General features: G+C 70.1%; 46 protein-coding genes and 1 tRNA gene (2 of these 47 cut by a window edge). 19 read left to right on the top strand and 28 right to left on the bottom strand.

Annotated features, from left to right (window positions below):
• Positions 1-18,068, top strand: the 3' portion of a protein-coding gene (locus EAT49_RS21725) for a tandem-95 repeat protein (RefSeq protein ID WP_281274732.1). The gene continues 12,796 nt to the left of window position 1, outside the view; the window shows 18,068 of its 30,864 coding nt (coding positions 12,797-30,864); the start codon falls outside the window, past its left edge; it ends in the stop codon at positions 18,066-18,068.
• 195 nt (positions 18,069-18,263) lie between these two features.
• Complete coding sequence (locus EAT49_RS13040) at positions 18,264-18,500, top strand: hypothetical protein (RefSeq protein WP_123642770.1); 237 nt, start codon at positions 18,264-18,266, stop codon at positions 18,498-18,500.
• A 119-nt stretch (positions 18,501-18,619) separates the two neighbouring features.
• On the opposite strand, the gene EAT49_RS13035 is transcribed toward EAT49_RS13040, so the two are convergent.
• From EAT49_RS13035 to hisF, 3 genes are all read right to left on the bottom strand, one after another.
• Positions 18,620-19,210 carry a toxin-activating lysine-acyltransferase gene (locus EAT49_RS13035; protein ID WP_123642769.1) on the bottom strand — a complete coding sequence of 197 codons (591 nt, stop codon included), beginning with the start codon at positions 19,208-19,210 and terminating at the stop codon, positions 18,620-18,622.
• 87 nt (positions 19,211-19,297) lie between these two features.
• Positions 19,298-19,606, bottom strand: a complete 309-nt coding sequence (locus EAT49_RS13030) for a phosphoribosyl-ATP diphosphatase (RefSeq protein WP_123642768.1) — start codon at positions 19,604-19,606, stop codon at positions 19,298-19,300.
• A complete protein-coding gene (gene hisF / locus EAT49_RS13025) occupies positions 19,603-20,364 on the bottom strand; it encodes an imidazole glycerol phosphate synthase subunit HisF (RefSeq protein ID WP_123642767.1) in 762 nt (253 codons plus the stop codon). Before hisF ends, EAT49_RS13030 begins: the two co-directional genes overlap by 4 nt.
• Positions 20,365-20,460: 96 nt before the next feature.
• Between hisF and EAT49_RS13020 the strand changes: the two genes are divergently transcribed.
• Positions 20,461-20,898: a DUF302 domain-containing protein gene (locus EAT49_RS13020; RefSeq protein ID WP_123642766.1), complete on the top strand. Its 438-nt coding sequence runs from the start codon at positions 20,461-20,463 to the stop codon at positions 20,896-20,898.
• Here the strand turns inward: EAT49_RS13020 and hisA are convergent.
• Positions 20,895-21,614, bottom strand: coding sequence for a 1-(5-phosphoribosyl)-5-[(5-phosphoribosylamino)methylideneamino]imidazole-4-carboxamide isomerase (hisA, locus tag EAT49_RS13015; RefSeq protein WP_123642765.1), 720 nt, complete (start codon positions 21,612-21,614; stop codon positions 20,895-20,897). The two genes, EAT49_RS13020 and hisA, sit on opposite strands and share 4 nt — an antisense overlap.
• 123 nt (positions 21,615-21,737) lie before the next feature.
• Here hisA and EAT49_RS13010 point away from each other — a divergent pair, with 123 nt between their 5' ends.
• From EAT49_RS13010 to EAT49_RS12990, 5 genes are all read left to right on the top strand, one after another.
• Positions 21,738-22,130, top strand: a complete 393-nt coding sequence (locus EAT49_RS13010) for a DUF2147 domain-containing protein (RefSeq protein ID WP_123642764.1) — start codon at positions 21,738-21,740, stop codon at positions 22,128-22,130.
• Between the two features lie 177 nt (positions 22,131-22,307).
• Positions 22,308-23,309 carry an ABC transporter substrate-binding protein gene (locus EAT49_RS13005; RefSeq protein WP_246003846.1) on the top strand — a complete coding sequence of 334 codons (1,002 nt, stop codon included), beginning with the start codon at positions 22,308-22,310 and terminating at the stop codon, positions 23,307-23,309.
• 53 nt (positions 23,310-23,362) lie between these two features.
• Positions 23,363-24,172, top strand: a complete 810-nt coding sequence (locus EAT49_RS13000) for an ABC transporter ATP-binding protein (RefSeq protein WP_123642763.1) — start codon at positions 23,363-23,365, stop codon at positions 24,170-24,172.
• 73 nt (positions 24,173-24,245) lie between these two features.
• A complete protein-coding gene (locus EAT49_RS12995) occupies positions 24,246-25,031 on the top strand; it encodes an ABC transporter permease (RefSeq protein ID WP_123642907.1) in 786 nt (261 codons plus the stop codon).
• 85 nt (positions 25,032-25,116) lie between these two features.
• Entirely contained in the window at positions 25,117-25,677 is a 561-nt protein-coding gene (locus EAT49_RS12990; RefSeq protein WP_123642762.1) for a TetR/AcrR family transcriptional regulator, read from the top strand.
• 277 nt (positions 25,678-25,954) lie between these two features.
• On the opposite strand, the gene hisH is transcribed toward EAT49_RS12990, so the two are convergent.
• From hisH to EAT49_RS12970, 4 genes are all read right to left on the bottom strand, one after another.
• Positions 25,955-26,593, bottom strand: a complete 639-nt coding sequence (gene hisH / locus EAT49_RS12985; protein WP_123642761.1) for an imidazole glycerol phosphate synthase subunit HisH — start codon at positions 26,591-26,593, stop codon at positions 25,955-25,957.
• The gene (gene hisB / locus EAT49_RS12980) at positions 26,590-27,177 is read right to left on the bottom strand and encodes an imidazoleglycerol-phosphate dehydratase HisB (protein WP_123642760.1); all 588 of its coding nucleotides are present in this window, start codon (positions 27,175-27,177) and stop codon (positions 26,590-26,592) included. Before hisB ends, hisH begins: the two co-directional genes overlap by 4 nt.
• Positions 27,178-27,260: 83 nt before the next feature.
• On the bottom strand, positions 27,261-28,250 hold the full coding sequence (locus tag EAT49_RS12975; RefSeq protein WP_221181461.1) for a hypothetical protein: 990 nt from the start codon (positions 28,248-28,250) through the stop codon (positions 27,261-27,263).
• A 77-nt stretch (positions 28,251-28,327) separates the two neighbouring features.
• Positions 28,328-29,575, bottom strand: coding sequence for a urate hydroxylase PuuD (locus EAT49_RS12970; protein WP_123642758.1), 1,248 nt, complete (start codon positions 29,573-29,575; stop codon positions 28,328-28,330).
• Positions 29,576-29,702: 127 nt separating this feature from the next.
• Here EAT49_RS12970 and EAT49_RS12965 point away from each other — a divergent pair, with 127 nt between their 5' ends.
• The 4 genes from EAT49_RS12965 (at position 29,703) to EAT49_RS12950 (ending at position 33,899) form a co-directional block, all read left to right on the top strand.
• Positions 29,703-30,185 (top strand): ureidoglycolate lyase, encoded by a 483-nt coding sequence (locus tag EAT49_RS12965; RefSeq protein ID WP_123642757.1) that lies wholly within the window; start codon positions 29,703-29,705, stop codon positions 30,183-30,185.
• A 327-nt stretch (positions 30,186-30,512) separates the two neighbouring features.
• The gene (locus EAT49_RS12960) at positions 30,513-30,881 is read left to right on the top strand and encodes a nuclear transport factor 2 family protein (RefSeq protein WP_123642756.1); all 369 of its coding nucleotides are present in this window, start codon (positions 30,513-30,515) and stop codon (positions 30,879-30,881) included.
• Positions 30,878-33,652 (top strand): [protein-PII] uridylyltransferase family protein, encoded by a 2,775-nt coding sequence (locus EAT49_RS12955; RefSeq protein WP_123642755.1) that lies wholly within the window; start codon positions 30,878-30,880, stop codon positions 33,650-33,652. Before EAT49_RS12960 ends, EAT49_RS12955 begins: the two co-directional genes overlap by 4 nt.
• The gene (locus EAT49_RS12950; RefSeq protein WP_123642754.1) at positions 33,642-33,899 is read left to right on the top strand and encodes a hypothetical protein; all 258 of its coding nucleotides are present in this window, start codon (positions 33,642-33,644) and stop codon (positions 33,897-33,899) included. The genes EAT49_RS12955 and EAT49_RS12950 overlap by 11 nt, the downstream gene beginning before the upstream one ends.
• A 33-nt stretch (positions 33,900-33,932) precedes the next feature.
• On the opposite strand, the gene eda is transcribed toward EAT49_RS12950, so the two are convergent.
• Both eda and edd read right to left on the bottom strand, forming a co-directional pair.
• Positions 33,933-34,574, bottom strand: coding sequence for a bifunctional 4-hydroxy-2-oxoglutarate aldolase/2-dehydro-3-deoxy-phosphogluconate aldolase (gene eda, locus EAT49_RS12945; protein ID WP_123642753.1), 642 nt, complete (start codon positions 34,572-34,574; stop codon positions 33,933-33,935).
• A gap of 81 nt (positions 34,575-34,655) precedes the next feature.
• Complete coding sequence (gene edd / locus EAT49_RS12940) at positions 34,656-36,458, bottom strand: phosphogluconate dehydratase (RefSeq protein WP_123642752.1); 1,803 nt, start codon at positions 36,456-36,458, stop codon at positions 34,656-34,658.
• A gap of 226 nt (positions 36,459-36,684) precedes the next feature.
• Here edd and EAT49_RS12935 point away from each other — a divergent pair, with 226 nt between their 5' ends.
• Genes EAT49_RS12935 through EAT49_RS12925 form a run of 3 tightly spaced genes read left to right on the top strand, consistent with a single transcriptional unit; the run spans position 36,685 to position 39,161 of the window.
• Positions 36,685-37,323 (top strand): DUF6778 family protein, encoded by a 639-nt coding sequence (locus EAT49_RS12935; protein ID WP_123642751.1) that lies wholly within the window; start codon positions 36,685-36,687, stop codon positions 37,321-37,323.
• 39 nt (positions 37,324-37,362) lie between these two features.
• Positions 37,363-38,586 carry an RSP_2647 family RNA methyltransferase gene (locus EAT49_RS12930; protein ID WP_246003845.1) on the top strand — a complete coding sequence of 408 codons (1,224 nt, stop codon included), beginning with the start codon at positions 37,363-37,365 and terminating at the stop codon, positions 38,584-38,586.
• Entirely contained in the window at positions 38,583-39,161 is a 579-nt protein-coding gene (locus tag EAT49_RS12925) for an RSP_2648 family PIN domain-containing protein (protein ID WP_281274731.1), read from the top strand. The genes EAT49_RS12930 and EAT49_RS12925 overlap by 4 nt, the downstream gene beginning before the upstream one ends.
• Positions 39,162-39,494: 333 nt before the next feature.
• Here EAT49_RS12925 and EAT49_RS12920 read toward each other — a convergent pair whose 3' ends face one another.
• The 9 genes from EAT49_RS12920 to EAT49_RS12880 all read right to left on the bottom strand — a co-directional run bounded on the left by EAT49_RS12920 (position 39,495) and on the right by EAT49_RS12880 (position 45,932).
• A complete protein-coding gene (locus tag EAT49_RS12920) occupies positions 39,495-39,896 on the bottom strand; it encodes a ketosteroid isomerase-related protein (protein ID WP_123642749.1) in 402 nt (133 codons plus the stop codon).
• Between the two features lie 79 nt (positions 39,897-39,975).
• Positions 39,976-41,052 (bottom strand): 2'-deoxycytidine 5'-triphosphate deaminase, encoded by a 1,077-nt coding sequence (locus EAT49_RS12915; protein ID WP_123642748.1) that lies wholly within the window; start codon positions 41,050-41,052, stop codon positions 39,976-39,978.
• A gap of 80 nt (positions 41,053-41,132) precedes the next feature.
• Positions 41,133-41,209: transfer RNA gene (locus EAT49_RS12910), tRNA-Pro, on the bottom strand.
• A 62-nt stretch (positions 41,210-41,271) separates the two neighbouring features.
• Positions 41,272-42,444 carry a MerR family transcriptional regulator gene (locus EAT49_RS21550; RefSeq protein ID WP_246003844.1) on the bottom strand — a complete coding sequence of 391 codons (1,173 nt, stop codon included), beginning with the start codon at positions 42,442-42,444 and terminating at the stop codon, positions 41,272-41,274.
• A 4-nt stretch (positions 42,445-42,448) separates the two neighbouring features.
• A complete protein-coding gene (gene ihfA, locus EAT49_RS12900; RefSeq protein ID WP_123642747.1) occupies positions 42,449-42,754 on the bottom strand; it encodes an integration host factor subunit alpha in 306 nt (101 codons plus the stop codon).
• Positions 42,755-42,822: 68 nt separating this feature from the next.
• Positions 42,823-43,791 (bottom strand): beta-ketoacyl-ACP synthase III, encoded by a 969-nt coding sequence (locus EAT49_RS12895; RefSeq protein ID WP_123642746.1) that lies wholly within the window; start codon positions 43,789-43,791, stop codon positions 42,823-42,825.
• Positions 43,788-44,924 (bottom strand): phosphate acyltransferase PlsX, encoded by a 1,137-nt coding sequence (plsX, locus tag EAT49_RS12890; protein ID WP_123642745.1) that lies wholly within the window; start codon positions 44,922-44,924, stop codon positions 43,788-43,790. Before plsX ends, EAT49_RS12895 begins: the two co-directional genes overlap by 4 nt.
• A gap of 16 nt (positions 44,925-44,940) precedes the next feature.
• On the bottom strand, positions 44,941-45,147 hold the full coding sequence (gene rpmF, locus EAT49_RS12885; protein ID WP_123642744.1) for a 50S ribosomal protein L32: 207 nt from the start codon (positions 45,145-45,147) through the stop codon (positions 44,941-44,943).
• Positions 45,148-45,317: 170 nt separating this feature from the next.
• On the bottom strand, positions 45,318-45,932 hold the full coding sequence (locus EAT49_RS12880; protein WP_123642743.1) for a YceD family protein: 615 nt from the start codon (positions 45,930-45,932) through the stop codon (positions 45,318-45,320).
• A 209-nt stretch (positions 45,933-46,141) separates the two neighbouring features.
• Here EAT49_RS12880 and EAT49_RS12875 point away from each other — a divergent pair, with 209 nt between their 5' ends.
• Positions 46,142-46,624, top strand: a complete 483-nt coding sequence (locus EAT49_RS12875) for an outer membrane protein assembly factor BamE (protein ID WP_123642742.1) — start codon at positions 46,142-46,144, stop codon at positions 46,622-46,624.
• 100 nt (positions 46,625-46,724) lie between these two features.
• Here EAT49_RS12875 and msrB read toward each other — a convergent pair whose 3' ends face one another.
• The gene (gene msrB / locus EAT49_RS12870) at positions 46,725-47,141 is read right to left on the bottom strand and encodes a peptide-methionine (R)-S-oxide reductase MsrB (protein ID WP_123642741.1); all 417 of its coding nucleotides are present in this window, start codon (positions 47,139-47,141) and stop codon (positions 46,725-46,727) included.
• A gap of 76 nt (positions 47,142-47,217) precedes the next feature.
• On the opposite strand from msrB, the gene EAT49_RS12865 reads away from it, so the two are divergent.
• A complete protein-coding gene (locus EAT49_RS12865; protein ID WP_123642740.1) occupies positions 47,218-47,964 on the top strand; it encodes a GNAT family N-acetyltransferase in 747 nt (248 codons plus the stop codon).
• A 119-nt stretch (positions 47,965-48,083) separates the two neighbouring features.
• On the opposite strand, the gene EAT49_RS12860 is transcribed toward EAT49_RS12865, so the two are convergent.
• Together EAT49_RS12860 and mgtE are read right to left on the bottom strand one after the other, a co-directional pair.
• On the bottom strand, positions 48,084-48,695 hold the full coding sequence (locus tag EAT49_RS12860; protein ID WP_123642739.1) for a 5-formyltetrahydrofolate cyclo-ligase: 612 nt from the start codon (positions 48,693-48,695) through the stop codon (positions 48,084-48,086).
• Complete coding sequence (gene mgtE, locus EAT49_RS12855) at positions 48,692-50,074, bottom strand: magnesium transporter (RefSeq protein ID WP_123642738.1); 1,383 nt, start codon at positions 50,072-50,074, stop codon at positions 48,692-48,694. Before mgtE ends, EAT49_RS12860 begins: the two co-directional genes overlap by 4 nt.
• An 83-nt stretch (positions 50,075-50,157) precedes the next feature.
• Here mgtE and guaD point away from each other — a divergent pair, with 83 nt between their 5' ends.
• Together guaD and EAT49_RS12845 are read left to right on the top strand one after the other, a co-directional pair.
• Positions 50,158-51,453 (top strand): guanine deaminase, encoded by a 1,296-nt coding sequence (gene guaD, locus EAT49_RS12850; protein WP_123642737.1) that lies wholly within the window; start codon positions 50,158-50,160, stop codon positions 51,451-51,453.
• Positions 51,450-51,899, top strand: coding sequence for a hypothetical protein (locus EAT49_RS12845; protein ID WP_123642736.1), 450 nt, complete (start codon positions 51,450-51,452; stop codon positions 51,897-51,899). Before guaD ends, EAT49_RS12845 begins: the two co-directional genes overlap by 4 nt.
• A 6-nt stretch (positions 51,900-51,905) precedes the next feature.
• Here EAT49_RS12845 and EAT49_RS12840 read toward each other — a convergent pair whose 3' ends face one another.
• The 6 genes from EAT49_RS12840 to EAT49_RS12815 all read right to left on the bottom strand — a co-directional run.
• On the bottom strand, positions 51,906-52,382 hold the full coding sequence (locus tag EAT49_RS12840; protein WP_123642735.1) for a CAP domain-containing protein: 477 nt from the start codon (positions 52,380-52,382) through the stop codon (positions 51,906-51,908).
• A gap of 109 nt (positions 52,383-52,491) precedes the next feature.
• The gene (locus tag EAT49_RS12835; RefSeq protein ID WP_185020748.1) at positions 52,492-53,031 is read right to left on the bottom strand and encodes a CAP domain-containing protein; all 540 of its coding nucleotides are present in this window, start codon (positions 53,029-53,031) and stop codon (positions 52,492-52,494) included.
• 74 nt (positions 53,032-53,105) lie between these two features.
• Positions 53,106-54,455: an 8-oxoguanine deaminase gene (locus EAT49_RS12830; RefSeq protein ID WP_123642733.1), complete on the bottom strand. Its 1,350-nt coding sequence runs from the start codon at positions 54,453-54,455 to the stop codon at positions 53,106-53,108.
• The gene (locus tag EAT49_RS12825) at positions 54,448-55,260 is read right to left on the bottom strand and encodes an inositol monophosphatase family protein (protein WP_123642732.1); all 813 of its coding nucleotides are present in this window, start codon (positions 55,258-55,260) and stop codon (positions 54,448-54,450) included. Before EAT49_RS12825 ends, EAT49_RS12830 begins: the two co-directional genes overlap by 8 nt.
• A gap of 89 nt (positions 55,261-55,349) precedes the next feature.
• Positions 55,350-55,712 (bottom strand): helix-turn-helix domain-containing protein, encoded by a 363-nt coding sequence (locus EAT49_RS12820; RefSeq protein ID WP_123642731.1) that lies wholly within the window; start codon positions 55,710-55,712, stop codon positions 55,350-55,352.
• Positions 55,713-55,916: 204 nt separating this feature from the next.
• Positions 55,917-57,671: the 3' portion of an error-prone DNA polymerase gene (locus tag EAT49_RS12815; protein WP_123642730.1), read on the bottom strand. The gene runs 1,665 nt beyond the window's last position; only the last 1,755 of its 3,420 coding nucleotides appear in the window; its start codon lies off the right edge, out of view — the gene reads right to left on this strand; its stop codon occupies positions 55,917-55,919.

Here is a 57,671-nt window from a genome sequence, read left to right as displayed (position 1 = left end):
TGATCCTGAGCTTCGCCGGGCGCGACGAGCGGCTGGTGCTGCAGGGCACGGTGACCATTGCCGGGAACCGGATCGAGACGGTCAGCTTCGCGGACGGCGGCAGCCTGAGCCATGCCGAGCTCTTCGCCATCGCCACCGCGCCGACCGATGCCGACCAGGTCATCATCGGCGGATTCGACGCCACGCTGCTCGAGGGCGGCGGCGGCAACGACAGCCTGTTCGGCGGCGCCTCCGAAGACACGCTGATCGGCGGGACGGGCAATGATTTCCTGAGCGGCGGGCAGAGCAGCGACACCTACCTCTTCGAGGCGGGCTTCGGGCAGGATGTCATCAGCGACAACGGGATCAACTCCGCCTTTTCGCCGAATGACGAGGTCATCTTCGGCGCGGGCTTCGACATCGCGAGCCTGCGGGTCGAGGCCGATGGCGCTGACCTGATCCTGAGCTTCGCCGGGCGCGACGAGCGGCTGGTGCTGCAGGGCACGGTCACCATTGCCGGGAACCGGATCGAGACGGTCAGTTTCGTCGATGGCGGCAGCCTGAGCCATGCCGAGCTCTTTGCCATCGCCACCGCGCCCACCGATGCCGATCAGGTCATCACCGGCGGGTTCGACGCCACGCTGCTCCAGGGCGGCGGCGGCAACGACAGCCTGTTCGGGGGCAATGCCGCCGACACGCTGATCGGCGGGACGGGCAACAACTACCTGCGCGGCGGGGTCGGCAGCGATACCTATGTCTTCGAGGCGGGCTTCGGTCAGGACACGGTCCATGACCAGGGCCTCAACTCCGGTCTCTCGCCCGAGGACGTGGTGGTCTTCGGCCCCGGCCTGTTGCTGGAGGACCTGCAGGTCCGCGCCGAGGGCGGCGACCTGATCCTGACCTTCGTCGGCCGGGATGACCGGCTGGTGCTCAGGGGAACCATCGCCAGCAGCTCGGACCGGATCGAGACCGTGCGCTTCGACGACGGCACGGAGTTGTCCCATGCCGACCTGATAGTGCGCGCCCTCGTGCCGACCGATGCCGACCAGGTGATCGAGGGCGGTTTCGACGCGGACCTGCTGGAGGGCGGCGGCGGGGCCGACAGCCTGTTCGGCGGCGACGGCGCGGACACGCTGATCGGGGGACCCGGCAACGATTACCTGCAGGGCGGTCTGGGCAGCGACACTTACATCTTCGCGTCCGGCTTCGGGCAGGACATCGTCCACGACCGCGGTCTGTCCAGCAACTTTTCGCCGGATGACCGGATCGTCTTCGGTGCAGGCTTCGACCCCGCCACGCTCCGGGTCCGGGCGGACGGGGGCGACCTGATCCTGACCTTCGCCGGCCGGGACGAACGGCTGGTGCTGAAGGATACCCTCGTCGGAACCGCCGACCGGATCGAGACGGTCGTCTTCGCCGATGGCACGATCCTGAGCCACGAGGACCTTCTGGCGCGGCTCATCGAGGGGCGCGGCGGCGACGACGAGCTGATCGGGACCAACGGCACCGACCTGATCGACGGAGGCGCCGGGGACGACAGCATCTCGGGGCAGAGCGGCAACGACACCCTGCGCGGCGGGGAGGGCTTCGACCGGCTTTACGGCGGCAGCGGCAACGATGTCCTCGAAGGCGGCGCGGGGAACGACAGCCTATACGGCGGCAGCGGCAACGATGTCCTCGAAGGCGGCGCGGGGGACGACCTCCTGTCGGGCGGGTTCGGAAACGACACCTATGTCTTCGCGCCAGGTTTCGGTCACGACAGGATCGAGGACGGCGGCTCCTTCTCGGATGCGGATCTCGTGCTGTTCGAAGGTGGGATTCTGCCCGGCGATGTCGAGGTCTTCGTCGATGGTGACGACCTTGTGCTGGTCCTGTCCTCGACCGGCGACACGCTGCGCCTCGTCGGCACGGTGGCCGGCGGTGGAAACCGGATCGAGACGGTCCGTTTTGCCGAGAACGAGACCGACTGGAGCCATGCCGATCTGATTGCAGCCGCGCTGCCCTGGCCCGGCCCATCGGGTGTGGTGCTGATCGGCGATGGAGGTGATGCCGGGTCCGATGAAGGCTCTGGCGAGTTCGACGAGGGCGGTGAGTTCGACGAAGGTGGCGAGTTCGGCGAGGGTGGACCCCTCGACGGCGACGACGGCGGTCCGTCCGGGGAAGGCGGCGGCAGCGAAGGAACGGTCACGGACGACGAGCTGATCGGCACGGCGTTCGATGACGTGCTCGAGGGGCGCGGCGGCAATGACACGCTGTTCGGCGGCGCGGGGCGCGACCTTCTCGTGGGCGGGCCGGGCGACGACACGCTGTCGGGCGGGGCGGGCAGCGACACGCTGATCGGCGGCGACGGGAACGATCTCTACCTCGTGAGCCCCGGCGACGGGCTGACGCGGATCGACGACGCGGGCGGGATCGACCGGCTCGAATTCGCGGCAGGCATCGCGCCCGGCGACGTGATCGTGACCCAGCGCGACGGTACCGACCTGATCCTGCAGATCCGCGGCACCGGGGACCGGGTCGAGATCCTCGGCGCCCATGGCGACCCGGCGCGGGTGATCGAGGAGATCGCCTTTGCCGACGGCACGGTCTGGACTGCGGAGGGGACCTCGGCGCTGGCCACCTTCGGCACGGAGCTGGCGCAGCGTCTCGTCGGCACGCTGGGGCCGGACACGATCGACGGCGCCGGCGGAGACGACACGATCGAGGGCCGCGACGGCGACGACAGCCTGATCGGAGGCGCGGGGTCCGACACGCTCTTCGGCGGCGCGGGCAACGACACGCTGTCCGGCGGGGCGGGCGACGACCTCCTCGACGGCGGCCTCGGGGACGACCTCTACCGCTTCGGCCGGGGAGATGGCACGGCGCGGATCACCGACAGCGGCGGGACCGATGCGATCTCCTTCGCCCCGGGCATCGCGCCGGAGGACCTGACGGTCACGACGTCCGGCAGCGACCTGATCCTGCGGATTGCCGGAGGCGAGGACCGGCTGATCCTGACCGGTGTCCTGTCCGGCACATCGCGCCGGATCGAGGAGCTGCGCTTCGCCGACGGCATAACCTGGGATCACGACCAGCTTGTCGCGCGCGCGGCCACGCCGGCCGCGGGGGGAGGGCTCGCCCTGTCCGGCACCGCAGGCGACGACACCCTGACCGGGACCGCCGGCGACGACAGCCTCGGCGGTGGCGACGGCGACGATCTGCTGCAGGGCGGACGCGGCAACGACACGCTGTCGGGCGGAGACGGGGCCGACACGCTGGAGGGCGGCCGTGGCGACGACCGGCTCGAGGGCGGGGCGGGCGACGACGTCTACCGGTTCTTCCGGGGCGACGGGCAGGACACCATCCTCGACACCGGCGGCTTTGACGTGCTCGAACTGGGCCCCGGAATCGTGCCGGACGACCTGCGGGTGCAGCAGGGTGGCGGCGGTGCCGACCTCGTGCTCCGGCTGCGCGACAGCGAGGACCGGATCACGCTCTCGGGGGCGCTCAACACCCCCTTGCGTGCTATCGAGGAGGTGCGCTTCGACGGCGGCGAGGTTCTCACCCATGCCGAGCTCGTGGCCCTGTCGCAGGTCCCGACCGACGGCGCGGACCTGATCCACGGCGACTCCGGGGACGACAGCCTTCAGGGCGGAAGCGGCGACGACACGCTTTTCGGCGGCGACGGCGACGACGTGCTGGAGGGAGGTCCGGGGTCCGACAGCCTTTATGGCGGGGCGGGCAACGACACTCTGTCGGGCGGCGGCGGCGGTGATCTGCTCGCGGGCGGGGCGGGGGACGACACCTACCTCTTCGACCTCGGCGACGGGCAGGTCCGGATCGAGGACCCGAGCGGGCTTGACGAGATCGTCTTCGGGACGGGCATCGACCCCGCCGCGATCACGGTCAGCCAGACCTCGGCGGGGCTGCTGCTGCGCGTGGCCGGCACCGAGGACAGGGTGCTGATCGCGGGCACCACGGTCATCGAGGCGCTTACCTTCGCCGACGGGACCCAGTGGGATACGGCCGAATTGCAGCGCCGCGCCACGCTGGGCACCGACGGCGACGACAGCTTCACCGGGACCGCCGGGGCGGACACGCTGGAGGGCGGCGCGGGCGACGACAGCCTCGCGGGCGCCGGCGGAGACGACCTTCTGCTGGGCGGAGAGGGGAACGACATCCTCGAGGGCGGCCCGGGCGACGACACGCTCGCGGGCGGGCCCGGCGACGACATCGCCCGCGGCGGCGCGGGCAGCGACCTCTATCTCTTCACCGCCGGCGACGGGGTGCTGACGATCGAGGACGGCGACGCGGGCGCCCCGGATACGCTGCGGATCTCGGGCGTCGACCAGGCCGACCTGAGGTTCTCGCGCACCGGGCCGGACGGTCTCGACCTGACGATCCGCTTCACCGGCAGCAGCGACCGCATCGTGCTGCGCGACGCCTTCGCCTCCGCCGGGACAGGCCGCATCGAGACACTGGAGATCGCCGACTCGCTCGTGGTGCTGAGCTTCGACGAGGTGGCGGCGCTGGTGCAGCCGGATCTCGGCATCGCCGGCGTGGCGCTCTACGGGACGGATGGCGACGACACGCTGACCGGCGGCGCTCTCGGCGACTATCTCGAGGGCGGCGACGGGGCCGACACGCTCTTCGGCGGAGACGGCGACGACATCCTGGGCGGCCTTGCGAGCGATGCCCATGTGGATGTCTTCACGGGCGGCGCCGGGCGCGACATCTTCCGTTATCTGCCGGTTTTCGACGTGCCCGCCGATACCGCGGAGGATGTCATCACCGACTTCACCCCCGGCGACGGGGGCGACATCCTGCGGCTGGCGGCGAGCACGCCGGATCCCTTTGCCTCGGGACGGCTGCAGCTGGTTCAGGACGGCGCCGACACCACGATCCGGCTGACACAGAACGACGGCAGCACTCTCTCGGTGCTACGCCTTCTGGGGGTGGATGCGGGCGATCTCACGGCGGCCAATTTCGGCGGCGTCGATCCGGTGCGCGACACGTCCGCGATCCGAGGGGACGAGACCGCCGAACAGCTGGGCGGCGGGCCACTGGGCGACACGATCTTCGGCAATGGCGGCGCGGATACGCTCCTCGGCTTCGGCGGCGACGACGCGCTCGCCGGCGGGGCGGACGGGGACAGCCTCTATGGCGGGTTCGGCGACGACCGGCTGGCGGGAGAGGCGGGGCACGACCTGCTCGTGGGCGGCGCGGGGAACGACATCCTTGACGGCGGCAGCGGCAACGACACGCTGATCGGCGGCGGCCCAGACGCCGAGTTCCCGGGCAACGACATCTTCCGGGGCGGCAAGGGCGACGACCTCCTGTTCGGCGGGACGCAGAACGACATCTACCTCTTCGGCGCCCATGACGGGCGCGACCGGCTGACCGACGCGGGCGGCGACGACCGCATCGAGTTCGACGCCACGGTGACGCCGGGCGCCGTCTCTGTACGGATCTCGGGCGACGATCTGGAGCTGCGGGTGATCGGCGGGACCACGCGGATCCTGCTCGTGGGGGCGGCGGCGGTGCCGCCGCTGACGCGGATCGAGACCGTGGCCTTCTCCGATGGCAGCACCTGGGACTGGGCGGGTCTGCTGGACCGGGCGATGACGGGCACGCCGGGCGACGACGACCTGCGCATCCTCGACGGCAGCACGCTGGAGGGGCAGGGCGGCAACGACACGCTCACGGGCAGCGACGGCGACGACACGCTGACGGGCGGTCCGGGCGACGACCTGCTGCGCGGCGGCCCGGGCGACGACAGCTATGTCTTCGCCCCCGGTCACGGGCAGGACCGGATCGAAGATGCCGAGGGCGCCATCGCCGTGCTCTTCACCGCGGGCGTCGACCCAGCCGACATCCGCGTGGTGACGGGCGGGCCCACGGTGGTGCTGGAGAACACCGCCACGGGCGACCGCATCGACACCGGCCGCGCGCCGGAGCCGGCGCTCGGGGTTACGGTGACCTTCGACGACGGGACGGTCTGGACCGGGCCGATGCTGGTCGCCATGGCGCTCCAGGAGACGGCGGGCGACGACGTGATCCACGGCTCGGAGGCGGGCGAGACCCTCCTTGGCGGCGCCGGCGACGACCGCCTGATCGGCAAGGGCGGCGACGACGTGCTGGAAGGCGGCCCCGGCGTGGACCTGCTCGAGGGCGGCGCGGGCGACGACACCTATGTCTTCGGCCTCGGCGACGGGCAGGACCGGATCATCGACACGGGCGGCGACGATGTGCTGCTGTTCGGGCCGGGGATCGCCCCCGGGGACGTGCGCGTGGCGCAGACCAGCGACGGTAGCGCGATGATCCTGTCCGTGGGCACGGACGGCGACCGCGTGCGGATCGAGAACGCGCTGGGTTCGGGCAAGATCGAGACCATTCGCTTCGACGATGGCACCGAGTGGGGGATGGCGGATCTCCTGGCGCGGGTGCCGACGCCCTTCGACGATTTTGTCTTCGGCGACGATGGCGACAACACGCTGTCCGGCGGGCTGGGCAAGGACCGCATTTCGGGCGGTCCCGGCAACGACACCTATCTCTTCGCAGCGGGCGACGGGCAGGACATCCTGCGCGACGGATCGAACTCGCCGGACGACCGGCTGCTGATCTCGGGCTACGACCCGGCCGATCTGCGGCTGAGCCGTCTCGGCACCGGCAGCCCCGACCTGCGGATCCGCTTCGAGGGCAGCGACGACGAGATCCTGATCGTCGACGGGCTCACTCCCGGCCGCGGGATCGAAACCATCGTCCTCACCGACAGCGGCACCGAACTGACGATCCCCGACCTCGTGGCGCGGCTGGTGGAGGTGCAGGCCAGCGACGGCGACGACGTGATCTTCGGCAGTTCCGAGGCGGATACATTCGTGGGCGGACGTGGCGACGACCTGATCGTCGGCGGCGGAGGGGACGACACCTACCTCTATGCCGCGGGCGACGGGCGCGACCGCTACGACGCGCTGGGCGGCGGGCATTCCGTCGTGATCCTGTCGGACCTCGATGTGGACGACGTGGTGTCCGCGGTGCGGGCGGGGCCGACGAGCCTCGATCTCGTGATCGACTTCGAGACCCCCGGGGACCAGCTGACCCTGGTGGGCGCGCTGGGCCCGGCCAACGGTGCGCCGGGGAGCCTGACGCTGCGCTTCGCCGACGGGACCGAGTGGGGCCGCGCCGAGATGCGCGCCCGGGCTCTCGAGGACGTGCAGTCGGACGGGCCGGACAACATCCACGGCTTCGACGGCGACGACGTCATCGACCTGACCCCTGGCAACGACGTGGCGTTCGGCGGCGCGGGCTCGGATCGCTACGTCTTTGCGCCCGGCGACGGCCATGACCGGATCGAGGACACGGGCACGGCGCCCGGCGACATCGATGTGCTGGACCTGACCGGGTTCGACGCGGCCACCGTGTCGGTCGAGCGGCTCTTCAACGGCAGCACGACCGTCCTGCTGAATTTCGCGGGCCGTCCCGGCGACAGCGTCATGGTGCTCCACGCGCTCGCCACGGACGGGCGCGGCATCGAGCGCTACGAGTTCGCGGACGGCGTGGAATGGACCCGTACCACCCTGCTCGACCTGCTGGAGAACCGCGCGCCCGAGGCCAATGACGACGGCTTCTTCGCCGTGACCACCGGCGAAATCCTGTCGATCCCGCTGTCGGATCTTCTGCTGAACGATTTCGACGGCGACGGCGACCCGCTGCGCGTGGTCTCGGTGGATGCCAGTCCGCAAGGCACGGCGGTGATCGACGGCGACAGCCTGATCTTCGAGGCGGTGGACGGCTTCACCGGGGCCACCGAGATCCGCTACCGGATCACGGACGACCGCAACGGCTTTGCCGAGGCGGTGGTGCGCGTGACCGTGCGACCCGTGGCCGAGGCGCGTGACGACACCGGTTTCGTGGTGGCCGAGGACGGGCTCCTGACCATCCGCGCGTCGCGGCTGCTGGCCAACGACGTGGACGGCGACCGGATGATCGTCGGACAGGTCTTCGACGCGGTGAACGGCAGCGTCACCCTGTCGAGCGACGGCAACATCTTCTTCACGCCGGACGCCGATTATTTCGGCCCCGCCTCCTTTGTCTATGCCGCCAACACGCCCGAGGGCGGCCGCGCGGAGGCGACGGTCTTCATCGAGGTCACGCCGGTCAACGACGCGCCCGTGGCGCGCAACGACAGCGGCTTCGCCGTGCTCGAAAACGGCTCCGCCGTGATCTCCGCCGCGGCGCTTCTGGCCAACGACACGGATGTCGACGGCGACGTGCTGACCCTGCTTTCGGTCACCTCCTCGGCCGATCTCTTTGCCGCGCTCGATGCAGACGGCAACGTGGTGATCACGCCGCGGGCGGATTTCTTCGGGACCGCCACCTTTGACTACACGATCCGGGATCCCGGCGGGCTGACCGGCACGGCCAGCGTCAGCGTTACCGTGACCCCGGTGAACCGCCCGCCGGAACCGGTGGACGACCGGTTCGAGCTGACCGAGGCCGGGGAGCCGATCCGCGAAGACAATCCGATCATCCTGAGCCGCGCGCGTCTTCTGGCCAACGACACCGACCCGAACGGCGATCCGCTCGTGCTGGTGTCGGTGAGCAATGCATTCGGCGGCCGCGCGACGCTGCTCGAGAACCAGACCGTCCTCTTCGAGCCGACCCAGGATTTCTTCGGCGAGGCGCGCTTCGACTACACGGTGAGCGACGGGCAGGGCGGGCAGGCCATGGCGACGGCGACGATCGTCTACCAGCCGGTCAACGATGCGCCGGTCGCGGGCAACGACAGCTACACCTCGCCCGATCTGGAAGTCATCCTGCGCGGTACCGAGGACGTGCCGCTGTCCATCCCGATCATCGAGCTTCTGAAGAACGACTTCGACCCCGAAGGTTTCTCCGTCACGTTCGAGAACGCGACGGACCCGGTGAACGGGACGCTCGAGGTGGATGGCGGGGTGATCATCTTCACGCCTGACCAGGACTACTGGGGCGAGGCCAGCTTCAGTTATTCGATCACCGATCCCGAAGGCGCCGTGGGCGGCGCGCAGGTCACGATGTATTTCGAGCCGGTGGGCGACGCGCCGCCGGTGGCCAACCCGGACCAGATCTTCGTCTTCGAGGACATTCCGACGGTCATCCGGATCGAGACGCTGCTGGCCAACGACACCGACATCGACGGGGACCCGCTGGAATTCCTGGGCTGGCGGCTGCCTGAATTGCTCGACGTCTTCCGCTTCGGACCCGCGGCGGGGGGGCCGATCAACGGCACGCTGGAATACAACGAGGACGGCGACCTGCTGTTCACGCCGTTCATCGACGCCACATTCTCCTCGGGCTTCATCTACACGATCACCGACAATGCCGAGGGCACGGCCGAGGGCTTCGTCGACATCGTCATCATCCCGTCGAACGACGACCCGACAGTGGTCGACGATTTCGGCTTCGTCACGCCGCTCGACATCCCGCTGGTGATCCGCGCCTCCGACCTCCTGTTCAACGATTTCGACATCGAGCAGGCGGATACGACCGGCGACGGGCAGGTGGATGTGGACCTCGACGATCCGGACCGGCCGCGGCCGACCTTCGTGGGCGTCGATGCCGTGCTCGACCCGGTGGCGCTGGCGCAGGGCAACCGCGTGGCGCTCGGCAGTTTCGAGGTGATCGAGTTCCGCGGCGAGAGCTTCGTCGTGGCCCGGTTCGATCCGGGCTACACGGGGCCGGTCGTCATCGAATACCGGATCGCGGACGAGGAGGGGCTGGAGGACACCGGCTTCGCCTTCGCCCATGTGGCGGATTTCTACGGTCTCGAGCTGACCGGAACGCCGGAAGTCGACTATCTCGAGGGCAATGCCCTGTCGGAGACGATCTACGGCTACAACGGCGACGACTGGGTCGTGGCGGGGGCGGGCGACGACCTGATCCTGACCGGCGCCGGCAATGACGTGATCTATGCTGGCGACGGCGACGACACGATCGACGCGGGCGACGGGGCCGACACCATCTTCGGCGGTGACGGTTTCGATCTGGTGCGCTTCGGCGCCTCGAACACCGGAGTGCGCGCCGATCTGTCCACGCAGCTCGGGCAGGGCGGTTTCGCCCAGGGCGATTTCTACGTCGGCATCGAGGCCCTCGAAGGTTCGGCCTTCGGCGACACGCTGGGCGGCGGAACGGGCGACGACCTGCTGTCCGGGCTTGACGGCAACGACCGGCTGGAAGGCCGGGAGGGCGACGATACGCTCTACGGCGGGGCGGGAGACGACAGCCTCGACGGCGGACCGGGCGCGGATCGGCTCTATGGCGGCGCCGGGCGCGACCGGGTCAGCTATGCCTTTTCGGACGCGGGCGTCCAGGTTTCCTTCGCCGCGTCCACTGCCTCGGGCGGCTGGGCGGAGGGCGATGTCCTTGAGGGGATCGAGGATATCGAGGGCAGCGACTTCGACGACACGCTCGAGGGCGACGACGGCGGGAACCTGATCATCGGCGGCCGCGGGGACGACACGCTCTACGGTCTCGGCGGCGACGACACGCTGGTCGGCGGGCGCGGGGCGGATGTGCTCGTCGGCGGGGACGGGACGGATACGGCGGACTACACCTTCTCGCTCGAGGCGATCCAGATTGACCTCGCGGCCGGCATCGCGACCGGCGGCGACGCCGAGGGCGACACGCTCGTGTCCATCGAGATCATCAGGGGCAGCCTCTTCGACGACACGCTGCTCGGCGACGACACCGACAACACCTTCCGTGGCGGCCGGGGCGCCGACCTGATGGACGGGCGCGGGGGGTTGAACACCGCAGACTATGCGGAGGCCGACGAGGGCGTGACCGTGGACCTCACCCTGGGCCAGGGCACGGCGGGAGAGGCGGCGGGCGACACGCTGATCTCGATCCAGCGCGTGATCGGCTCTGTCCACGACGACACGCTGATCGGCAGCGCGGGCGACGATACGCTCGACGGCGGGCGCGGCGACGACCTGCTTGAGGGGCGGGCCGGGTCCGACAGCTATGTCTTCGGCTTCGACCGGGGGGCCGACACCATCGTCGAGCAGGGCAGCGCCGCCGACACCGACCGGCTGGTCCTCGGACCCGAGATCGCGCCCAAGGACGTGTCGCTGCTGCGGGTGGGCGACGATCTCTTCGTCGAACTGGAGCGGCAGGACGGCTTCCTGATCGACACGGTGACGGTCATCGACCATTTCCTCGGCCGGGAGACGGGGATCGAGGAAATCGTCTTCGCCGACGGCACCGTGCTCGACAGGGCCGCCATCGAGGCGGGGCTGCGCGACGGACGGTTCAATGCCCAGGACGACGTCGTGCTGCTCGGGGTCGAGGACGAGGTGGTCCTGATCGACCCCGCCTTCCTGATGCAGAACGACGCGGAGGAAGGCGTCGGCGATCTCGAGCTGGTCTCGGTTCAGGCCGCGCGCTTCGGCACGGTGTCGATCAACGGCGACGGGATGATCGAGTTCCTGGGCGACCAGGACCACTTCGGCGACGCCTTCTTCGCCTATACCGTGCGCGATCCCCTGGGCCGCGAATCCACCGCGCGGGTGGAGGTCAACCTCGCACCCGTCAACGATCCGCCCGTGGGCGTGGACGACCCGCTGGTCTACGGCCTCGAGGACGTGCCGCTGCGCATCCGGCTGGCCAACCTGCTGGCCAACGACTTCGACGTCGATGGCGACAACGAATCCGAGGGGCTGCGCATCGTCGATGCCTTCCCGCTGACGGGGGTCAACGGAGAGCCGCTGCGGCCCTATTCCAACACTGATTACCGCGGCGAGGGCACCGACGCGGGCTGGCGTCTCGACGGGCAGTACATCGAGTTCATCTCGCGGCCCGACTATTTCGGCTTTGCCGGGTTCACCTATGTCCTGGAGGACAACGACGGCGCCCAGGGCACTGCCAACGTGGAGATCTACTTCGCGCCCGTGAACGACGCGCCGCGGATCCGTGAACGCGCGGTCTCCGCCAAGCTCGAAGAGACCACGATCTTCACCGTCGCGGACCTGATGGCGAAGGTCTACGACATCGAGGGCGACGGCTTCTCCTTCGTCGGTCTCGCGCCGAAGGCGAACGGGTTCGCCTCCACCAACGGAACGGAGGTCTTCGACCCCGATACCGGCGTGATCGAGTTCACTCCCGACGCGCTGGGAGAGGCGAGCATCGCGTTCGACGTGATCGACGACCGGGGCGCCGAGGCGACGCTGGAATTCCTGATCAACGTGCGGCCCCAGAACCTGCCGCCGCGGGCCAATGACGACTACGGCATCCGCGCGGTACAGGGCGAGACGATCCTGATCGACCCCGCCGTGCTGCTGGCCAACGACGCGGACCCGGACGACGACACGCTGGTCTTCGTCGAGGTCCACCGCTTCGCCGAGAACGGCAAGGTGCGGGTCACCGACGAGGGGATGATCGAGTTCGCCCTGCGCGCCGATTTCAACGGCACCGCGCGGTTCGAATACACGATCACCGACGGACGCGGCGGATTCGACGATGCCACGGTCCACGTCACCGTCTCGCCGCTCAATTCCGCCCCGATCCTGCGCGGCGACGTGGTGGGCGGACGCGAGGACATGCCCCAGTTCGTGATCCCGGGCGAGGCCTTCGGCAACGACATCGACCTCGAGGGCGACGTGATCTTCTTCGACGGGGTGACGCTGCTCGGCGACATGGCCTTCCGCTGGCTGTCCCCGGATTTCGAGTTGCGCGCGCTGTCGGCCAACAACACGGCGCTGCCCGACTGGCTGTCCTTCGACGCCGAGACGGTGACCTTCTCGGGAACGGTTCCCGACGGCGCGACCGGCACGCTCGAGGTGGCGGTCTTCGTGGACGATCCGTCGAGCGGCGCGGTGCATCCGTTCCGCTTCACGCTGGACCTCGAGGATCCGGGTGCGCTCGCGGCCGGGGTCCGTTTCGAGGACACCGTTCTGGGCGGCTTCCGGCTGCGCGAAGCCTTCGACTGGCGGCTCGACGACGACGGCGACGGAGTGGCGAGTTTCGACATCTCGGCCGGCAGCTTCAGCGCCACGACGCTGGGTGGGCGGCCGCTGCCGGCCTGGCTCGCCTTCGATCCAGACACCCGCAGCCTTGTCGCCACCGAGTTCGAGACCGACGAGACCGACACGCCGACGCGGGTGCGCATCGTCTTCACCCCCGACCCTGGGGCGGAACTGCCGGAGAATGTCTACCGCGTCACGGATCGCGGCTTCACCATCGAGATGGTGATCGACCCGGCGGACCTGACTGCCGGGCTGGCCGCCGCGAACGCCATCCTCGCGGGCGATCCCGTGGCGGAGGCGGCGGGCCTCTTCGCGCTCGATCTCGCGGGCAGGACCCTGTCCGCCACGCGCGAGAGCGGCGCGCCGCTCGACAGCTGGCTGACCTTCGATCCGGTGACCGGCGGCTTCTCCGGGATGCCGCCCTCACAGCATGTGGGCGCGGTGCCCGTGCGGGTGGAGGTTGCGGGCGCAGCGCTGCCGCTCGCGATCATCACCGAGGCGGTAGTGGACGAGGTCTTCGAGGTGTCGGAGTCCCGGACCGCCGGGATTTCGGTCCGCGACCTGCCCGAACGCATCGACCTGACGACGCCCGAGGATTTCAACGGCTCGGTCGCCTTCACCTATTTCGCCGAGGACGAGAAGGGCGCCCGCTCCGACACGCCCGCAATGATCGTTTTCAATGTCCGTCCCGAGCGCGAGCTTCCCGAGGCGGGCGAGGATGTCCTCGATCTCTTCCAGGGCTTCTCCGGGAGCATCTCGATCACGGCCCTTCTCGAGAACGACCGCGACGACGACGGCGACATGCTGCGCATCACGGGTTTCGGCGATCCTGCGAACGGGACGCTCGACCTCGTGCCCGGCGTGGTGACCTTGACCCCGCCCGAGGATCTGACCCCCATTCCCGGCGGCAGCTGGACGGTCACGCTGGCGGAGGGCGGCCCACTCCCCGACTGGATGAGCGTCGATGCCGCCACGGGCGTCGTGACGGCCACCGTGCCGCTGGACGTCGCACAGGAGTTCGCCCTGCGCTTCGTCAGCAGCGACGGCACCGACAGCATTGAGGCGGAGCGTGCCTTTACCCTCGACGGCAACGCCGGGGCGGGGCTGATCTACACGCCGAACGCGGGTTTCTCCGGGCTCGATCTCGTGACGTACACCCTGACCGACGACCGCGAGGGCAGCGTCGAGGGGCGGCTCGTGCTCGACGTCGCCTCGCTCCTCGATCCGCCCGTCGCGGTCACCGACAGCTTCGACGTCGATGAGGACGGAAGCATCACGCTGACCCCCGCCGATCTCCTGGCGAACGACTTCGACGTCGACGGCGACCCGATCCGCTTCCTCGACGTGCTGGAGCCGGTCAACGGCGCCGTGACCTTCGACGGCACAGATATCGTCTTCACGCCAAACCCGGATTTCGAGGGCGAGGCCAGTTTCCGATACCGCGTCACGGATGACCGCCATGGCGAGAGCCTCGGCCTCGTCGAACTGCGCGTGATCAGCACGAACCGGGCGCCGGAGGCCGGCGACGACGTCTTCGCGACGGTCGAGGACGTGCCCTTCGAGTTCACCATCGCGGATCTGCTGGCCAATGACGGCGATCCGGACGGCGATGCGGTCAGCTTCGTCTCGATCCAGTCCTCCACGCCCGGCGCCCGGATCATCGAGCTGCCGGACGGCCGCTACCAGTTCGTCCCCGACGAGAACGTGAATGGCCCGATCCTGATGAACTACGTCATCACGGACGGGCGGCTGACCGATACCGGCACGATCACCTTCGACATCGAAGCGGTGAACGACGCGCCCATCGCCAACCCGGACGGCATCTTCTTCGGGACGCAGGACGCACCGCTGGTGGTGGATTTCGCCGACCTGCTGTTCAACGACCGGGACGTGGAAGGCGACGCCTTCTCCATCGTGGAGATCTTCGACGCCGACAACGGCACGGTGTTCCAGGACGGAGAGACCGCGGTCTTCCAGGGCCGGCAGGGGTATTTCGGCGACGGCGGGTTCAAGTATCGCGTCACCGACGAGTTCGGCGCGACCGCCGTGGGGCAGGTGACTGTCATCGTCATGCCCCTCTTCGACGTGCCTGTTGCGGTGTCCGACTCTGGCTTCGAGATGCTCGAGGACACGTTCATCGACCTCGATCCCGCCTTCCTGATGGCGAACGACGACATTCCGCTGGGCACGGAGGCGATCTTCCTCGGCCTGACCGCCGCGACACCGGGCGTGACCATCGGGATCGAGGAACTGGAGAGCGGACTCTGGCGCATCACGCCGGAGGAGAACTTCTTCGGCGAGCTCACGCTGCGCTACGCGATCACGAACGAGTCGGGCTTTGCGGTGCCGACGACCGTGACCATCGACGTTCTGCCCGTCGCCGACGCACCGGAGGCGGTGGACGACACGCTGGACATGGTCGAGGACACGCCCCTGACAATCTTCGTCACGGCGCTCACCGACAACGATTTCGACCCGGACCGCGAGGCGTTCGAGCTGACCCGCATCCTCGATAGCGAGGGTGTCACGGCGACGCTGCTGGGCAACGGCCAGCTACTGGTGACGCCGGATGAGAACCGGAACAGCGCGGCCTGGTTCGACTACGAGATCCGCGACAGTTCCGGCGCCACGGCGTCGGCGCGGGTGAACATCACCATCGCACCGGTAAACGACGCGCCGGTGATCGGCGAGATCCCGGCCCTCGGCGGCATCGCGGCGACGCCTTTTGCGATCACCCTGCCGGCAGGTCTCGTGACCGACCCGGACGGCGACGCGCTGGTGATCGAGCTGCGCGGCCCCGGCGCCGCGCCCCTGCCTGACTGGCTAAGCTTCGAGGCCGGGACCCGCACGCTCACCGGCACGGCACCCTTGGATTTCGCCGGGACCGTGTCGCTGGAGCTCATGGCCTCGGACGGCCAGGCCGAGACGGTGCGCGCCGCGACCCTGACGATCTCCGCGGCGGAGGCGCTGACGGCCAGCATCACGGGCACCGAAAGCGACGACGTGATCGGGCCCGACAGCTCCTCCGGGGGGCTGCCGCTGACCACGCCCGGCGCGGACCTCGTGCTCGGCCTCGGCGGCAACGACACGCTCGACGGCGGTGCGGGCGACGACGACCTGCGCGGCGGCATGGGCGACGACGTGCTTCGCGGCGGCGAGGGCGACGACAGGCTCGACGGCGGCGAGGGCCGCGACACCGCGGTCTGGGACGGCCCCGTCCGCGACTACGGGATCGTGGAGGGCCCGGATGGCGTGGTGTTCGTCATCGCCTCCGGGAGCGGACCTGAGGGAACGGACACGCTGCGCGACATCGAGCTTCTGCGCTTCGACGGCGGCGCCCAGCCGCTGGTTCTGGACCTTGCGTTGACACGGCTCGATCCCGACGACCTGCGCAGCTGGCGCCTCCAGTCCGACCGCCGCGACGAGGACGGCGCGCTCGTCTGGCAGTTCACCCTCTACGACAACGGTATCGAGCAGGTGACCGAATACGATGCCGGCATCCGGTCGACCTCGACGCAGCTTGACGTCGCCGATACCTTCATCTGGACGACGCGATCCTCCACCTACGACGACGAGGGCCGGCCTGCGACCGACATCCTAGTCTACGACGACGGTCGGATCACCACGACGACCTACGCCGAGGGCGTAAGGTCGAGCGCGGTGGAGGAGGACCCCGAGGACGTCATGTCGTGGGAACGGCGCGAGACGACCTACGACAGCGAGGGCCGCCTGCTGCAATCGATCGTCACCTATGACGACGGGCGCGTGACGACGACCAGCTTCCTCGATGGGGTGCGGTTCCTCGTTGTGCAGGAGGACCCGGAAGACGTGGTCAATTGGACGACGCGGAAGACGACTTTCGACAGCGAGGGCCGTCTGGTGGAGTCGGTGGTCACCTTCGACGACGGACGCGTCAGCACCACGAGCTTCACCGGTGGCATCCGGTCGAGCGTGGTCGAGACGGACCCGGAGAACGCGGTCAACTGGACGACGCGGGAGACGACTTTCGACAGCGAGGGCCGTCCGGAGGAGTCGGTGGTCACCTTCGACGACGGACGCGTCAGCACCACGAGCTTCACCGGTGGTATCCGGTCGAGCGTGGTCGAGACGGATCCGGAGAACGCGGTTAACTGGACGACGAAGGAGACGACTTTCGACAGCGAGGGCCGTCCGGAGGAGTCGGTGGTCACCTTCGACGACGGTCGCGTCAGCACCACGAGCTTCACCGGTGGTATCCGGTCGAGCGTGGTCGAGACGGACCCGGAGAACGCGGTGAACTGGACGACGCGGGAGACGACTTTCGACAGCGAGGGCCGTCTGGAGGAGTCGGTGGTCACCTTCGACGACGGTCGCGTCAGCACGACGACGTTCTCCCAGGGCGTCCGGTCGAGCGTGGTCGAGACGGATCCGGAGAACGCGGTCAACTGGACGACGCGAGAGACCAGCTTCGACAGCGAGGGCCGTCCGGAGGAGTCGGTGGTCACCTTCGACGACGGACGCGTCAGCACCACGACGTTCTTCGAGGGTATCCGGTCGAGCGTGGTCGAGACCGATCCGGAGAACGCGGTCAACTGGACGACGAAGGAGACGACTTTCGACAGCGAGGGCCGTCCAGTGGAGTCGGTGGTCACCTTCGACGACGGACGCGTCAGCACGATGACGTTCTCCGATGGCATCCGGTCGAGCGTGGTGCAGGAGGACCTGCTGAACGCGGTGAACTGGACGTCCCAGGAGACCAGCTTCGACAGCGAGGGCCGTCCACTCGAGTCCGTCGTCCTCTTCGACGATGGCCGCCTGAGCACAACGACCTTCAGCGAGGGCATCCGGACGCTGGTCCTGCAGGAGGACCCGGAGGACGCCTGGAACTGGACGACACGGGAGACGCGGTTCGACGCGGCGGGGGTGCGGGAGAGGACGCTGGACGTCTTCGACATCGGCACCGAGATCGAGGTGGCGTTCGTCGCTGGGGTCCGCTCCCTGCGCACCGAGCGCGATCTCGGCGAGAACTTCTCCTGGGCGACGCGGGAGACGACCTATGACGAGGATGGCAACCCCGTCTCCCGCCTGACGGTGTTCGACGACGGCAGTTCGGATACCTTCCTGTTCTGACGGAGCGCCCTCCCGAGAGACGCCAGGGCTGCGTCGCCCGGATATCGGGCACCTCGACGCCGTGGCCTGGGTCCGAGGGCAGCCCGCGCCGATAGTTCGTGCAGATCGGACAGGATCCCTGGACCTCGCATCGCGAATCGCGTCAGGTTTACGCTAGGTCGAATTCCCGGCCGATCACGCTGCTGGAGACCGAACATGCGCCTGACCCCTGTCTTTGCCGCCGCGCTCGTCGCGCTGTCCGGCCCGGCCCTCGCGGGCGGGTTCGACGATGCCATCACCATTCCGGTTCCGCTTCCGCCCGAACCCGAGACGGGCTCTCTCGGCTCGCTCGGGGGACTTGGCGGGACCGCGGCAATCCTGGGACCTGTGGCCCTTCTGGCCATCCTCGCCGCATCGCAGGATGACGACGAGGAAGTGGAGGAATCCACCTGACCCGACTTCCTGCCGGGTCTGGGTGACGGGGCCACGGTGTCTGAACCGCAAAGGGCCCGGATGTCCGGGCCCTTCGTCCGGTCGTGGTGCAGGGGTCCGGGCGCGAACCGGCTCCTGTCTCAGGAGGCGGGCTCGGGCGTGTCCTCTGTCTCGGCATCGGCCTCCGAGGTGCGGCGGGCGCCCATCTTCTCCAGCGTCTCGCGATCGACGAGGCGCGCGATGAGCGGGTGCAGGTGCAGTTGCCGTCCCTCGACGAGTTTCCGGAAGCCCGCGATCACCGACGCCGCCCGGTCCTTGCCCGGCGCCACCACGTCGAAGAGCCAGGCGATTTCGCCGCTGGTCCAGTCCTCGGCCTTCAGCCGGATCGGCCAGGTGCCCTGGGCGATCTGTTCGCGGATGCGGCCGTCCACCTCTGGGGAGACGCTGGCCCAGATGGCAAAGCCGGCGATCTCCTGATCCGCAAGTCCTCCCGCCTCCGTCACGTCCTTGGGATAGGCGAAGGCGACGCGGTCGCGCAGCAGGGGCTCCAGCAGGAGATGTTCAAGGTCGCTCAGATGCTGCGACCGGTAGCGGGGAAGCTGGATCATGGCGAGCGCCGCCGCGGCGAAGCTGTGGCGGAGACCGACCCGTATCCTCGCAAGACGCTCCGAGGCCTCTGCTTCCGTCAGGGCGGGCGCCTCGGCGACAGGTTTCTCTTTCTTTCCAGCCATGGCACACCTCATGTTCCGAATGTGCCCTTAGGTTAGCCGAAGGCTGGAAGAGGTTCCAGCGCCGCGGTGCATCCGCGTCGTTGCGGCTCAGCCGCGCGCGGCTTTCTCGTCGAGACCGCTCCGGCCCTCGCGGCGGGCGAGTTCGGCCTCGATGTCCCCGAGGCTGACATCGCGGGCGGCGCACATGACGAGCAGGTGGTAGATCACGTCCGCCGCTTCGGCGGTGAGGCGCGCGCGGTCGCCGCGCACGGCCTCGATGATCGCCTCCACCGCCTCCTCGCCGAATTTCTCCGCCGCCTTCTCGGGGCCTTGCGCCAGCAGCTTTGCCGTCCAGCTGGACGAGGGATCGGCGCCTCGGCGGGCGGCGATGGTGGTGGCGAGACGGGCGATGCTCATGTCAGCCTCACGGGGATGCCGGCGGCGGCCATGTGTGCCTTGGCCTCGGCGATGGAGAAGGTGCCGAAATGGAAGATCGAGGCCGCGAGCACGGCGCTCGCGCCGCCTTCGGTCACGCCCTCGACGAGGTGGTCGAGCGTGCCCACGCCTCCGCTCGCGATCACGGGGATGTCGACGGCCTCGGTGATCGCCCGGGTCAGGGGGATGTTGAACCCGGCTTTCGTGCCGTCCCGGTCCATCGAGGTCAGCAGGATCTCTCCCGCGCCCTTCTCCGCCGCGCGCCGGGCGAACTCGACCGCGTCGATGCCCGTGGGGCGGCGACCGCCGTGGGTGAAGATCTCCCACCGGCCCGGCGCGACCGTTTTCGCGTCGATGGCGCAGACGATGCACTGACTGCCGAAGCGCAGGGCGGCCTCCGTCAGCACGTCGGGGTTGGCCACGGCCGCGGAATTGAAACTGACCTTGTCGGCGCCCGCGAGCAGCAGGTTGCGCACGTCCTCCACGGTCCTGACGCCGCCGCCGATGGTGAGCGGCATGAAGCACTGCTCCGCCGTGCGGGTGGCGAGGTCATACATCGTGCCGCGGTTCTCGTGCGTGGCGTGGATGTCGAGAAAGCAGAGCTCGTCCGCGCCCGCCGCATCATAGGCGCGGGCCTGTTCCACCGGGTCGCCCGCGTCGCGCAGATCGAGAAAGTTCACGCCCTTGACCACGCGGCCGTCGGCGACGTCGAGACAGGGGATGATCCGGGTCTTCAGCATGCCGCCGCTCTAGCGGGGATCGGGCCAAAGCGGAAGGGGAACCGCCGCCCGGCGCTGACGTTGGCAAGCGGTATCGTAGTGCCAGAGGACCATCCGATGAAACTTCCCGCCGCGCTGACCCTTGCCCTTGCCGCCACGCCCGCCCTTGCCGACTGGGAACGGGTCGAGGCCGAGGGCTCCGTCTCGGAGGTGACCGACCGTCTCGAGGCGGCCGTTGTCGAGGCGGGGGCCACCGTCTTTGCCCGGGTCAATCACGCCGAGGGCGCGGTTTCGGTGGAGATGGATCTGCCAGACGCAGAGCTTCTGATCTTCGGCAATCCGCGGCTCGGCACGTCCGCCATGCAGCAGGACATCCGCGCGGGCGTGGTGTTGCCGCTGCGGGTTCTGGTGGCCGATGTGGAGGGGCAGACCGTGCTCATCTACGAGGAGGTCGAGGAAATGTTCGACGACACGGATGTCGACGATGACGCCGAGTTCGTCGAGGCGATGGAGGATGCGCTGGAGACCCTGACCGAGAGAGCCGCGCGGGACTAACCCGCCAGAAGCGCCAGCGCCTCGGAAAGATCGAGCGCGCCATCGTAGAGCGCCCGGCCCGAGATCGCGCCCGCGATCACGCCGGTCTCCTTGAGCCTTGCGAGATCCCCGAGCGAGGACACGCCGCCCGAGGCGATGACCGGCACCGAAACCGACCGAGCCAGCGCCTCGGTCGCGGCGACGTTGGGCCCGCCCATGGCGCCGTCGCGGTCGATGTCGGTGTAGACGATGGCGGCGATCCCTGCGTCCTCGAAGCGGCGGGCGAGGTCGGTGACCTCTTCCTCGGTCTCCTCGGCCCAGCCCTTGGTGGCCACCTTGCCGCCCCGCGCGTCGAGCCCCACGGCGACTTGGCCGGGAAAGGCGCGCGCTGCCTCGCGCACGAGGGCGGGGTTTTCCACCGCCACGGTCCCGAGGATTACCCGCGTGAGGCCTTTTGCAAGCCAGCTCTCGATGGTGGCCATGTCGCGTATGCCGCCGCCCAGTTGCGCGGGCAGGTCCGTTGCGGCGAGGATCGCCTCGACCGCCGCCCCGTTCACCGGGCGGCCAGCGAAGGCGCCATTCAGATCGACAAGATGCAGCCACTCTGCGCCGGCATCGGCGAAAACGCGGGCCTGGGCAGCGGGATCGTCGTTGAAGACCGTGGCCGCGGACATCTCGCCGCGCAGAAGGCGGACGGCCTGGCCGTCCTTCAGGTCGATGGCGGGATAAAGGATCATGACGGGCCCCTCTCTTGACGCGCCTAACACCACGGGTCGCGGCGGGGCGCAACCTCGGATGATCCGGCTTGCGCGACTCGCGGGCGAGGCGCCAGATGCAGGGGCAACCCTCAGGAGTTACCGATGCGCCCCCTCTCTTTTGCGGCCGCCCTCGCGGTTGCGGCAACCAGCCTTGCGGCCGATCCCCTCGAGGGACGCTGGGCCACAATCCCCGATGATTTCGGCAATCGCGGCGTCATCGAGATCGCGCCGTGCGGCGACATGCTCTGCGGCACGCTGGTGGCAGCGGTGGATGCCGCGGGCCAGCCCACGGGGGGCGAGTATATCGGTCGCAACATCATCTTCGACACCGTGCCCGAGGGCGGGGGGCGCTACCGCGGCAGGCTCTGGTCGCCGGACCGGGACGAGACCTACCACGGCCGGCTCGTGCTGGCGGGCGACAGCATCACGCTGAAGGGTTGCGTCCTCTTCGTGTGCCGCGACGGGGGCACCTGGACCCGCGTGACCGGGAATTGATGACAACGCCCAAATGATGGGCTTTACTGACGGGACTGCCTTGCTTTCGGGCGCTTTCAGCAGGCCGGCAAGTGATGCACGGGCGAAACCGTGCATCATGGGAAACCTGCCGCTAGCACCGTTGCGACGGCAGCGTCATCTCGGCGTGAGCCATTCACAACCGAAGGGGTCAATATCGTGTACGCAAAGCATTTCCTCGGCCTCGGCCTCGCTCTGGCCGCCGGCACGGCCTCGGCGCAGACCGAGCTGTCCTTCGCCCTAGACTGGCGGTTCGAAGGCCCCTCGGCGCCCTATTTCGTCGCCATCGACAGCGGCCATTTCGCCGCCGAGGGACTGGAGGTGGAGATCGCCGCCGGCGACGGATCGCTCGACGCGATCCCGAAGGTGGCGACCGGCGCCTTCCCGGTGGGTTTCGCCGACATCAACTCGCTGATCAAGTTCCTCGACCAGAACCCCGGCGCGCCGGTGATCGCGGTGATGATGGTCTACGACAAGCCGCCGTTCGCGGTGATCGGCCGGATCAGCCAGGGCGTCGAGAGCCCCGCCGATCTCGAGGGCAAGATCCTCGGCGCGCCGCCGCCCGATGGCGCCTGGGCGCAGTTCCCGATCTTCGCCGCCGAGAACGATCTCGACATGTCGGCCATCACGGTCGAGCCCGTGGGCTTCCCGACCCGCGAGCCGATGCTGGCCGAGGGCGCGGTGGACGCGGTGACGGGCTTCTCCTTCACCTCCTACCTAAACGTCGCGCGACTGGGCGTGCCCGAGGACGACATCACCACGATCCTGATGGCCGATCATGGCGTGCAGCTCTACGGCAACGCAATCATCGCCAATACGGAGTTCGCCGCCGAGAATCCCGAGGTGATCGAGGCCTTCCTGCGCGCCGTTGCCGCGGGCTGGGTCGAAACCATCGCCGATCCCGCGGCCTCCATCCCGAGTCTTATCGAGCGCAACCCCGCCGCCGATGCGGAGCTGGAACAGCGCCGGCTGGAGCTGGCCATCGGCGCCAACGTGGTGACCGATTTCACCACGACCGAGGGCTTCGGCATCATCGACGACGAGCGCATGGCGACCGCGCTCGAACAGATCGCGCTGACCTACGAGTTCCAGACCGAGCCCGACGCGAGCCTCTATTTCACCGACGCCTACCTGCCCGAAGGCGGGTTCTCGCTCGAGTGACGCAACCCCGGCGCCGGGCCGATGGTCCGGCGCCGCACGCCCCGGAGGCGCCCTTGGACAAGCTCATCCACATCTCGGGCGTGCGCCACGCCTATCAGACCGCCGCGGGGCCTCTGCCGGTTCTGGATGGGCTCGAGATTTCCGTTCCCGAAGGCGGATTCGTCGCGGTGGTCGGACCCTCGGGCTGCGGCAAGTCCACGCTGACGAAGCTGATTGCCGGGCTGATGAAGCCCGACGAGGGCGAGGTCTGGCTCCATGGCGAGCGGGTGAAATCGCCCCGCTCCACCGTGGGCATGGCGTTCCAGAACCCGGTCCTGCTGGAATGGCGCACGATCCTGAAGAACGTGATGCTGCCGCTCGAGATCGTGCCGACGAAGCTGACGAAGAAGGAGCAGGAGGACCGCGCGCGCTATCTTCTGTCGCTGGTCGGGCTCTCGGGGTTCGAGGACAAACGTCCGTCGGAGCTGTCGGGCGGCATGCGCCAGCGCGCCTCGCTCTGCCGGTCGCTCGTCCATCAGCCCGAGGTGCTCATTCTCGACGAGCCCTTCGGCGCGCTCGACGCCTTCACGCGCGAGGACCTCTGGCAGACGATGCACCAGGTGAAGGAGAAAGAGCCCTTCACCGGCGTCCTGATCACCCACGACCTGCGTGAATCGATCTTCCTTGCCGATCAGGTGGTGGTGCTGTCCCAGCGGCCTGCGCGGACGCAATACGTGCTCGACGTGCCCCAGACCGGACCGCGGGACCTCGATCATCTTTACACGCCCGAGGCCGCAGAGATGCTGGCCATCCTGCGCCACCAGATCGAGGTCGCGCAGGGCAGGGCGCCCGCCGGAGACACGACCCCTGCGGCCGCCGAATAGCCGGAAAGGATCCGTCATGGCCTATGTGCCCGCCCCCTTGCCCGACACGACCCGCGACAGCGCCGCCGGGGCGATGAAGGGCGGTCTTGCCCGCGCCCTCACCAGCCGCGCGCTGCTGGCGCCGCTGGCGGCGGTGGTGGTCTTCCTCCTGGTCTGGGAGGCGCTGGTGTGGGTCAACAACTGGCCCGACTATGTCATGGCCTCGCCATCCGACCTGCCGCCCGCCTATGCGAAATACTGGGAGCTGTTCCTCGTCATGGGCTGGCAAACGCTGTGGCGCACGGTGGTGGGGCTGATCCTTGCCGTGGTCGTCGGCGTGGGCATCGGGATGCTCATGGGGTTTTCGCGCACAATGCGCGATGCGCTCTACCCGCTGCTGGTGGGGTTCAACGCGATCCCCAAGGCCACGGTGGTGCCCATCGTGGCGCTTCTGTTCGTGGGTCAGCACGACTTCAACACGGTGCTGATCGCCTTCATGATCTCCTTCTTTCCCATCGCCGTGTCGGTCTCCATCGGGCTGTCGACGCTGGAGCCCGAATACCGGGATATCCTGCGCTCGCTGGGCGCCAGCCAGACGACGATCTTCTGGAAGATCGCCCTGCCGAAGACGCTGCCGGAATTCTTCGGCGCGCTGAAGGTGGCGGTCACGCTGGCCTTCATCGGCACCAACCTGATGGAGATCGTGTCGCCCCACGGGCGCGGCCTCGGCGCGCTCTTCGATTCGGGCAAGACGAACTCGGATTACCCGCTGATGTTCGCGGTCCTGATCGCACTCGCCTTCCTCGGGATCGTTCTCTACTACGTCGTCGTCTGGCTGGAGAAAACCTTCGCCGGCTGGGCCGAACGTCCGTCAGGTTGACACCCCGGTGTCAACTCTCGCGTTAACCGTCTGGAAACCTTCGCTGCCCTAATGTCGTGACGACGCAGATGGAGCGGAGGGCAGAATGCCACGGGACACGATCGACCGCCGGGTGCGGCGCACAAGGGCGCGGCTGCTGCTCGCCGCGCAAGCCGTACTGAACGAGGGAAGCTGGGCGGACCTGTCCGTGCAGGACATCGCCGACCGCGCCGATATCGCGCGCTCCTCCTTTTACGCGCATTTCACCGGCAAGGGGGCGCTTCTGGGGCTCGTCCTGTCGGAGGCTCTGGCCGATGCCGAGGCGGAAATCGCCTCCTTCCCCGTCCGCACCGGTCGCCTGCGAACCGTGGGCTGGCTCGCTGCGCATCTCGGCTCGCACCGCGCGCTCTACGGCGTGATCCTGGGCGAGCCGGGGGAGGCCGACCTGCGCCGCACCTTCGTCGCCCGGATCGAGGCGGCGCTCAGCACAGATCTCGGACGGACCGTCGGCGTCCCCGATGCTTCGGTCTCGCGCTTCGTGGCCGCCGGGCTCGTCGCCGTCTCCGCGGACTGGCTCTCCCGTCCGAGGCGCGACCGGGTCTCGCTCGATGACCGCCTCTCCGCGCTCGTGCAGCCGCTGCTGGCGCAGGCGCGCGTCCCCGCGTGAGGCATCGGGGCCAGGATTCCGGTCGTTCGGGACGGCGCACCCCGGCTTCAGGGGGGGCAGGGCAAGGACGGATATCTTCGTCGCAGGGTCACCGATGCCTTCATGTCCCCGCCGATGGGTCGCCCCGGACCCGGGGATCTGCAAACACCGCCCGGCAGCGCGCCCGGGTCCTGAGCATACCCGCCGCCGGCAACCCGCGGGTCGAGGCGGAGCCTGTCTCGACCGGACGCCGGGCGAGACTTCGACGGGCGCCTCCGGCGCAGGCGTCTTGCCGCCCTCAGGGCCGCCAGCCGAGGAAGTTCGCGATCAGCCGGAGCCCCGCGGACTGGCTTTTCTCGGGATGGAACTGCGTGCCCAGCACGGTGCCGCGCCCGACGATGGCCGTCACCCGCCCGCCATAGTCCACATGGGCCACGAGGTCGGCAGGGTCCGCCACCTCCATCTGCCAGGAATGGACGAAGTAGGCGTGATCGCCCGCGGTGATCCCCTTGGTCACCGGATGCGCGCGGTCGATGACCAGATCGTTCCAGCCCATGTGCGGCACCTTCAACGCAGGATCGCCGGGGGCGATCCGTCGGATCTCTCCGGGCACCCAGCCGAAACCGGGCGTCTCCTCGTATTCATGGCCGACGGTGGCCAGAAGCTGCATCCCCACGCAGATACCCAGAAACGGGCGACCCCGCTCCTCCACCGCCTCGCGCAGCGCCTCGGCCAGACCCGGGATCGCGTGGAGCGCCCGGCGGCAGGCCGGAAAGGCGCCGTCGCCCGGCAGCACGATCCGGTCGGCCCCCGCCACAACCTCGGGATCGGCACTCACGACAATCTTGCCCGCGCCCGTCTCCGCAGCCATCCGCTCGAAGGCCTTCTGCGCCGAATGGAGATTGCCCGCGTCGTAATCGACCAGAACCGTGGTCACAGCGCCCCCTTGGTCGAGGGGATCGCGTCGGCCTTGCGCGGGTCGCTCTCCACCGCCACCCGCAGCGCCCGCGCCACCGCCTTGAACGCGGCCTCGGCGATGTGATGCCCGTTCACCCCGTGCACCTGGTCGATATGTAGCGTGATCCCGCCATGGGTCGACAGCGCCTGAAAGAACTCGCGCACCAGCTCGGTGTCGAATGTGCCGATCCTCGACGAGGGAAAGCTCAGGTTGCAGATCAGGTAGGGCCGCGCGGACAGGTCAAGCGCGCAGCGCACCTGCGCGTCGTCCATGACCAGCGCGCAATCGCCGTAACGGCGGATTCCCCGCTTGTCCCCCAGCGCCTGCGCCAGAGCCTGGCCCAGTGCGATGCCGGTATCCTCGACCGTGTGATGGTCGTCGATGTGCAGATCCCCGTCGGCCCGGACACGCAGGTCGATCAGCGAGTGCCGCGCCAGCTGGTCCAGCATGTGGTCGAAGAAGCCAACGCCGGTCCGGTTGTCATAGGCGCCACTGCCGTCGAGATCGACCGTGACCTCGATCGTCGTCTCGGCGGTCGCCCGCGTGATCGTCGCCTGTCGCATGGGTGGCCCTCCGGGACTGGTTCGGCGGGCTTATAGGGGCGGCTGCGGGGCAAGAAAAGCGCTCTCGCCTCGCAGATGCACGCTCAGGCCGGGTCCGGAGAGACGGACGCCGCCGGCGCCGCGCGGTCGCCGGTGGCCCAGCCCATGGCCCGCTCGCCCAGCTTGCGGAACTTGTCGGACGTGCTGTCGAGCTTGGCCACCCATTCCGGGTTCGGCGCCTGACCTTCCGTGACCTTGAAGAAGGCCTGCAGCATGCAGGCGATGGCGAAGGGCTCGATCAGCGCCACCTTCACCGCCCAGGCAAACAGGATCGCGAAGACGAAGCCCCCCGCGGACCAGGCGCCCGGCAGCAGGTAGACCACCAGCCCCGCCGGTGCCAGCATGACGAAGAACACGAGGATCGACAGCACCCAGGTGATCAGCGTCAGCCAGGCCGCGTTGACCATCATCGGCTTGCCGTTCTGCGCATAGAGCACCAGCGCCTCCTTGGCCGAGCCGAAGGGATTCTCGGCCCGGTTGCGGATGCCATGGGCGAGGATCACCTCGTCCACCAGCCCCACCGCAAGCCGCAGATAGGCCCGCACGATGCCCATCACGCTGTTCAGCCCCGGGATCGGCAGCAGGTTCATCAGGCCCTGGATCAGGCCCGTGATCGCCCGAAGCACGCCCTTGATCAGCTGGTCCACCGCAAAGAGCACCGAGGCCTCTCCGAACCGCTCGGTCACGATATGCCGCGCATGGGAGATCTGGCCGCGTCCCTCGGGCAGGGGGCGTCCGTCCAGCAGTTCGACCATGACCGCGATATGGCCGGCCTTCACGACATAGAGCAGGTACTCACGCAGGAAGTAGATGACGCCCGCCGTGACGCCGAAGCCGATGGCCCCGCCCCAGAAGGTCGACATGGCGCGGAAGTCCGCATCCCCGAAGGCACCCACGCCCCAGCCGATGCCGGCACCGGTGCCGGTCACCAGTACATAGGCCACCGCGATGCCGAAATAGACGGCCATCCGGAAGATCACGAAAGGCGCCGTCCGGCGCATCAGGCCCAGCCCCGTCGAAATGCTGAAATCCATCAAGGCAAGTCTCCCCGTTTCCCAATCCGGGGTGACCATGGCCCGGGACCGGAGCCGGACGCAAGGGCAGCCTGCCCTCAGGCCTCGGGGGGCGCCGTCTCCCCCGCGGCACCGGCGCGGTACCAGGCGCGCAGCACCGCGCGCAGCTCGTCGTCCATCCAGGTGACGTTGCCCGGCGGCATGGCATGGGTCACGCCCGCCTGCAGGTAGATGTCGCGCGCATGCCGCGCGATGTCGGAGACCGTCTCGAGGTGCACGCCTCCGGGCGCATGGCCGAGCCCGCCCCAGCCCGGCTCGCGCGCATGGCACATCGAGCAGCGGCCGAGCACGATGTCCTGCGCCTCCTCGAAACCCGGCGCCTCTGCAAAGCGCCGCTCCATTGCCGTGAGCGGCCGGTCCTCGGCCTCCTCCCAGCTGTCGAAAAGCGGCGCGGTCGACAGCGCAACGATGGCCGCGAAGATCGCCGCGGTCGCGCCCCAGGTCCACCAGGGGCGGCCCTCGCGCGCATGCATCGTGTTGAAGAAATGCCGGATCGTGACGCCCATGAGAAACACCAGAGCCGCGATGATCCAGGCGTTCTCCGTGCCGAAGGCGAGCGGATAGTGGTTCGACAGCATCAGGAAGATGACGGGCAGCGTCAGGTAGTTGTTGTGGGTGGACCGAAGCTTGGCGATCTTGCCGTACTTCGGGTCCGGCTTGCGGCCGGCCTTGAGGTCCGCCACGACAACGCGCTGGTTCGGGATGATCACCATGGCCACGTTGGCGGTCATGATCGTGGCGGTGATCGCGCCCAGATGCAGCAGCGCGGCCCGCCCGGTGAAGACCTGGTTGAGCCCCCAGGACACGACGACGATCCCGGCGAAGAGCACCAGCATCACCGCTGTGGGGTTCGCCGCGAGCGGCGAGCGGCAGAGCGCGTCATAGCCGATCCAGCCCAGCACGATCACCCCGGCCGAGATCGCGATGGCCTGCCACGGCAGCAGGTCCAGCTTCTCGGGGTCGATCATGTAGAGTTCCGCCCCCGCCCAGTAGAGCACCGCAAGCAGCGCCGCGCCCGAGATCCAGGTCCAGTAGGCCTCCCACTTGAACCAAGTCAGGTGCTCCGGCATCGCCTCGGGCGCCACGAGGTATTTCTGTATGTGGTAGAAACCGCCGCCGTGGACCTGCCATTCCTCGCCATCGGCGGGCCCCTTGATGTTCCGGTTCAGGCCGAGGTCGAGCGCGATGAAATAGAAGGACGAGCCGATCCAGGCGATGGCGGTGATCACATGGAGCCAGCGCACCGCGAAGGCGGTCCAGTCCCCCAGGATGGCTTGGTCGAGCATTCTCTTCCCCTCGTGCGGTCCAGCGCGTCCCATGCTATTGCCGTGAAAGGCGCGGCGCGCCAAGGGCCTGCGCACGCAGGCCGCCGTGCGGGGGTGCCGGGCGGCGCGAAAACGGGCAGGGGCGGGGATGGACGCAAGGATCGGGATCGAGGAGATGACGGCCGCGGCCTTCGCGCCCTTCGGCGACCTGCTCGACGGCGCCGGCGCGCCGGACCGGATCATCAACCAGGGCCTCTGCGGGCGCTGGCACGACCGGGCGCGGCTCGACTTCGGGGACGGGCGGGCGGGGATCAGCCTCTTTCGCGCCGAGCCGAGGAGCCTGCCCTACCGGCTCGAGATGGTGGAGCGGCATCCCGAGGGAAGCCAGGCCTTCGTGCCGATGAGCCTCGACGGCTTTCTCGTCATCGTGGCGCCGGACGCGGGCGGGGGTCCGGGCCGTCCGCGGGCGTTCCGGACGGCGCCGGGGCAGGGGGTGAACCTGCATCGCGGCACCTGGCACGGGGTGTTGACCCCGCTCGTGGCGCCGGGGCTTTTTGCCGTGATCGACCGGATCGGGCCGGGCACGAACCTCGAGGAGCACTGGTTTGCCGCCCCCTTCGAGGTGGGATGAGCCGGGTCCCACGATGGGACCTGCCGCAACGACCTGAAAACACGGCGAAAAAGGGTTAACCGCCCGAAGTCCGCGCCACCGCCTCCGAAGCGTGCCGCCCCCCTCTTTTTCTGGCCGGAAGTATCCCGGGGGGAACGTCGGAAGCCTCCGGCTTTCGACGTGGGGGGCAGCGCCCCCCTCCTGCCCGGACTCGCCGGAGGCGGGGCCGGGCGTATCCTGCGCGCCGAAGGCGCTCCGCGATCGACGCCCGCCGAGGCTTGCCCCGCGGCGGGGCGGGGTCTAGCCTCGGGACAAAGAAAACAGACGGCGCAGGGCAGGTGCTGCGGAATGGACGAGCTGTGCGAAGAGCTGCTTGCGGCCGAGCGGGTCGTGTGGGACGCGCTGGTGACGGGCGATGCGCGGGCTGACCGGACGGCGCTCGATCCTGGCTTCCTGCGGGTCCGCGAGGACGGCTTTGCCGGGCGCGAGGATCATGTGGCGCAGCTCGCCACCGGGCCTGCGCTGAGGGACTACCTGCTGACGGATGCGCGGGCGATGGCTGTGGGACCCGATCACGGTCTTCTGACCTACCGTGCGCGAGTCACGCGCGTGCCGGGCGGCGCCGAGGAAGTGCTCTACGTCAGCTCGCTCTGGCGGCGGGTGGGGGACGGATGGGTCAGCCTCTTCAGCCAGGACACCCGGGCCGTCCCGTCATGAGCCTCGCCGGACGGCTGACGCGCGCACCCGACGCCCACGACCGCGCCCGGGGGCGGGAGGCCGCGGCGCTGCTTTCCGGGGCCGCGCCGGACCTCCGCACGCTGCTGGAGGGCGCGGCCGGGTGCAGTCCCTATCTTGCCGGACTGATCGAGCGGGAGGCGGACTGGCTCGGCCCCGCGGCGGAGGACCCGGAGGCGGCGCTCGAGGCGGAGCTCGGCCTCCTGCCGGACCTGTCGCTTTCCGATCTCGGCCCCGGTCTGCGCCGGGCCAAGCGGCGCGTCGCGCTGATGGTGGCGCTCTGCGACCTCGGCGGCGTCTGGCCGCTCGAGACCGTGACCGGCTGGCTGACACGGCTTGCCGATGCCGCGGTCGAGGCCTGCATCCTCCGGCTCGTGGCCGAGCAACTGCGCCGCGAGAAGCTCCCCCCGGGCGCCGGGGAGGCGCCGGCGGGGGGCATGGTCGTGCTCTCCATGGGCAAGGGCGGGGCGCATGAGCTCAATTATTCCAGCGACATCGACCTCATCTGCCTTTTCGACGACGCGCTCTTCGACCGCGCGGACATTCCCGAGGCGCGCAGCGTCTTCGTGCGCGTCACCCGCGAGATGTGCCGGCTGCTGTCGGACGCGCGGGACGGCGGCTATGTCTTCCGCACCGACCTGAGGCTGCGGCCCGACGCGGCGGTGACGCCCGCCTGCCTGCCGATCTCCTCGGCCGAGACCTATTACGAGAGCATGGGCCGCACCTGGGAGCGGGCGGCCTACATCAAGGCGCGCGCGGCCTCGGGTGACATCGCGGCGGGCGAGCGGTTCCTCGAGGCGCTGACCCCTTTCGTCTGGCGGCGGCATCTCGACTTCGCCGCGATCCAGGACGCCCATGACATGCGGCTGCGCATCCGCGATCACAAGGGCCTCGGCGGTCCGTTGCGGCTCGACGGGCACGACATGAAGCTGGGCCGGGGCGGCATCCGCGAGATCGAGTTCTTCACCCAGACCCGCCAGCTCATCGCGGGAGGGCGCGATCCCTCGCTCAGGGTGCGCGGCACCGAGGACGGGCTGGCGCGGCTCGCCGCGGCGGGCTGGCTGCCGACGGAGACCGCGGCGGAGCTGACCGGCCTCTACCGCGCCCATCGCGAGGTCGAGCACCGCCTGCAGATGCTCGCCGACCAGCAGACCCATGCCCTGCCGAAGGATGCCGAGGGGTTCGACCGGCTGGCGGCCTTCATGGGCACGAGCGCCGAGGCGCTGCGCCGCGATCTCACGGCGCGGCTCGATGCAGTCCACGCGCTCACCGACGATTTCTTCGCTCCCGATGCGCCGGGCGCGCCGGACGAGAGCGGCTTCGGCGCCGAGGCGGTGGACGGCTGGATGCGCTATCCCGCGCTGCGTTCGGACCGGGCGGTGGCGATCTTCCGCAGGCTGTGGCCCTCGATCCGCGCGCGGCTGGCCGAGGCGGCGCGGCCCGAGGAGGCGCTGTCGCAGTTCGACGGCTTCCTGCGCGGGCTGCCCGCGGGCGTTCAGCTCTTCTCGCTCTTCGAGGCGAACCCGCCGCTGCAGGGCCTGATCGTGGACATCTGCGCCACGGCCCCGGCGCTGGCGCAATACCTGTCGCGCAATGCGGGCGTGTTCGACGCGGTGATCGCCGGGGATTTCTTTGCCCCCTGGCCGGGCGTGGCGGCGCTGACCGACGGGCTGCGCGCCGATCTCGCCCACTCGCAGGATTACGAGGAGGCCCTCGACACCGCGCGGCGCTGGGCCAAGGACTGGCATTTCCGCATCGGCGTGCATTACCTGCGCGGCCTCGTGACCGCCCATGAGGCGGGCGGGCACTATGCCGATCTCGCGGAAGCCGCGGTGGCGGGGCTCTATCCCGTGGTGGTGGGCGAGATGGCGCGGAAGCACGGCGCCCCCCCGGGTCGCGGCGCGGTGGTGCTGGGCATGGGATCGCTCGGGGCGGGGCAGCTCAATGCCACCTCAGACGTGGATCTCATCGTGATCTACGATCCCGCGGACGTGGAGGCCTCCGACGGGCGTCGCCCGCTGGCGGCGCGGGCCTATTACGCGCGGCTGACGCAGGCGCTGGTGACCGCGATTTCGGCGCCGACCGCCGAGGGGCGGCTCTACGAGGTGGACATGCGTCTCCGGCCCTCGGGGCGGCAGGGGCCGGTGGCGACGCAGCTGTCGTCCTTCGCCCGCTACCAGCGCGAGGAGGCCTGGACCTGGGAGCATCTGGCGCTGACGAGGGCCAGGGTGATCGCGGGGGAGCCGGAGCTCGCCCGGGAGGTCGAGGCGGTGCGTTGCGAGGTTCTGGCGACGCGCGGCGGCGAGAGGAACGTGCGCGCGGACGTGGCGGAGATGCGCGCGCGGATCGCGGCGGCGAAGCCCCCGCGCGGCGCCTTCGACGCCAAGGTGGGCCCCGGGCGGCTCCAGGATATCGAGCTCTGCGCCGGGGCGGCGGCGCTCCTTGCGGGGTCTCCGGCGCGACGGGTGGAGGACCAGCTTGCCGCCGGTGTGGCGGCGGGCGTGCTGCGGGCCGAGGCGGCGGAGGGGCTGGCGGAGGCCGAGCGGCTGTTCTGGGCGCTGCAGGCCTCCTCGCGGCTGCTGACGGGAGAGCCGCTGGACCTCGGCGCCGTGGGCGAGGGCGGCTTGCGGCTGATCCTCCGGGAGACCGGGATGGCCGACGAGGCGGCTCTGCGCGCGGCGATGAAGGCGCGGGGCGATGCCGCGGCGCGGATCGTCGGAGAGGTCATCGGCGAGGCGCGCGATGCGGGATGAATTCGATCCCAAGGGCCTGGTGGCAGAGGCCTATCTCATCGAGGGGATCGGCACGGGGGAATGCCGGTCGATCTTTCTCGACTGGGCGCTGTCGCTTCCGGCGGAGAGCGATTCCCGTGTGGCGATCGCGACGCTTCTGGAGCGGCACGGGGTGGAGGGGCATCCGATGACGGGGGTCCTGCGCGAGGGGCTGGCGGCGCCCGCGCGACGGGGGCGCCGCGGCGGGGCCCGCGGGCGACGCGGCTGAGGGACCTCGTCTGCCCGGACGGGGGATCTCGGCCTAGCGGGACAGGCCTGCGGCGGCCCTTGCCAAGGCGGTGATCGCGGGCCAGTCGGCCTTGGCCACGGCATCGGGCGGGGCGACCCAGCTGCCGCCGACGCAGAGCACGTTGGGGAGCGCGAGGTAGTCCGCGGCATTCGCGGCCCCGATTCCGCCGGTGGGGCAGAAGCGGATCTGCGGCAGGGGCGAGGCGAGGGATTTCAGCATCCGGGTGCCGCCCGCAGCCTCGGCGGGGAAGAACTTCTGCACGGTATGGCCGCGGGCCAGAAGCGCCATGGCCTCGGTCGCGGTGGCGGCGCCCGGGAGCATGGGCAGATCGTTCGCGAGCGCGGCGTCGAGGATCTCGGGCGTGGAGCCCGGGGAGACGCCGAAGGTGGCGCCGGCCTTCTTCGCGGCCTCGACATCGGCGGCGGTCAGAAGCGTGCCCGCTCCGACGCGCCCGCCGGGGACGCGGGCCATCTCGGCGATCGCCTCGAGCGCGGCGGGGGTGCGCAGGGTGACCTCGAGCGCGGGAAGGCCGCCCGCGACAAGGGCCTCGGCGAGACCGGCGGCGGCGCCCGCGTCCTCGATCACGAGGACGGGGATCACGGGGGCGAGGGCGCAGACCTCTGCGGCGTGGAGGGAGGAGGTTCCGGGGGTCATCGGGGAAATCCTTCTGTCGCGCGGGGCGCAGGCATGGCGGGACCGGACGGACGCGCGGCGGGCGGCCCGTCCGGGAGACGGTCAGACGACCACGGCGGCCCCCTCGGTGGCGAGGCCGACGTTCTCGCGGAAGGCGGCGAAGAGCTCGCGCCCGACGCCGGTCCCGTTGCCGGCGAGATCGGCAGGCGCGGGCGTGCGGCCCTCGAGGGAGACGAGACACTCGAGCGTGCCGGAGGTCGCGTCGAGCCGCACCGGGTCGCCGTCCCGGAGGAGCGAGATCGGCCCGCCGTTCGCCGCCTCGGGGCTGACATGGATCGCCGCGGGCACCTTGCCCGAGGCGCCCGACATGCGCCCGTCGGTAACCAGCGCCACTTTCAGCCCGCGGTCCTGGAGCACGGCGAGGGTGGGTGTCAGCCCATGCAGCTCGGGCATGCCGTTCGACTTCGGGCCCTGGTAGCGGACCACCACGACCACATCCTCGGTGAACTCGCCCGCCTTGAAGGCGGCCTTCACGCTTTCCTGGTCGTGGAAGACGCGGGCCTTGCCCTCGATCACCAGGCGCTCGGGCGCCACGGCGGAGGTCTTGATGACGCTGCGCCCGAGATTGCCGGTGAGCTGCACCAGCCCGCCCGTGGGCTGGAACGGATCGGCGGCCGGGCGCAGGATCCTGTCGTTCCGTGTCTCGGTCTCGGCCTTGACGTAGGTGATCCCGCCCGCGGACAGCTTCGGCTCGTGGGTGTAGAGCTCCATCCCGTCGCCCGCGACGGTCCTGGTGTCGGGGTGCAGGAGGCCCGCGTTCAGAAGCTCGCCGATCAGGAACTGAAGGCCGCCCGCGGCGTGGAAATGGTTCACGTCCGCAAGGCCGTTTGGATAGACCTTGGCCATCAGCGGCGTGACCGAGGAGATGTCGGCGAAATCCTCGAGATCGAGGATCACGCCCGCGCATTTGGCCATGGCGGGCAGGTGCAGCACGAGGTTGGTGGAGCCGCCCGTGGCCATCAGCCCCACGAGGCCGTTCACGAAGGCCTTCTCGTCGAGGATGTCCGACACCGGGCGGTAGTCGTTGCCGAGGGCGGTGATCTCCAGCGCCCTTTCGGTGCCCGCGACGGTCAGCGCCTCACGCAGCTCGGTGCCCGGATTGACGAAGCTCGCGCCCGGCAGGTGCAGGCCCATGAACTCCATCAGCATCTGGTTGGTGTTGGCCGTCCCGTAGAAGGTGCAGGTCCCGGGGCCGTGATAGGAGGCCATCTCGGCCTCCATAAGCTCCTTGCGGCCGACTTCGCCGGTGGCGAATTTCTGGCGGACCTTGGCCTTCTCGTCATTGGGCAGGCCCGAGACCATGGGGCCCGCAGGAATGAAGAGGCCGGGGATATGGCCGAAAGTCGCGGCGGCCATCACGAGGCCGGGCACGATCTTGTCGCAGACGCCGAGGTAAAGCGCCGCGTCGAAGGTGTTGTGCGAGAGGCCCACCGCGGCGGCGAGGGCGATCACGTCGCGCGAGAAGAGCGACAGCTCCATGCCTGTCTGGCCCTGGGTGACGCCGTCGCACATGGCCGGAACCCCGCCCGCCACCTGCGCCGTGCCGCCCGCGCCCCGCGCGGCGGCGCGGATCAGGTCCGGGTAGCGTTCGAAGGGCTGATGCGCCGAGAGCATGTCGTTGTAGGCGGTGATAATGCCGATGTTGGGCGTCTGTTCGGCGGTGAGGGCGTCCTTGTCCGACCCCATGGCGGCATAGGCATGGGCCTGATTCGAGCAGCTGAGGTGGCCCCGGCGGGGGCCGTCGGCGGCGGCGCGCGCCATGGTGTCGAGATAGGTCCGGCGCGGGCCTTCGGAGCGGGCGATGATCCGGTCGGTGACGCGGGCGATCGTGGGATGGAGGGCCATGTCTGTCCTTTCGGCGAAGGCGGGCGGTCCTGTCCGAACCGCACGCGGCCCGGCTGCGAGCGGCCTAATGGAATTCGTTACCGCTAACAATAACCGTGACCGCCTCTCCGAGATAGGGACAATTTCCTCAAAATGCACCGCTATCGCCCAGATTTCGCCCCTCGTCCTGCGCAGGATCACGTCAGACGCGGGGTCTGGACCCGTGTGCGGATCGAGGAGGCCCGACATGGCCGGACGGCGACACTTGCGGATCATCGGAGCCCTGGGTCTGGCTTTCGGGCTGTCCGCCTGCGGTGCGGTGGAAACGGTGAGCCGGGCCATGCCGCTGGGTCTCGGACCGGCCGGAGCAGGAGCCACGCCTGCCGCAGCGGCGCCCGCGCTCGTGGCGCGCGACTACAGGCTGACGGACGTGATCGTGACGGTTCCCGGGGAGCTGACCGTCTCCGAGGCGAACGGCTATATCCCGGCAGCGGACATCGTCTGGCGCGGCGACCCGCTGGGCGATCGCAAGGCGCAGATCGCCGCCATCATCAAGACCGCCTTCGAGACCGGCGCGGGCTATCTGGACGGCCCTCGCCCGGTGATCGCGGAGATCGAGATCCGGCGCTGGCATTCGATCACCGAGCGCGCGCGCTACACGACGGGCGGGCTGCACAACATCGACTTCCTGCTGACGATCCGCGACGCGGCCACGGGTGCCGTGCTCGAGGGGCCACGGATGGTGGATGCGGACCTGCCCGCGCTGGGGGGACAGGCCGCGATCCGGGCCGAGCAATCGGGCATGGGCCAGAAGGTCCGGCTGACCACGCATCTCGGGATGATCGCCCGGCAGGAACTGACCGGAATGGTCCCGGCCCGTTTCTGACCGCTTTCGCGGGCCGGGGGGATGCACTAGGACGGGGCCATGACCATGGACCGCGCCGCTTCCCCCGCACCGCCGGACGCCCTTCCATCCGTTCGCCTGATGCCCAAGGCCGAGGCCCGGGCCATCCGGCACGGATTTCCCTGGGTCTATGCCAACGAGATGGTCCTGGACCGGCGCACCAAGGCGCTGGAGCCGGGTTCGCTTGCCGTGCTCGAGGATGCGCAGCGCACCGCCCTCGGCGTGGTGGCGGTGAATCCCCTGTCGAAGATCGCCGCGCGGGTGCTCGATGCCTCGCCCGGGGCGGTGATCGACGAGGCCTGGTTCGAGAAGCGGCTGGCGGCGGCGCAAATCCACCGCGCGCTTCTCTACGACGCACCGTTCTACCGGCTCGTTCATGCCGAGGCGGACGGGCTGCCCGGCGTCGTCATCGACCGCTTCGGCGAGGTGGCGGTGATCCAGCCCAACGCGGCCTGGGCGGAGCGGCATCTTCCGGCGCTGGTGGCGGCGCTGGTTCGGGTCACGGGTGTGGGCACGGTGCTGAAGAACGCGGCTGGCCGGGCGCGGGCCCTCGAGGGGCTCGACGCGGAGTCGGGCGTGCTCGCGGGCGCGGCACCGAAGGGGCCGGTGTCGGTGCGGATGAACGGCGCCACCTACATGGCGGACCTCACCGGCGGGCAGAAGACCGGGCTCTTCTACGACCAGCGCGAGAGCCATGCCTTCGTGCAGCGTCTCGCGAAGGGGGCGCGGGTGCTCGACGTCTTTTCCCATGTGGGCGGCTTCGGGCTGGCGGCGCTGGCGGGTGGGGCCGAGCACGCGCTGGCGGTGGACGGCTCGGCGCCGGCGCTGGCGCTGGCGCGGGAGGGGGCAGAGGCCTCGGGCGTGGCGGAGCGGTTCGAGACGCGGGAGGGGGATGCCTTCGCCGTGCTGCAGGCGCTTGGCGGCGAGGGTGCGCGGTTCGAGGTGGTGATCTGCGATCCGCCGGCCTTCGCGCCGTCGCGGCAGGCGCTGGATGCGGGGCTCCGGGCCTACGAGCGGGTGGCGCGGCTGGCGGCGCCGCTGGTGGCCGAGTCGGGCTATCTCGTGCTGTGTTCCTGTTCCCACGCGGTGGACCTCGCGGCCTTCCGCGCGGCCTCGGCCCGGGGGATCGGCAAGGCGGGACGTCGGGGGCCGCTCGTCTGGGAAGGACGGGCGGGGCCGGACCATCCGGTGCTGCCGCAACTGGCGGAGACGGGCTATCTCAAGGCGTTGGCGTTCCGCCTGTGACGGGGACGCTCGTCCGCCCTGACGGGCGGTCTCGCCTGTTTCTCGACGCCTGCGTCCTCTACCCTACCGTGATGCGCGAGGTGCTCTTGGGCCTCGCGCGCGAAGGCTTCTTCGAGCCGCGCTGGTCGGAGCGGGTTCTCGAGGAATGGGCGCGGGCTGCGCGCAGGCTCGGACCCGCGGGCGAGGCGCAGGCGCGGGACGAGATCGCGGCGCTGGACGCCGCCTGGCCCGGGGCGATGGCGCCGCCGGGGGACGAGACCGGGCTCTGGCTGCGCGATCCGGGCGACATCCATGTCCTTGCCTCGGCGATCGCGGGGCATTGCCACGGGATCGTGACGCTGAACGCGCAGGATTTCTCGCCGCAGATCCTGGCCGGCGAGGGGCTGGTGCGGATCGCGCCCGATGCGCTGGCGATGGCCTGCCTCGGGATTGATGCCGGCCGGGTGCGGCGCGTGGCGGGGGCGGTGCTGGAAGAGGCCCGGCGCCTGTCGGACGGCGGCTGGGAGATGCGGGCGCTGATGAAGAAGGCCCGCCTGCCGCGTCTGGGGAAGGCGCTGCAGGAAGGGAGTATTTAGGGCCAGATGAGGAGGGGTGCGGGGCGCTTCCGTGCCGGGCGGACCACGGGTGGCAACCGGGCCGGTCCTGAGGGCGGGCCCGTCGCGCCGGGCGGCGGCCCGATCGAGCGATCGCGCGGGCACGTCGCCCGCGGGATGATCGTCGCCATGATGAGGGACGGCGCGATGGGGCCGATGCGCAGGGGAGGGTCGCCGGGGCGTCGCGGAGCGCGTGGTCGGCCCGAGCCGGATCGGAGAGCGCGAGGAGGCGGCCTGCCGCAGAGCCCGGGGCACCCCTTGACGGGCCCGGGCCGGGGCGGGCGCGCCCGCGGCCTTGCACAGCTTCGGCGCCGGTCAGGCGGAGACCTGGGCGATCCAGTCGGCGAGGTTGTAGCAGGTGGCGACGCGGGCGATCCGCCCGCCCCGGATCTCGAAGAAGGCCCCGGCGGGCAGGACATAGGACTGACCCCTGGCCTCCGGAAGCCCCTCGGCCGTCGCCCGGTAGCGGCCATGGACCGTGAATGTCGCGGCGGCGTGGCGTCCGGTCGGCTCGGTCATGACGACGATGTTCTCGAGCCGCTCCTCGTAGCAGCGGTCCATCAGGGCGAGGAACTCGGCGAAGGCCGCCTTGCCCTGCCGCGTCTCGCCCTGGTTCACGTCGTGGAGGACGTCCTCGGTCAGACAGTCGAGCAATCCGGCGGCATCCGCCGCGTTGAAGGCGTCGTAGTAGCGGCGGATCAAGGCGTCGGTGGACATGGGCACTCTCCTTCCGGGGTCCGGCCGAGGCAGTCCACCCTTGAGGCGGCGCCGTCAAGCGGACCCTGCGCCTGCGGGGCTAAGGCGTGCGGAAATGCTTCGACAGTTTCAGACCCTGGCCCTGGTAGTTCGACGACAGCCCCGCGCCGTAGAGCGTCTCCGGCCGCGCTGCCATCCGCTCGTAGACCAGCCGGCCCACGATCTGGCCGTGTTCGAGCACGAAGGGCGCCTCGTGGCAGCGCACTTCGAGCACGCCGCGTGCGCCCGCGCCGCCCGCCGCGGCATGGCCGAAGCCGGGATCGAAGAAGCCCGCGTAATGCACGCGGAATTCCCCCACCATGGCGAGGTAGGGCGCCATCTCGGCCGCATGATCGGGCGGGATCGTCACCGCCTCGCGGCTGACGAGGATGTAGAAGGCGCCCGGATCGAGGATGATCCGCCGGTCGGTGGCATGGACCTCCTCCCAGTAGTCCCGGGGTGCGTAGTGCCCGATGCGGTCGAGGTCGATGAGCCCGGTATGGGGTTTCGCGCGCCAGCCGACGAGGCTGCCCCGCGCCGGGTCGAGATCGACCGAGAAGCCGAGCCCGCCGTCGATCCGCGGCTCTGTATCCACCAGCGGTTCGCGCGCATGGAGCGCCGCGAGGGCGGCGTCGTCCAGCCGTGCCTCGCCCGCGCGGAGGCGCAGCTGGTTCAGCCGCATCCCGGGCCGCACCAGCACCGAGAAGCTGCGCGGGCAGATCTCCGCGTAAAGCGGGCCGTGGTAGCCCGGGGGAATCCGGTCGAATTCCGTGCCGCCGTCGGTGATCGTCCGGGTGAGCAGGTCGAGCCGTCCGGTGGAGCTCTTGGCGTTGGCCACGCCCGAGAGCGTGGCAGGCAGGGCGAGGCTCTCCATCAGCGGCACGAGGTAGACGCAGCCCTTTTCCAGCACCGCGCCGGGGCCGAGGTCGATGCGGTGCATCTCGAATTCCGCGAGCCGGTCGGCGACCTTGCGGCCCGCGCCCGCGAGGAACGACGCGCGCACGCGGATCGCCACGGCGCCGAGGCGCAGATCGAGGCTGGCGGGCTGGATCTGGCCGTCGCCGAGCGGCGCATCGGCGCGGATCGTGCCGTTCCGGGCGAGGGCGCGGAGGTCCTGGATGGGCAGAACGCCTGTCATGGGCCGGCACCTCCACCTGAGGGACACGGGCCGGTCCCCGGATACGAAAACGCCCGCCCCGAGGGGCGGGCGGTTTGCGATGGTCGGGCTAGCAGGACTTGAACCTGCGACCTTCCGTCCCCCAGACGGACGCGCTACCAGGCTGCGCCATAGCCCGACGTGAGGGGCGTTCTACCGCTTCTGCACTCGCGTGCAACCCCCGAATTGCCGGGGCGCGGATCATGGCGCGGGCCGGTCGCGCAGGGCCTCGAGCCGGGCGAGGGCGGCCTCGAGGCGGGCCGGATCGGCGGCGAGCGCTTCGGCATCGGCCAGGAGCGACAGAAGGCCCGGCCGGATCTCCGTGCCGAGCGGCAGGCCGTCCGGCCGCGCGCTGGCGGGACCGGACCGCGGAGGTCTGGCCCTTCCGCCCGTGCCGCGCGGGGCAGGCCGCGTGACCGGCATGGGTCGCAGGCTGCCGAAGGGCAGTTCCGGCTGCCATGCGCTGCCGGGATCGTGGGTCTCGTGGATGACCCGCGGTTCCGAGATGCTGGCGGGGTCCCCGCCGGCGAGGGCCGCGGCGAGGTCGGCGGCCTCGCGGATGGCGGGCTGCGGCAGGGGATGCGCGCCAGAGAGCGCGGCCTGCGCCGGAGCGGCGGGGGCTGCGCGGTCGGAGATGTCGTCACCGTCGGGCGCAGAGGTGTCGCGGGCCGTCGTCTCCGCCGCGTCGGCGGGCGCCGTATCGTCGTCGCGGGCCGCGGGGATATCCTCGGCGGGGGAGTCCTTTGCGCCGACGGGCGGGGGGGCTTCGGCGACGGGGCTTTCCTCGGCGGCGGCCTGCGCCTCCCCGGTCGCCGCTGGCGCGTCGGGGGCTTCGGCTTCCGACCTCTCGGGCGCTGTCGGCCCGGACGGTATCGGCGCGGGCGGAACGGGCATCCCGGGGGAGCGGCGCAGGAATGCCGGGAGCGTGTCGCCAGAGGCCGGAGCGACGCCGGGCGCGACCTCTGGCAAGCCGTCATCCACCGGGGACAATTCCTCGGCCCCGGCCATGTCCTCGTCGGTCCGATCCTCCGCGGTGCCGGGGCCCGTCTCCGGGAGCCGTCCTTGGAGGACGATCCCGTCCGCGTCCTCCTCCCCGTCCATGGGCGAGGGGCCCAGCGACGAGACATGGCGCACGCCCTTCTCCCGCAGAAGCTTCTGTGCGCCCTTAATCGTCAGGCCGTCCTCGTGGAGCAGGGTCTTTATCCCACCGAGGAGGGCCATGTCCTCGGGCCGGTAGTAGCGGCGGCCTCCGGCGCGCTTCACCGGCTTGATCTGGGGGAATTTCGATTCCCAGAAGCGCAGCACATGGGCCGGCGTGTCGAGCCAGTCGGCGACCTCGGAGATCGTGCGGAAGGCGTCGCGCGACTTCGCCACGGCCTCAACGGCCCCGGTTGCCTGCGGCGACGCGGTCCTTCATCAGATGCGACGGCCGGAAGGTCAGCACCCGGCGGGGATGGATCGGCACTTCCTCGCCGGTCTTGGGGTTGCGGCCCACGCGCGCGGCCTTCTCCCGGACGGAGAAGGTGCCGAAGGAACTGATCTTCACGGTCTCCCCGCGGACCAGCGCATCGGACACATGGGTCAGAACGCTTTCAACAAGCTGGGCACTGTCGTTGCGGCTCAGGCCCACTTCCGCATGGACAGCCTCGGCAAGGTCCATGCGCGTCAGCGTCTTTTCGGACATTCCATCCCCCTGTTTTGCCCAGAACATTAGGGACGGGGGGACAGGGGTGTCAACATGGCGACCCCGGGTCACCAGCGAAGTGCCACCGATCCCCAGGCCAGACCTCCGCCGATCGCCTCGACCACGACGACGTCGCCGGACCTGATCTGGCCGCGTTCGACCCCGACCGAGAGCGCCAGCGGGATCGACGCGGCAGAGGTGTTGCCGTGGTCCTGAACGGTGACGACCACCTTCTCCATCGGCATCCCGAGTTTCTTCGCCGTGGCCTGGATGATGCGGATGTTGGCCTGATGGGGGACGATCCAGTCGACGTCCGCATGGGTCAGTCCGGCCTTCTCGAGAGCGGCCTCGGCGGTGGCGGCGAGCTTGTCGACGGCGTGGCGGAAAACCTCCTTGCCCTGCATCCTGAGGACGCCGGAGGTCCCCGTGGAGACGCCCCCGTCGACGTAGAGCAGGTCGCGGTAGCGCCCGTCGGAATTGAGGTCGGTGGCGAGGATGCCGCGGTCGGCGGGGGTTCCGTCGCCCGTCGCGGCCTCGAGGATGACCGCGCCCGCGCCGTCGCCGAAGAGCACGCAGGTGGACCGGTCGGACCAGTCGAGGATGCGGCTGAAGGTTTCGGCGCCGATCACCATGACGCGGTCGGCCTGACCCGACAGGATCATGCCGTTGGCGTTGGCGAGAGCGTAGACGAAGCCCGCGCAGACCGCCTGCACGTCGAAGGCGAAGCCGCCGGTCATGCCGAGCGCGTCCTGCACCATTGTAGCGGCGGAGGGAAAGGTCAGATCGGCGGTGGAGGTGGCGAGGACGATGGCGTCGAGGTCCTGCGCCGTCATTCCGGCAGAGGCCAGCGCGGCGCGGGCGGCTTTCGTGGCCAGTTGCGAGGTGGTCTCGGTCTCGGCGGCGAAATGGCGGCGCTCGATGCCCGAGCGGGAGCGGATCCATTCGTCGGTCGTGTCGAGGGCGGTCTCGAACTCGGCGTTCTCGACGACGCGTTCGGGAAGGTAGTGGCCCACCCCTCTGATGACTGCCCGTCTCACCCCGTCACGTCCCCGCTCACTGCCGCTTCCCGGGTCTCCGTGCTGTCGTGCCCGAGCGTGCCGACGGCGGCGACGCGGGCGGCGAGCTTGTCCGAGAACCCGGTTTTCGCGAGGCGATAGGCGAGATTGAGGGCAGCCGCAACACCGGTGGCATCGGCCGAGCCGTGGGATTTGACCACCGTACCGTTCAGACCGAGGAACACGCCGCCGTTCACCCGCCGGGGATCGATTCGTTTTTTCAGCCGCGTGAGCGAGGTCATGGCAAGGAGGGCCGCGATCCGGCTGAGCGGCGTCTTGCGGAACGCCTCGCGCAGGAATTCCGAGATCAGCGAGGCGGTGCCCTCTCCGGTCTTGAGCGCGATGTTGCCGGTGAAGCCGTCGGTCACGATCACGTCCACGCGGTCGGAGGGGATGTCGCCGCCCTCGACGAAGCCCACGTAGTCGAACTCTGCCAGCGGGGCCGCGCGCGCGATCAGGTCGCCCGCGACCTTGAGCTCCGCCCGGCCCTTGTGATCCTCCACCCCCACGTTCAGGAGCCCGATCCGCGGACGCTCCAGCCCCAGACCGTTGCGGGCGTAGGACGCGCCCATCAGCGCAAAGGTGAGTAGGTCGTCCTCGTCGGCGCGGATGTCGGCGCCCACGTCGAGCATCACGTTGAAGCCCGTCGGGTTGCGCGAGGGCCAGAGGCAGGCGATGGCTGGGCGGTTCACGCCCTCGGCCTTTCGCAGGCGGATCATCGCCACGGCCATCAGCGCGCCGGTATTGCCGCAGGAGACGCAGACCTGCGCGCGGCCCTCGCGCACCGTCTCGATTGCGGACCACATGGAGGTGTCCTTGCCGTGACGCATGACGTGGGAGGGCTTGTCGGACATGGCCACCACGTCGGCGGCGTCCATCAGCTCCACCCGGTCGCCGATCCGCCTCCGGGCGATCAGGGGGGCAAGCTCCGAGGCGCGGCCATGCAGCACGATCCGCGCGCCGGGCGTCTTGTCGAGAAACTCCGCGAGGCCCGCCACCACGGTGGCCGGCCCGCTGTCGCCGCCCATGGCATCCACGGAGATGACCACGTCCTTCGGGGACGCCGCAGGCTCTACCGCGTCGCGCGATGGGGCGGTCGGGGCCGGGAGGGTCATGGCCGACGGGCGCCGCTTACGCGGCGTCGTCGTCCAGATCGACCTCGTCGGCCATCGCGACGACGGCGCGATCGTTGTAATGGCCGCAGGAGGGGCAAACGTGATGCGGGCGCTTCAGCTCGCCGCAGTTGGAGCACTCGTTCGGATTGTCGGCCGTCAGCGAGTCGTGCGCGCGGCGCCAGTTGCGGCGGGCCTTCGAGACCTTGTTCTGGGGAACAGCCATGTCTCAACCTCTCGTTCCGGGCGCGTCATGGCCCTGTGTCGTCATGTATCTCGGTGCGGAGAATGGGGCGCCATAGCCCGCCCGCGCCCGTTTGTCGAGCCGGCATCCGCAGAGAGCGGGGGCATAGATCGCTTCTCGGGGCCGCGCAAGGGGCGCTGCCGCGTCAGCCGCTACTTTTCGTCTCCGCTCCCGGTTCCCTCCTCGGGACCGGCATCCGCGCCGTCCGCCGCACCCCCGTCCGGATCGCCCCCCGGCCCGGGGCGCAGGGCCTTCAGGGCGGCGAAGGGCCTCGCGTCGTCGTCTGTCATGGGCTCGAGGCCCGGCCCGGCGAAGACCGCCGAGCCAATCGCCGCGCCCTCGGCCCGGGGCCAGTCCGGCAGCGCCAGCGCCAGCGCCTCGCGCGCCACCGCGTAGAGGTCGAGCGTCTCGGGGAGCGGTTCGGAGCGGTCGTCCTCGGGCATCTCCACCTCCGAACCGCCCTCCGGTTCGAACCAGCGGGCGAGATAGCGCCGCTCGACCGGTTCGTCGATCCGGGTGGTGACCGGCTCGAGCGTGACCACGCAGGGCTGCACCACGGTGGCGCCCAGCAAGCCGGTCAGCACCCAGTCGGCCTCGCCCGAGGGGGACAGGCGCGCCTCGAAACGGAACTTGCGCAGGGCGTCGAGCTCCAGCGCCTCGGCGAGGGCCGCGCGCCCGTCGGCGTCGGGCTCCAGCCGAATCTCGGTCGGGGCCCGGACGGGCAGGTCCCGAAGCCGCACCGGGTGTGTGGGAAGCGGGGCGGTCATGGATCGCTCCTTGTCATGACACAGCTTTCGGGTGTACTTGGCCTAGATGGCCGGGGACCCGGACGCAAGGTGCCGGTCCAAGGCGCATCGGCTGAACGAGGGTCAGGCCCGGTCAAGAGGGTGAGCCCCGGCGAAACGGGGTCCGCAGGGGCGACAGCGGTGCGCGGACGCGTCCGCGGGCAGAGACGACGGACGGGAGACGGGCAGGCATGGCCGAGCGGAGGGTCAGGACGGCGCTGGAGCGCGGGGCCCGCGGTCTGGGGCTGGCGCTTGCGCTGGCCGCGGCCACCGGTTGCACGCCGCTCTACCGCACCCATGGGTTCGTGCCGTCCCAGTCTGAGCTGATGATGCTGGAGCCCGGCATCGACACGCGAGACAGCGTGACCGAGACCTTGGGCCAGCCGACTGCCGGCGGGGTGCTCGACGAGCGCGGATTATATTATGTCCAGAGCCGGTTCCGCACGGTCGGCCCGTTCCAGCCCCAGGAGGTCGAGCGGCAGATCGTGGCCATGGCCTTCGACGCGGAGGGCATCCTGCGCAACATCGAACGCTACGGTCTCGAGGACGGCCGCGCGGTGCCGCTCGAACGCAGGGTGACCGACGCCGGGTTGCGCGACACGACCTTCCTGCGCCAGCTCATGGGCAACTTGGGCAATTTCGACGCGACCCGGTTCATCGGCGACGAGGACTGAGGCACAGGATCTCGGAGGCCTGCCCGGACGGGGCAGGCCTGCGGCATGACACTGGCCGCGACGCTCCCGGGCAAGGCAGGTCGGAACCTCACCGGTGGCCTCAGGCGCCCTCGGGCTTGAAGATGAGCGCCACGCCGTTGATGCAGTAGCGCAGTCCCGTGGGCGGTGGCCCGTCGGGGAAGACGTGGCCCAGATGCGCGTCGCAACGGTTGCAGTGCACCTCGGTGCGGCGCATGAAGAACGACCGGTCCACCTGCTCGCCCACGGCCGTGCCCTCGACGCCGTCCACCGGCTGCCAGAACGAGGGCCAGCCGGTGCCGCTCTCGAACTTGTGGGCCTGGTCGAACAGGGGCTGGCCGCAGCAGACGCAGGCGAATACGCCCGCTTCCTTGGGGAAGTCGTCATGGGTGCCGGCCCTTTCGGTGCCGTGCTTTCGGGTGACGCGGTAGGCCTCGGGGCTGAGGGTGGCGCGCCATTCGGCGTCGGTTTTCGTGACCTTGTCGAGTGTGCTGTCCATGGGCAACGGAGTATCCTTTCGTCACAGTCCCGCTTTATATGGTGCGGAATGGTCGGGTTCACAGGGAGGCAGCCGGATGGGCCCTGGGCTGCGCGAGGGACGCTACCGGTCCCGCATCGCCGAGACCGCGGAGGATCTGCGCGCGGCGCAGGCGCTGCGGCACCTGTGCTTTCGCGGCGGCGAGGGGCTCGACGCCGATCCGTTCGACGACCGCTGCACCCATGTTCTGATCGAGGAGCGGGCGGGCGGGCGGCTGGTGTGCTGCTACCGACTGCTGCCGCTGAGCGGCGGGGCGGAAATCGGCGGGAGCTATTCGGCGCAGTTCTACGGGCTCGAGCGGCTGGAGCGCTTCGAGGGGCCGATGGCGGAGATGGGCCGGTTCTGCATCCACCCCGAGGCGCGGGATGCCGACATCCTGCGCGTGGCTTGGGGCGCGATGACCTCCTGGGTCGATGCCCGGGGGGTGGAGCTGCTCTTCGGCTGCGCCTCTTTCCGCGGGGTGGAGGCGGAGGCCTATCTCGACGCCTTCGACATGCTGGCCGAACGGCATCTCGCGCCAAGGCGCTGGCTGCCGCGGGTCAAGATGGCCGACGTTGTGCGCTTTGCCGAGCGGTTCCGCAGGCTGGGGCGGCAGACCGCGGACCGGCGCGAGGGGTTGCGGCGGATGCCGCCGCTCCTGAAGACCTACCTCGCCATGGGGGGCTGGGTGTCGGACCATGCGGTGGTGGACCGGGACATGAACACGCTCCACGTCTTCACCGGGCTGGAGATCGCGGCCGTGCCCCCCACGCGGGCGAGGGCGCTGCGGGCGCTGGCAGGGTAGTGCGGGGCGCCGCGCTCTGCACGGCGACCCGCCGGGGGCTCTGCCCCGTCGCCATCGCCTCTCGGACCAATGGCGCGGAGGGGTGGCCCGGGGGTGCGGCCCGGCGCCCGTGGGCGAGTTCAGGAGGGGGAGGGCAGGATGACCTCGGTTTCGGTGACGACAAGGTCGAGGGGGGCGTCGAAGGGCTCGAGCGGCAGCGTCTCGGTTTCCTGGGCGGCATAGGCGAAGCCGATGGCGAGGACCGGGCCGCGGGCGCGGAGCGCGGCGAGGGTGCGGTCGTAGAAGCCGCCGCCGTAGCCCAGGCGGAAGCCTGCGCGGGTGAAGGCCGCGAGCGGGACGATCAGGACCTCTGGGGTCATGGGCCGGGGCTCTCTGGGGACCATGGCGCCGAAGGGGCCGGGGACCATGGGCGTGTCCGGGGTCCAGAGATGGAAGTCGAGCGGAGCGCCCTTCGCGCGGATCACCGGGACGCCGACCGAACCGTGGCGGGCGGCGAGGGCCATGGCGGGGCGGGGGTCGATCTCGGTGCGGATCGGCATGTAGCCGGAGAGCGGCCGGCCGCGATGGGCGGCCAACGCTTCGATCAGCGGCGCGCAGGCATCGTCCGGAGCCTCGGCATGGGCCGCGGCGCGGCGGGCGAAGGCGGCGCGGCGGGCAGCCGTCTTGGCGGCGCGGACCGCGTCCGGCGTCGCACTGCTCGCCGGAGGTCCGGGCTCCTCCTCCCCGCTCACAGCAGGATCGCCGCGCCGAGGCCGAGGAAGACGAAGAAGCCCACCACGTCGGTCACCGTGGTCACGAAGGTTCCCGAGGCGAGCGCCGGGTCCACCCCCGCCTTCTCCAGCGCGAGCGGCACCACGGTCCCTGCGAGGCCCGCCACCAGCAGGTTCGCCACCATGGCCACCGCGATCACGACGCCCAGCATCGGCCCGCCGAACCACAGCACGCCGATGACCCCCATCACCAGCCCGAAGGCGATGCCGTTGAGCAGGCCCACGAGAACCTCGCGCCGGATCACCCGCCAGGCGTTGGAGCCGGTGAGGTCCTTCGTGGCGATGGCGCGCACCGCCACGGTCAGGGTCTGGGTGCCCGCGTTGCCGCCCATCGAGGCCACGATGGGCATCAGCACGGCGAGCGCCACATAGCCCGCGATCGCCTCCTCGAAGAGAGAGATCACGAGGCTCGCGAGGATCGCCGTGGCGAGGTTCACCGCAAGCCAGGGCAGGCGGCGTTTCGTCGTGGGCCAGACCTTGTCCGCGACGGTGGTCTCGCCCACGCCGGCCAGGCGCAGGATGTCCTCCTCGTGTTCCTCGGACAGGACGATCATCGCGTCGTCGATGGTGATGACGCCGACGAGCCGCCCGTCGTCATCCACGACGGGCGCCGAGATCAGGTGATACTGGTTGAACGCATAGGCCACCTCGCCCTCGTCCTGGCTCGCGGGGATGGTACGGAAGGTCTCCTCGCGGATGTCCCAGAGTTTCACATAGCGGCGCGAGGACATCATCCGCCCGAGCGTGACGTTGCCCACCGGCTTCATCCGCGGATCGACGAGGATGACGTGGTAGAACTGGTCCGGCAGTTCGTCGGGATGGGCGCGCAGGAAGTCGATCATCTCGCCCACGGTCCAGTGCTGCGGCGCGCGCACCACCTCCACCTGCATCAGCCGGCCGGCGCTTTCCTCGGGCCAGGAGAGCGCCTTTTCCACCGCGACCCGGTCGAGCGGGCTGAGCGTGTCGAGCACCGCCTCCTGGCTCTCCTCGTCGAGGTACTCGACGAGATCGACCACGTCGTCGGACTCGAGCTCGCGAACCGCCTGGGTGAGCTGCTCGGGGGAGAGATAGCCCAGCACTTCCTCGCGGATCGTGTCGGCTATCTCGCTGAGGATCTCGCCGTCGATGCCGCCGTGCCAGATCTCGATCAGCGTCCGGCGCTCGTGGCTCTCGATCTGTTCGAGGAGATCGGCGATATCGGCGGCGTGCAGCGGCTCCATGAGCCGGTCGATGGTCGCGGCGTCCCGCGCCTCGAGCGCCGCGCGGAGCTCGATGAAGAGCTGCGGGCGGAGCGCGTAGGCGTCGTCGCCCTGGGGGTCGAGAAGGACTTCCGGTTCCATGACCGGCACCATAGGCCGGTCAGCCCGGTCCACAAGTGAAAGCCCGATTTACGCGGCATCCGTCCCGCCATAGGGTCCGCCCCATGACTGGCGATCTCCTTCTGGGTCAGACCCTCGGCTTCACCGGCGATCCCTTCGCGGCGCCCTGGGAGGAGGTGGCGGTGCATCGTCGCCGCGGCGGGGTGCTGGTGGATCGGGGCCGCATCCGCGCGGTGGGCGAGGCGGACGCGCTGCGCGCCGCCCATCCGCAGGCGCGGGTCCATGACTACGGGCAGGCGCTGATCTCTCCGGGATTCGTCGATGCGCACATGCATTATCCGCAGACGCCCATCGTCGCCTCCTGGGGCAAGCGGCTGATCGACTGGCTCAACGGCTATACCTTTCCGCAGGAGGCGCGGCTCGCCAATCCGGCGGTGGCGGGCGAGGCGGCGGAGATGACGCTCGATCTGGCCGTGGCCCACGGCACCACGACGCTGGCCTCCTTCTGCACGATCCATCTGCATTCGGCGGATATCTTCTTCGAGGCGGCCGCCGCGCGGGGGATGCGCGTCGTGGCGGGGCGCACCTGCATGGACCGCAACGCGCCCGGCGATCTGCGCGACGATCCGCGCTCGGCCCATGACGAGAGCCACACGCTGATCACCAAGTGGCACGGCAGGGGCCGGGCCACCTATGCGATCACGCCGCGCTTCTCGCCGACCTCGAGCCCCGAGCAGCTCGAGGCGCTGGGCGCGCTCTGGGCCGCCAACCCCACCTGCCTGATGCAGACCCACCTGAGCGAGCAGACCGACGAGGTGGCCTGGGTCCGGGAGCTTTTCCCCGACGCGCGGGACTATCTCGACACCTACGAGCGGTACGGTCTCCTTGGGGAGAGGGGGGTCTATGGCCATGCGATCCACCTCGAGCCGAGGGAGATCGACCGGCTCGCCGAAGTCGGCGCGGCGGTGGTGCATTGCCCGACCTCGAACGCCTTCATCGGATCGGGGCTCTTCGACATGGGCCTTGCCCGCCGCCTGGCGGTCGGCCTCGCCACGGACACGGGGGGCGGGTCGTCCTTTTCCATGCTGCGCACCATGGCGGCGGCCTACGAGATCGCCCAGCTGAGGGGCGCCGCGCTCCATCCCGCCGAGCTGATGTGGCTCGCCACCGAGGGATCGGCGCGCGCGCTGCATCTCGGCGGCGTCGTGGGCCGCCTCGCCGAGGGCGCGGAGGCCGATCTCGTGGTGCTCGATCTGGCCTCCACCCCCGCCATCGCGCAGCGGGCGGCGCGGGCGGAGAGTTTCTGGGACATGCTCTTTCCCACGATCATGATGGGCGACGACCGCGCGGTCCTGTCGGTCTGGATCGGCGGGCGCGAGGTGGAGGAGGAGAGACCATGAGCGGCATCCCGGCGGCGGTCCTGAGCGCGGGCATCCTCGCCAGCGCCTTCTTCTACTGGGTCGATATCCCGGTGATCTACCAGGTCACGCTGTGGGACCTCTTCGAGCGCAATTCCGCGGCGGTCTGGGACGCGCTCCGGGGCGGCGACCTGCACTGGAGCCTCTGGGTCTTCGTGCTCAGCTTTCCGGTGGCGGCGGTCTCCACGCTGCTGAACCTCGGGGGCCTCGTGCGGCCGGTGGCGATCCTTGCCGGCCTGATGCCCCCGGTGGCGATGGGCGGGGCGGTGTTCACTGCGCGGGACCGGGTGGTGGAGCTTCTCGGCCGGGTGCCGGGAGAGGCGGGTCAGCTGAGGGAACTCATGGGTGTCGGCGTCTGGATCTATCTCGGGGCGGGTGTGCTGCTGATGGTCGTGGCCGCGACCACGCCGCAGCGCTACAGGGGCTGACGAGGCTCAGCAGGGCCGCGCGAGGACCATGACCCAGTAGCCTTCCGCCCCGGCGAGGCCGTAGTCGGTGAAGCCCGGCATCAGCAGGTTGCGCCGGTGCGCGGGGGAGGCGAGCCAGCCCGCGAAAGCCGCCTCTCTGGACGGGATGCCGTAGGCGATGTTCTCCCCGAGGGCGCCCCAGCAATAGCCCGCGGCCGAGACGCGGTCCGCCGCCCGGCTGCCGCCCGCGCCGCGGTGTCCGTAAGCGCCGGTGGCCGCGATCCAGTCGGCATGGCGGCGCGCGACCGCATCGAGCACCGGGGCGCGGCGCAGCGGCGGGGCTCCGGTGCGCGCCCGGGCGGCGGTCAGCTCCGGCGGCAGGGCGGAGGCGGTTCGGCCGGGGGCCGTGACGGCGGATGCGGGCGCGCCTCCGCCAGGCGCCGGCGCGGGCGCGCAGGCGGTCAGGGCGAGGCTCGCGATGAGGGCGGGCAAGACAAGGCGCATGGTGACCAGGGTCCCCTCCGGTTCGAGGCGGTCTAACCCGATCCGGAGCGCGGGCGCAGCCCCGCTCCGGACGAATCGGCGGTCGCCCGCCACCCCGCGCCGGGAAGGCTCAGCGTTCGGCGCCCATGATCAGCACCCAGGTATCGTCGGTGCGCCCGATGCCGAAGTCCTCGGCCTGGGGCGCGAGGATCACCGCACGGTGGCTCCTGCTGTCGAGCCAGGCCTCCATCGCCTCGTCGCCGGTATCGTAGCCCTGCGCGATGTTCTCGCCGATCCACGAGTAATCGTAGCCGGCGCCCAGTGCGCGCGTGGCGATGGTGCTGCCGTCGAGTCCGATGTGCAGGTTGTCGCCGGAGGCGATGGTCCGGCCGTTCCCCACGATGTCGGCGGTGTAGGACTGCGCCACGTCGTTGAGGATGTCATGGGCCGTCACCAGTTGCAGCTCGCCGCGCACATCGTTGAGCAGCATGCCGAACTCGGTCCGTTCGACTTCGGTGATGGCGGTGGCGAAGCTCGACTGGACATCGGGCCGGCTGGCCGCCTGCGCGAGGGCGTCGGCGGCGAGGGTGTCGCCTGCCCCGCCGCCAGTGCCTGAGCCGGAGCTGCAGGCGGATACGGCGAGGGCGGCTGCGAAGAGTGGCAGTCTCATGTGAGCAGATCCCCATTTGCTACGGGACCTTTCGACCATTCCAATGCGACACGAATGGGCCGTGCCGGGGATGGTTAGCGGGCAAGATTGCGGGCGAGGGTTCCCGCCCTGGAAACGGTTGCGGCGAGGTCGATGGTTTTGATCTCGCCGCCGGCCACAATCGGGCGGCCGTCCACGAAAAGGTCACGAACCCGGTCCGGGCCGGCGAGGGGAATCGCGGCGGGGTCCCAGCTTCCCGCGCCGGAGAGGGACGAGCCGTCCCAGACCGCGATATCGGCGCGCCAGCCGGGCGCGATGCGGCCGCACTCGGTGCCCCGGCCCAGCACCTCCGCGCCGCCGCGGGTTGCGAGCCGCAGCGCCGCGCGCGCGGAGAGCGCGTCCGCCCCGCGCGCGACGCGCTGCAGCAGCATGGCCTGCCGCGCTTCGCCGATCAGGCTCGCCCGGTCGTTGGAGGCCGAGCCGTCCACGCCGAGCCCGACGGACACGCCCGCATCCAGCATCGCACGCAGGGGCGCGATGCCCGAGCCGAGACGGCAGTTGGAACAGGGGCAATGCGCGACGCCCGTCCGCGTGGCGGCGAAGAGATCGATCTCGGCCGCGTCGAGCTTCACGCAATGGGCGTGCCAGACATCCGCGCCGGTCCAGCCCAGCTCCTCGGCATAGGTCCCGGGCCGGCAGCCGAACCTTTCCAGCGAAAAGGCCACGTCCTCGTCGTTCTCGGCCAGATGCGTGTGCAGCATAACGCCCTTGTCCCGCGCCAGCAGGGCCGTGTCGCGCATCAGCTCGCGGCTGACGGAAAAGGGCGAACATGGAGCGAGGCCCACACGCACCATTGCGCCGGGGGAGGGGTCGTGGAAGCGGTCGACCACCCGGATCATGTCGTCGAGGATCGCGGCCTCGGGCTGAACGAGGCGGTCCGGAGGCAGGCCCCCTGCGCTCTCGCCGATGGACATGGCGCCTCGTGTGGGGTGGAACCTGAGGCCGATCTCCTGCGCCGCGGCGATCGTGTCGTCGAGCCGCGCGCCGTTCGGGTAGAGATAGAGATGATCCGCCGACAGCGTGCAGCCCGAGAGCGCCAGCTCCGCGAGGCCCGTCAGCGTCGCGACATGCATCTCCTCGGGGCCGAAGCGCGCCCAGATCGGGTAGAGCGTCCGGAGCCAGCCGAAGAGGAGCGCGTCCTGCGCCCCGGGCACGGCGCGGGTCAGGGTCTGGTAGAGGTGGTGATGGGTGTTCACGAGGCCCGGCGTGACGATGGAGCCCGCCGCCTCCAGAACCTCCGCGCCTTCGGGCGGGGCAATGCCCTCCGCGACCTCCGCGATGACGCCGTCCCGGATCAGGATGTCGAGCACGCCCTCGCGGCCCGCCTCTCCGGGGCCGTCATCCATGGTCAGGACGTGGCCGCCCCGGATCAGACGCTCAGTCATCGAGCGCCGCCTGAAGCCGCTCCAGCGCCTCGGCATGGATGGCGGCATTGGCCGCGGCGATCACCTGCCCGCCGTCCTGCGCGGGCTCTCCCTGCCAGTCGGTGACGATCCCGCCCGCGGCCTCGATCACCGCGACGGGGGCATGGATATCATAGGCCTGAAGCCCTGCCTCGATCACGAGGTCGGCCTGTCCCAGGGCCACCAGCCCGTAAGCGTAGCAGTCCATCCCGTAGCGCGTCAGCCGCGCGGCGCCCGCGACCGCGTGAAAGGCCCGCGCCTCCGCCGGGCTGCCGACCTCGGGAAAGGTGGAGAACAGCGTCGCCTCCGAAAGGGGGCGTGGCGCGCGGGTGGCAAGGCGGCTCTCGCCGTGGGGCCCAAGAAGCCGTGCGAGCCCCAGCCCGCCCTCAAACCGCTCTCCGATATAGGGCTGGTCGATGATCCCGAATAGCGGGCCGCCCGCATCCGCGACCGAGATCAACACGCCCCAGGTGGGCGTGCCGGCGAGAAAGCCGCGTGTGCCGTCGATCGGGTCGAGCACCCACGTCAGCCCTGAGATGCCCGTCTCCCGGCCGTATTCCTCGCCCATGATCGCGTCGTTCGGGCGTTCATTCGCGAGGATGGCGCGCATCGCCCGCTCGGCGGCGCGGTCGGCCTCTGTGACCGGATCATAGGCGGTGGCGGATTTCGTTTCGTCCCCGGACATCGCGGTGCGGAAGTGGGCCAGGGTCTCCGCCCGTGCGGCCTCGGCGCAGGCCCGCGCCGTGTCGATGATCTGCCGTGCTTCGGCCTCGGTCAGCCGTGCCATGCCTCTTCCCTTCGCGTTCGGGCGGCCTCGCATCGGACCGCCGGCCCCGGATAGCGCGGCCTGCCGCGATGGGAAAGGCGCAGGGGTCGTCAGGCCGCCTGGCTGAGGACGCGGGCCAGTTCGAAGAGCTGTTTGCGCTGATTCTCAGGCATCGCGTAATAGGACCGCAGCAGCTCCAGCGCCTCGCGGTCGCTCAGAAGATCGCCGGGCATGTCCGAGGCCGGGACCGGTGCGTCCTCGATCCCGTCGAAGAAGAAGGACACCGGCACGCCGAGCGCATGGGCGATGTCCCACAGCCGGGACGCGCTGACCCGGTTCATTCCGGTCTCGTATTTCTGGATCTGCTGGAACTTGATCCCGACCTTCTCGGCCAGCTGCTGCTGCGTGGTGCCGACCATCCAGCGACGATGCCGGATGCGCTTGCCCACATGTACATCAATGGGGTGTTTCATGACCTGAACCTTTCCCTGCAACGCCCCGCCGGGCCAACCGGCACGGCAACGGGCGCGTGCTGATCAACAGGTGCACCAGATTGCCGGTGGACACGCAACGGTTGCATGGCGGCACCTAACCTAAAAGATAGTCAATCAGTGCGTGTATTGTTCGACCAGAGGTTGTACGATCGGAGGTGTAATCCCGCTTCACAGTTCTCGCCTTCAGTGAAAGTCGCGGCTCTTCGGGATGATCCGCACGTCCCGTGGATGACCCAGCGTCGGCGGCTCGGGCGAGCGGGCGCTGCCCTGCACGGGACGGTTGACCTCGTCCGCCCGCGCCATCGCAGGCGCCAGCCCGTCCGGCGCCAGCCGCAAGAGCGCGTCGGAGCGGTCCTCGAGCCTGCGGGCCACGACGTGGATGATCTCCACGTCGCGCTGCACGTAGCCGTGGATCACCATCAGCCGCGCCTGCATCACCACCTTGCGGAAGGTCTCCAGCACCTTGGGCCAGATCACGAGGTTCGCGGTGCCGAACTCATCCTCCAGCGTGACGAAGCAGACGCCCTTGGCGCTGCCCGGCCGCTGGCGGATCAGCACGAGCCCGGCGAGCTTCACGGACTGGCGGTTGCGGCTCTGCTGAAGGGTCTTCGTCGAGGTATAGCCCTGCCGGGTCAGGGATTTGCGCAGGAAGGCCATGGGATGGGCCTTCAGGCTCAGACGCAGGGTCTGGTAGTCGGCGACCACCTGCTCGCAGACCGGCATGGCGGGAAGGGGGACAGGCCTTTCGGCGCCCTCGTCGCGCATGTCGCGGAAGAGCGGCAGGTCGGGCGCGTCCCTCAGCCCCCGCGCCTCCCAGAGCGCCTGCCGGCGTTCGAGGAACATCGAGCGCATGGCGTCGGCCTCCGCGAGCCTGCGGATCTGCCCCGCCTTGAGCCCGCCGAGGCGCTGCAGCGCCTCGAGGTCCGGGAAGGGCGCGTCGCGGACGGAGAGCATCCGGCGGATGTCCTCCTCCCTGAGCCCAGAGACCTGCCGCAGGCCGAGACGCACGGCGAAGGTGGCGGGGGCGTCACTGTTCGTCCGGGAGCCGGGTGGGTTGGAAACCCACCCTACGGAGGGCACATCCGCTGCTTCGGTCGAAGGCGGCCCATAACCCCGCACCGCCGGCTCGAGCCCGCTGTCCCAGTCCGAGAAGTTCACGTCCGGCGCGCGGACCTCCACGCCATGTTCGCGCGCGTCCCGCACGATCTGGGCGGGGGCATAGAAGCCCATGGGCTGGGAATTCAGCAGCGCCGCGCAGAACACGTCCGGGAAATGGCACTTCAGCCAGGAAGACACATAGACCAGCAGCGCGAAGCTCGCCGCGTGGCTTTCGGGAAAGCCGTATTCCCCGAACCCCTTGATCTGGTCGAAACAGCGCCGGGCGAAGTCCTCGTCATAGCCGCGCGCCACCATGCGGCCGACCATCTTCTCCTCCAGCGCCCCGATCGTGCCCTTGGAGCGGAAGGTCGCCATGGCCTTTCTCAACTCGTTGGCCTCGGCGGGAGAGAACTTGGCCGCGTCGATGGCGATCTTCATCGCCTGCTCCTGAAAGATCGGCACGCCCAGCGTCCGGCCGAGGATATGCTTCAGCTCCTGCGGATCGTGGGGCGGGGCGGGGGAGGGATACTCCACCGCCTCCTCGCCCGACCGGCGGCGCAGGTAGGGATGCACCATGTCGCCCTGGATCGGGCCGGGCCGGACGATGGCCACCTCGATGACGAGATCGTAGAATTCGCGGGGGCGCAGCCGCGGCAGCATGTTCATCTGCGCGCGGCTCTCCACCTGGAAGACGCCGACGCTGTCGCCCTTGCAGAGCATGTCGTAGACCCGCGCGTCCTCCTTCGGCACGGTGGCCAGCGTCCAGCGCTGCCCGTAATGCGCCTCTATGAGATCGAAGCACTTGCGGATGCAGGTCAGCATCCCGAGCGCGAGGATATC

The sequence above is a fragment of the Histidinibacterium lentulum genome (assembly GCF_003789055.1).
GTDB classification, from domain to species: Bacteria; Pseudomonadota; Alphaproteobacteria; order Rhodobacterales; family Rhodobacteraceae; genus Oceanicola; species Oceanicola lentulus.
This window is presented reverse-complemented; position numbering and strand designations above follow the sequence as displayed.

Bases quoted from the DNA above. Each gene is read 5' to 3' on its own strand.
- hisF (WP_123642767.1), bottom strand. From the start codon at position 20,364: ATGCTGAAGACCCGGATCATCCCCTGTCTCGACGTCGCCGACGGCCGC.
- EAT49_RS12955 (WP_123642755.1), top strand. From the start codon at position 30,878: ATGAGCCTCGCCGGACGGCTGACGCGCGCACCCGACGCCCACGACCGC.
- edd (WP_123642752.1), bottom strand. From the start codon at position 36,458: ATGGCCCTCCATCCCACGATCGCCCGCGTCACCGACCGGATCATCGCC.
- EAT49_RS13010 (WP_123642764.1), top strand. From the start codon at position 21,738: ATGCGCCCCCTCTCTTTTGCGGCCGCCCTCGCGGTTGCGGCAACCAGC.
- mgtE (WP_123642738.1), bottom strand. From the start codon at position 50,074: ATGGAACCGGAAGTCCTTCTCGACCCCCAGGGCGACGACGCCTACGCG.
- EAT49_RS12950 (WP_123642754.1), top strand. From the start codon at position 33,642: ATGCGGGATGAATTCGATCCCAAGGGCCTGGTGGCAGAGGCCTATCTC.
- EAT49_RS12820 (WP_123642731.1), bottom strand. From the start codon at position 55,712: ATGAAACACCCCATTGATGTACATGTGGGCAAGCGCATCCGGCATCGT.
- EAT49_RS12990 (WP_123642762.1), top strand. From the start codon at position 25,117: ATGCCACGGGACACGATCGACCGCCGGGTGCGGCGCACAAGGGCGCGG.
- EAT49_RS13030 (WP_123642768.1), bottom strand. From the start codon at position 19,606: ATGAGCATCGCCCGTCTCGCCACCACCATCGCCGCCCGCCGAGGCGCC.
- EAT49_RS12995 (WP_123642907.1), top strand. From the start codon at position 24,246: ATGAAGGGCGGTCTTGCCCGCGCCCTCACCAGCCGCGCGCTGCTGGCG.
- EAT49_RS12920 (WP_123642749.1), bottom strand. From the start codon at position 39,896: ATGTCCACCGACGCCTTGATCCGCCGCTACTACGACGCCTTCAACGCG.
- EAT49_RS12835 (WP_185020748.1), bottom strand. From the start codon at position 53,031: ATGAGACTGCCACTCTTCGCAGCCGCCCTCGCCGTATCCGCCTGCAGC.
- ihfA (WP_123642747.1), bottom strand. From the start codon at position 42,754: ATGTCCGAAAAGACGCTGACGCGCATGGACCTTGCCGAGGCTGTCCAT.
- EAT49_RS12875 (WP_123642742.1), top strand. From the start codon at position 46,142: ATGGCCGAGCGGAGGGTCAGGACGGCGCTGGAGCGCGGGGCCCGCGGT.
- EAT49_RS12845 (WP_123642736.1), top strand. From the start codon at position 51,450: ATGAGCGGCATCCCGGCGGCGGTCCTGAGCGCGGGCATCCTCGCCAGC.
- EAT49_RS12825 (WP_123642732.1), bottom strand. From the start codon at position 55,260: ATGGCACGGCTGACCGAGGCCGAAGCACGGCAGATCATCGACACGGCG.
- EAT49_RS12840 (WP_123642735.1), bottom strand. From the start codon at position 52,382: ATGCGCCTTGTCTTGCCCGCCCTCATCGCGAGCCTCGCCCTGACCGCC.
- EAT49_RS12975 (WP_221181461.1), bottom strand. From the start codon at position 28,250: ATGGATTTCAGCATTTCGACGGGGCTGGGCCTGATGCGCCGGACGGCG.
- EAT49_RS12970 (WP_123642758.1), bottom strand. From the start codon at position 29,575: ATGCTCGACCAAGCCATCCTGGGGGACTGGACCGCCTTCGCGGTGCGC.
- EAT49_RS12960 (WP_123642756.1), top strand. From the start codon at position 30,513: ATGGACGAGCTGTGCGAAGAGCTGCTTGCGGCCGAGCGGGTCGTGTGG.
- rpmF (WP_123642744.1), bottom strand. From the start codon at position 45,147: ATGGCTGTTCCCCAGAACAAGGTCTCGAAGGCCCGCCGCAACTGGCGC.
- EAT49_RS12930 (WP_246003845.1), top strand. From the start codon at position 37,363: ATGACCATGGACCGCGCCGCTTCCCCCGCACCGCCGGACGCCCTTCCA.
- guaD (WP_123642737.1), top strand. From the start codon at position 50,158: ATGACTGGCGATCTCCTTCTGGGTCAGACCCTCGGCTTCACCGGCGAT.
- EAT49_RS13035 (WP_123642769.1), bottom strand. From the start codon at position 19,210: ATGGCTGGAAAGAAAGAGAAACCTGTCGCCGAGGCGCCCGCCCTGACG.
- hisB (WP_123642760.1), bottom strand. From the start codon at position 27,177: ATGCGACAGGCGACGATCACGCGGGCGACCGCCGAGACGACGATCGAG.
- EAT49_RS12935 (WP_123642751.1), top strand. From the start codon at position 36,685: ATGGCCGGACGGCGACACTTGCGGATCATCGGAGCCCTGGGTCTGGCT.
- EAT49_RS13020 (WP_123642766.1), top strand. From the start codon at position 20,461: ATGAAACTTCCCGCCGCGCTGACCCTTGCCCTTGCCGCCACGCCCGCC.
- EAT49_RS12830 (WP_123642733.1), bottom strand. From the start codon at position 54,455: ATGACTGAGCGTCTGATCCGGGGCGGCCACGTCCTGACCATGGATGAC.
- plsX (WP_123642745.1), bottom strand. From the start codon at position 44,924: ATGACCCTCCCGGCCCCGACCGCCCCATCGCGCGACGCGGTAGAGCCT.
- EAT49_RS12865 (WP_123642740.1), top strand. From the start codon at position 47,218: ATGGGCCCTGGGCTGCGCGAGGGACGCTACCGGTCCCGCATCGCCGAG.
- eda (WP_123642753.1), bottom strand. From the start codon at position 34,574: ATGACCCCCGGAACCTCCTCCCTCCACGCCGCAGAGGTCTGCGCCCTC.
- hisA (WP_123642765.1), bottom strand. From the start codon at position 21,614: ATGATCCTTTATCCCGCCATCGACCTGAAGGACGGCCAGGCCGTCCGC.
- EAT49_RS13040 (WP_123642770.1), top strand. From the start codon at position 18,264: ATGCGCCTGACCCCTGTCTTTGCCGCCGCGCTCGTCGCGCTGTCCGGC.
- msrB (WP_123642741.1), bottom strand. From the start codon at position 47,141: ATGGACAGCACACTCGACAAGGTCACGAAAACCGACGCCGAATGGCGC.
- EAT49_RS12965 (WP_123642757.1), top strand. From the start codon at position 29,703: ATGGACGCAAGGATCGGGATCGAGGAGATGACGGCCGCGGCCTTCGCG.
- EAT49_RS12880 (WP_123642743.1), bottom strand. From the start codon at position 45,932: ATGACCGCCCCGCTTCCCACACACCCGGTGCGGCTTCGGGACCTGCCC.
- EAT49_RS12915 (WP_123642748.1), bottom strand. From the start codon at position 41,052: ATGACAGGCGTTCTGCCCATCCAGGACCTCCGCGCCCTCGCCCGGAAC.